Below are 55,589 nucleotides of genomic sequence, written 5' to 3' on the forward strand. Positions count from 1 at the left end.
AGTGGGCGGAATGATTCCCAGGGGATAGAATCAGCCAGACGCTTGAGAACTGGCTTTTTGTCCTGGAGCTTTGTGACTCTTTGCTGCTCGTCCCAAAAGCCTCTCTGACCCACGGTTGTCGTGAAGATTGCTCAACCGATCATAATTGGCATCATGTCGCAATCAAGTGTCTTGTTGATTTTTCGAGGTGCCCAGAAGTTGTTTCCCAACTTATTGATATCCTATCTGCTTGCCTAAAAGATGACACCTTCTAACATCCAGATACGGAAGGCGGGAGCGATGGCTGTCTTCTATGCCGAGATTCATGCCCGCTTCTGATCTGGAGCGTTAGAAGGGTGAGTAGAGCTCCGAAACCAATTGCAACCGCAACCACCTCAATCTGCTACTCCCCGGAGCCGAGAAAACATAGTCGACCAAGCGACAAACATTTCATAAATATAGAAACTGATGCAAAAAATTCACGAATTATCTTCATGATCAGTGTCTCAAAATCAGTTTTCCGGAACCCCCTGCAACTCCCTGTAAATCCCCACAGATCGCTGCAGAAGACTACAAACCCGGGGGTATTCCCCCTGTTTCCGGCGGCGGCACAGGGTGCCTCGGAAGTTTTTCAGGTTCTGGGAAATCCCCCTTCTCATTCCCTGCTGTCCTGATCGGCCACCAGCAACAGACCGCCCATGATCGCCAGGTTCTTGAACGGCTGAATCCGCTCCATCTTGTCGACCACATCGCTGTGGAACAGCAGGGTGGTGGGTACCAGGAACAGCAACAGCAGCACCGCTCCGAGTCGGGCTTTCCAGCCGCTGATCACCAGGGCTGCACCCACCGCCATCAGGGCCATGGCTGCCACCAGCAGCACGGGCGCCAGCGGCAGCCCCTTGGCGGCAATGGCGCCGGTCACCCCGGCAAAGCCCGTCAGCTTGCCTATCACGGCATGGATGAACACCAGGCAAAGCAACACCCGGGCGACGCGGTTCAACAAGGAGGGCTGGTGGGTCTGCTGGCTCATGGGGCGGCTTGCAGGACGACAGGACGGCGCGCGTTCGTGACGATGCAGACGCAGAGGGCTTATCGCTCCTCTGCTGCATGGTTTGCCAAGAAAGTGTTGATCATGGACTCCATGCCTTTTTGGGTGCGGCCATGGGGCCGCAGGCCCTGCTCGGCCCAGACGCGATCGAGCTCCTGGCGAAGCCCCTCGGGAATCCAGCAGGACAGCACGACCTTGCCTTCCCGGCTGGAGGTGCAGTGGCGCTCAGGCGTGGACATGGATGCGAGATGTACACAGTTTGCCGGAGAAGGAGGCGCTGCCGCGGCGGCACGGTCAGCGTCGATCGGGCAGAATGAGAACCGTTCTCGCCGATGGTGGTCCATGGGTCAGCAGGCCATCCAGGTCCCCGTCACCCTGCTCACCGGCTTCCTTGGCGCCGGCAAGACCACCCTGCTCAACCACATCCTCAGCAACCAGCAGGGGCTGCGCAGCGCTGTGCTGGTCAATGAGTTCGGGGAAGTCGGCATCGACCACGAGCTGGTGGTCGCCACCAGCGAGTCGATGGTGGAGCTGAGCAACGGCTGCATCTGCTGCTCGATCAACGGCGAGCTGCAGGAGGCCGTGCACCGCGTGCTGGAGCGGCCCGAGCCGATCGATCTGATCGTGGTGGAAACCACCGGCCTGGCTGACCCGCTGCCGGTGGCGCTCACCTTCATGGCCGGCGACCTGCGCGATCGGCTGCGGCTCGACTCGATCATCACCGTGATCGATGCCGAACACTTCACCGCCACGGCCCTCGAGAGCCCGATTGCCCGTGCCCAGGTGGTGTACGGCGACATCCTGCTGCTCAACAAGGCCGACCTTGTCGATGAGCAACGGCTCAACGCGGTGGAGGCCGAGCTGCGAGCGATCAAGACCGACGCTCGCATCCTGCGGGCCAGCCGCGGTGAGGTTCCCCTGGGGCTGCTGCTGAGCGTGGGGCTATTTGAGAGCGATCGTCTGGCCTCGCTCAAGGCCCGGGAGGAGTCCCGTGAACTGTTGAACAACGACCGGCATCACGACCATGGGCACCCCCACGGCGAGCACGATCACCACGACGGGCACGAGCACCAACATCACGAGCATCACCACTCCCCCCACACCCCGGAACTGGAGGGCTTCAGTTCCGTGAGCCTGGCGGTAGATGCGCCCTTTGACCTGCGGCGCTTTCAGCAGTTTCTCGACACCCAGCTGCCTGAATCGGTGTTCCGCGCCAAAGGGGTGCTCTGGTTCCGCGAGAGCAACCGCCGCCACCTGTTTCACCTCTGCGGCAAGCGCTTCACGATCGATGATTCCGACTGGCCCGAGGGTTCAGAGCGCCACACCAGGGTGGTGGCGATCGGCAAAGACCTCGACCAGGCGGCCCTCAGGGCCCAGCTGGAGGCCTGCGTGGCGCCGGCATGAGCCAGACCCTGCTGATCTCCGGGCCTCCCGGCTGCGGCAAGACCACCTGGATCCTGAACCAGATCCAGAGCCATCTGGGCCCCTGTGGCTTTCTGCGTCTCGCGGGCTACCCCGACGAAGGCCTGCTCCAGGCTCGTGACGGCGGCATCGATCTGGCCTGGTTGCAGGATCAATGCCCAGGGCTGCTCGATCTGGCCGACCCCGACCAGGCTCTGGCACCCCGAGCTGACAACCTGCTGGCCCTGATTGAACTGCCCCAGTTCCAGCCGCCAACGGACTCAGGCCTGGCTGGGGTGGATCGCCGCGCGATTCCCCAGCTGGAGGCCCTGCATCTCAGCCCGGATGAGCACATCCACTTCGGGCGTGACGCCGTGCTGCCCCGTCAGGACACCCTGGATTTCAGCAGCCTGCAGGCCTGGGAGAGGAACCTGGCGGGAGCTGTGTGGGATCCGGCCAGCCTCAGCAGCTTCTGGTTTGAACTGGTGAACGGTGCCTATGGCGATGTGTATCGCGCCAAGGCCCTGATGAGCCTGCCTGACGGCCGGGCCTTCTTCTGCAATTGGATGGTGAGCCGGGAAGGCTTCCAGTTCCTTCCCCTGCAGACACTCGCATCGCCCGACGGTCGCCCGCCACGCCTGTCGCGTCTTGTGGTGCAGGGCAAGGATCTCGATCCCGCCGCCATCGAGGTCACCCTCGCCGACTGCCTGCTCAACGACGCCGTCCTGGAGATCCAGCAGGCTCGCCTGCGCCAACAGGAGGCCCCATCTCATCCATCCCCTGCTGCCTGAACGCCATGGCCCATGCCGTGATCTCCTGCCTGCACGCCAACCTCGCCGCCCTGGAGGCCGTGCTCGCCGATATCGACCAGCAGGGCATCGCCACCATCACCTGCCTGGGGGATCTGGTGGGCTACGGCCTCCAGCCCAATGAGGTGGTGGACCTGGTGCGACAGCGGGCGATTCCCACCTGCCAGGGCTGCTGGGATGAGGACATCATCGAGGGCCTCAACGCCTGCGACTGCAGCTATCCCTCCCAGCTGGCGGAGCGGCGCGGCCACCTGGCCCATCAATGGACGGCCGAGCAGCTGAGCGAGGAGAACAAGGCCTTTCTGGCCAGCCTGCCGCTATCGCTGCGGCGCGATCGGCTGCTGTTCGTGCATGGCAGTCCGAACAGTCAGCACGAATACCTGCTGCCCGATATGGATGCCTTTGCGGCCCTGGAGCGGGTGGAGAGCGCCGGCGCCGAGACGTTGTTCTGCGGCCACACCCACCGGCCCTATGTGCGGGAGCTGCGGGATGGATCGATCCGGGTGCGGGTGCGGCAGATGCCCGGTGAGCCAGGCGGTGTGGCCGAGGCGGAAGACACGGAGCTGCGGCTGCCGCTGCGCCGCATCATCAATGCCGGCTCGGTGGGGGAGCCGCGCCATGGCAACACCCAAGCCACCTATGTGATCCACGATGAGGACACCGGCGCCGTCGCGATCCGGGAGGTGCCCTACGAGGTGGAGCGCACCTGCAGCGCCATCGTCGATGCCGGTCTGCCGACGATCTTTGCCTGGCGGCTGCGCCATGGCTTCGAGTACGCCGAGCGGGCCGACGACGCCAGCCACGTGTGTGAGCGCTGATGGCACGCTGGGCCCTGATCAGTGGACTGCGCGGTGATCTGGAGGCCTATGAGGCCATCCAGGCCGATCTGCGCCACACCCGGCGGGTGGACACCCTGTTTGTGCTGGGTGATGTGATCGGCCCGGAGCGGGAGTGCAATGCCCTTCTGGAGCGGCTGCAGAAGCCGCGCCGCGGCGAGCTCGAGCCGCAGTGCCTTTACGGCTGGTGGGAGGACCAGCTCCTGGCCGAGCGGGGCCACCGCGGCGGCCGGCGAGCCGATGCCCTGCGCCTCAGCCAGGGGGAGGCGGCCGTGGATGCCCTGCTCCAGGCGGTGGATCCCGGCCACATGGGCTGGCTGGCGGCGCTGCAGTTCGGCTTCATCGAGCTCGACTGCGCCCTGCTGCATGGCAGCTCGGCCGCTGTGGACGACAGCCTGGGTCCAGACAGCTCGCCGCTGCTGCTGCTGGATCGTCTCACCCGCATGGACGTGAACCGTCTGTTCACCGCCCGCAGCGGTCAGCAGTTCCGGGTTGAGCTCAGCGGCGGTGGCGTCGAATCGCAGGTGCGGGATCTGGAGGGCCAACGGCACCACCAGCAGAGCGTTCCCCAGCGCCAGGTGATCGGCATCGGGGCCGGCGTTCACTACACCCTCTACGACCCCGGCAGCGATCGCCTCGACTTTCTCAGCGCCGGCTGCAAACCCAAGCTGCGGGCGCGGGGGTTTGCATGAAACCACAGCTGGGGGGAGGGCTCGAGACCCTGCAAGTGGACCTGGCCGGGAGACAGCTGCGCCTGGTGCTGGAGCGCCGGGGGCCGGCGGAGGCCCCCCTTTGGTTGCTGCTGCCAGCGCTGAGCACCGTGTCGAGCCGGGGGGAATGGAAACCGTTGGCCGAGGCAGTGGACGATCAGCGCCAGCTGGTGAGCATCGACTGGCCCGGTTTCGGCGACAGCGACCGCCCCGCGATGCCCTATGGCGCCGCCCTGCTGCGCTCGGCGCTGCGGGCCGTGCTCTCCTATCTGCGCACCACCAACCGCCAGCGCCCCACCGTGATCGCCGCCGGCCACAGCGCCTCGGTGGCCTTGGGGCTGGCGGCCGAATGGTCTGGCCTGTGGCAGGAGCTGGTGCTGGTGGCCCCCACCTGGCGCGGCCCCCTGCCGACCATGACCGGCTGGCCCTCGCAGCGGTTCGGCTGGCTGCGGCATCTGGTGGCAGCCCCATGGATCGGCCCGGCGCTCTACCGGCTCAACACCAGCCGGATGGTGCTGCGCCTGATGCTGCGGCGTCATGTCTGGGTCGACCCCGCCCTGCTCACGCCGGCGCGGATCCGCGAACAGCAGCTGCTGGCCAGGCGCCCCGGGGCACGCTTCGCCAGTGTGGCGTTCGTGAGTGGTGGCCTTGATCCAGCAGACGAGCGCGCCTGGTGGCTGCAACAGGCGCGCCTGCTCCAATGCCCTCTGCAGGTGGTGCTGGCTTCCGAGGCCCCACCACGCTCCAAGACAGAGATGGAGGCTCTGGGCTGGGAGGCGGCCGATCAGCTCAGCGTGATTCCAGGGCGTCTCGGTCTCCACCAGGAATGTGGCGCCCTGCTGGCACGGCAGTTGCTGGAGAGCGACGCGTCGTCTGGCTGACCAGCAGCGCCATCAGGAAGCCCGCAAATTGCACGATCACCACGCAGGGCCCGGAGGGCAGGTTGGTGAGGCCTGAACCCAGCAGCCCCAGCAGGGCGCAGCCCCCGCCGAGGCAGGCGGAGATCAGGGCATAGAGCGGGAAGTGGCGACTCACCAACCGCCCCCCGCAGGCCGGGATCACCACGAAGGCGCTGATCAGCAGTACCCCCACCGCCTTGATCGACACCGCCACCACCACCGCCAGCAGCACGATGAAGGCCAGGCGATGACGGCTGGCTCCCACACCGAAGGCTCCGGCCAGGTCGCTGTTGAGCGTCAGCAGCACCTGGGCGCGCAGGCTGAGGGCCAGATAGATCAAGGCGACGAGCAACAGCACAGCGATCACGCTCAGATCGCTCCAGCTGATGCCGAGGATGTCGCCGAACAGCAGCTGCTGGATGCCGCCGCGGTAGGTCTCCACGAGGCTCAGGGCCACCACCGCGAAAGCGAGAGAGGTGGAATAAACGATGTTGAGCAGGGCATCGGCCGGCAGACCGCTGCGGGCCACCAGTTGATTCACCAGCAGGGCGAACAGCACCGCGAACGGGATCAGTACCAGGGTGGGATTGATCCCCAGCAGGATGCCCAGGCTGATGCCCAGCAGGGCGGAATGGCCCAGGGCATCACTGAAGAACGAGAGCTGGCGCAACACCGCGAAACTGCCCAGCAGCCCGCCCAGGGCGCCGGTGAGCAGGCCACCGAGCAGGGCCCGCTGCATGAACGGCTGGCCCAGCACCACCAGCAGCGATGACGGATCAGCCATGGGCAGGAACCACGGCATGGTCATGGCGGTAGGGCACCACATTGGGCCCATAGAGCTCGGCCAGCCGCGCCGCACTGAGGGCATGGTCGGGGGCACCGCTGCAGCGCAGTCGTTGGTTCAGGCACAGCACCTGATCGCAGCTGCGGCGCACCATCTCCAGATCGTGCGACACCTGCAGCACGGTCCAGCCCTCCTGGCGGCGCAGCTCAAGCAGCAGCTCCTGGAACCGCTCGCTGCTGGGGGCATCCAGTCCCGCCTGCGCCTCATCGAGCACCAGCAACTGGCGGGGCCGCACCACACAGAAGGCCAGCAGCACCCGCTTGAGCTGACCGCCGGAGAGCGCGCTGAGGCGGCGTTCCGCCAGGTCCTGGCAACCGGTGCGCTCCAGGGCACGAAGCACGGCCTCAGTTCGGCGCCTGTTGCCCAGCCAGGCCAGGCTGAGGCCCGGAGGATCAACGCCAAAGCCCACGAATTCCCCCACCGTGAGCGGAAAGCGGCCCTGCAACGCCAGGCTCTGGGGCAGATAGGCAATTTGAGAGCGCACCGATCGGGGCAACTCGCCTGCCGGGCCGAGGGCGTGGCCCAGGATCCTCACGCTGCCGGAGCTACGGGGCAGCAGGCCGAGCACGGCGCCCACCAGGCTGCTCTTGCCGGCACCGTTGGGACCCACCAGCGCCGTATCGGTTTCGCGGGCGAGCTGAAAGCTCACCTGCTCCACGGCCAGCCGCTCACCACGGCGAACGCTCAGACCCCCCACCAGCAGCACCGGGCTGTGCTCTGTCATTCCCCGAAGGCCTGCCGCAGATCGGCCGCGTTGCGGCGCATCACCGACAGATAGGTGGCCGGATCACGGGAGGCCTGCTCGCTCGCCGTTTCCAGCGGATCGAACACCACCACCTTCACCCCCAGATCCTTTGCCAGGGCGTTGAAGGAGCGGTTGCCCTCCTGCGGCTCGCTCAGCAGAGCCTTGAGCTGGCTGCTCTTCACCGCCGCCGCCACTCGCTGCAGATCAGCCGGCGAGGGATTGAGCTCGGGCACATCCACCAGGAACTCAGCCTTGAGGCCATAGCGCTGGGCGAAGTAGGGGGCGAAGTCGTGGAAGGCCACGAACGTTTTGCCCCGATAGGGCTGGAGCTGAGCGGCGATCTCACTGTTGAGCTGCTTCAGCTCGGCGGTGTAGGCGGCTGCGTTGCGCCGGTATCCCTCCGCGCAGCTGGGATCGGCCTTCACGAGGCCATCGCGGATGGTCTCCACCTGCTGCACCGCCCGCAGTGGATCCAGCCAGATGTGGGGATTCACAGCGTCGTGATCATGGCGATGACCGTGGCTCTGCTCCTCGCCATGGCCGTCGCCATGGCCGTCGTCATGGGCGTCGTCATGGTGCTCCGTGCCCAGGGTGGCGACACCGCGGCTGGAATCAATCACCTTCAGCTGGGGATTGTCAGCGGAGGTCACGAGCTTGTCGAGGAAGCTCTCCATCTCCAGGCCGTTCTTCACCAGCACCCGGGCCTGGCGCAGGGCGGTCAGGTCCCCCGGCCTGGCCTGGAAATCGTGGGGGCCCGTGCTGGGAGGAATCAGTGCGGTAACGGTGGCGCAGTCGCCGGCCACGGCTCTGGTGAACAGGGTGATCGGCAGGAAGGTGGTGACCACCATGAACGCCCCGTCTGCTCCGGCATCAGGGGGCTCCTGGCGGGGCGCGCCGCAGGCGGCCAACAGCAGGGCCCCGCACACCACCCCGGTCCGCCTCAACAGGTCCTGGAGCCCGGCAGGAGCACGCATCCGCAGCCACATTGTGAGAACGGTTCTCATTCTAAGGCTTGGACCGGAAGCCAGCCCCGGCGCGCTGGCTCTGCCGTTCGCGCGGCGGCACCGCTACCGGCCACAGCCACCAGCGACCGTTGGCATCACCGGCCGCCAGGTGCCGGCCATCCGGTCGCCAGGCCAGAGCGTTGAAGCCGCTGCCCTGGCCCTTGAGCGGCTGCAACATCCGACCTCGGCCATCCCAGAGCACCACGCTGCCGTCGCTGGAGGCACTGGCCAGCAGGGTGCTGCCGGGCGCAAAGGCCAGTGCATTGATGCGTTTTTCATGCCACAGCAACGGTTCGGGTTGCCAGGCCTTGGACCCCTGCTTCACCTGCGTCCACAGGATCACGGCCTCTGCGGCAGCACTGGCCAGCAGCGGGGCCAGGCGGCCGGGCTGCTCGCTCCAGGCCAGCTGGCGCACCTTGGCGGGGAAACCGCTGAATTGCCAGGGCTGGCCGTGACAGCCCTGCGGCCACACCAGCAGGGAGCGATCCAGCATCCCGCAGGCCAGATGGTGCCCCGGGCCGGAGAAGGCCAGGGCCAGGCCGGCCGAGGCGATCGGGTTGCGCAGCGGCGGATCGGCCGGCGCGCCCAGGCAAAGCTGCCACAACACCAGCTCACCGTGGCAGCTGGCAGCCAGCTGCACCCCGTCGGCGCTCCAGGCGAGGGCCTGAATGGTGCCGGGCAACTGCAGCGGTGGCTCACGCCACTGGCGGCTGGCCCCATCCCAGAGCCGCAGCTCACGCCCGGCCGCCACCGCCAGCAGCAGGCCACCCGGCTGCCAGGCCGCCGCATCAATCCAGCCGCCCCCTAACGGGATCGAATCCATGGCCAACGGCCGCACCCCGGTGCCGCCCAGTTCCCAGAGCAGCAGCTCGCCGCTCTGGCCGGCGGCCATCAGGAACTGGCCATCGCTGCTGAAGCCCACCACATCGAGGCTGCTGTCGCGGTCGCCGCGCAGCAGTTCCTCACAGCCGGCGAGGAAGTCGAGCAGAAGCAATTCACCACCGGCGCTCGCGATCGCCAGAAACTCTCCGTCGGCCGACCAGGCCAGGGCCGAGATCGGCTGCTGCAGATCACCGCAGAGCCGTTCGCTCACCAGCGGAGCCGAGGTTGCCATCGAGAGCTCAGGCGACACAGGCCAGGAAGCCGGCTCGCAGGGCCTCGGCATCGAGATCACGGCCGATGATCACCAACTCGGTGCGGCGCAGCTCCGCGGGCTTCCAGGGGCGATCGAAATCGCCATCGAGCAGCATGTGCACTGACTGGAACACGTAGCGACGGGCCTCTCCCTGCAGCTGGATGATGCCCTTCATCCGGAACAGATCAGGGCCGCGCTCGGCCACCAGATCCGACAGCCAGCGCCCCAGCTTCTCGAGGTCCATCGGCCGTTCCTCCACCAGGGCCACCGAGCCCACGGCATCGTCGTGCTCATGGGTGTGCTCGTCCACCAAAAAGCCCGGATCGAGACTCAGGGCCCGCTCCAGCTCAAAGGCTTCCACCCCCAGCAGCTCCGGCATCGGCACATCGGCGTTCTCGCTCGTGATCAGGCGGGCCACGGGGTTGATGGCGCGCACCCGCCGCTCGATCGCCGCCCGATCGGCATCGCTCACCAGATCGGCCTTGTTGAGCACCAGCACATCGGCAAAGGCCAGCTGCTCCTGCACTTCCTCGGCCTCCCAGTGCTGCTCCACATGCTTGAGGTCCACGAGCGTCACCACGGCATCCAGCCGCAGCTCATCGCGCAGGTCTTCATCCACAAAGAACGTCTGGATCACCGGCGCCGGATCGGCCAGGCCGGTGGTTTCAATCACCAGGTGATCGAAGCGGTCGCGACGCTTCATCAGGTTGCCGATGATCCGGATGAGATCGCCGCGCACGGTGCAGCAGATGCAGCCGTTGTTCATCTCGAAGATCTCCTCATCGGCATCCACCACCAGCTGGTTATCGATGCCCACCTCCCCGAATTCATTCACGATGACCGCCACCTTGAGGCCGTGCTCATGGGTGAGGATCCGGTTGAGCAATGTGGTCTTGCCGGCACCGAGGTAACCGGTGAGCACGGTCACCGGCAGGCGCTCGGTGGCGGGAACAGGGCTGGAGAAGGCCATGGCCGGAGGGGAGCCGAAGCCCCGTATGCTGAGAATGGTTCTCGTTTTAGCAGGTTGCGCACCTGGCGGTCCGCCCATGGCTCCACACGCCCATCCCACCGATCCCAGCGACATGCCCCTGGGGCCCCGGCAGCGGGCCCTGCTGGCCGTGCTCCAGGCGGCGGATGCCGAGCTCAGCGGCCAGGAGCTGCATGAACGGCTCAAGCAGGCGTCGCAGCGGCATGGCCTGGCCACCGTGTACCGGAACCTGCGACTCCTCCAACGCTCTGGTCTGGTGCGCTGCCGCAAGTTGACCAATGGGGAGAGCGTCTATGCCCCGCTGGAGCGCGATGACCATCACCTGACCTGCGTGAGCTGCGGCCACAGCGAACCGTTGCCAATCTGCCCGGTGGCAACGGGTGGTCTCGGCCTGACGAAGGTCTTGCTGCAGGGATTCAAGCCGCTGTTTCACACCTTCGAGATCCACGGCCTCTGCCGTTCCTGCCAGCAGAGCGAACCCTTGGCCCATGGCTGATCTTGTGATGGTCGGGGCCGGACCCCAGGCCCTCACCCTCAGTTGTCTATTGCTGCAGAAACGCCCGCGGCTGCATCGCCGCCTCAGGATCGTGGATCCCAGCGGCCGCTGGCTGAGCCGCTGGCAGCGCCAGATGGAGCGCTACGAAATTCCCTGGCTGCGGTCGCCCTCGCCCCATCACCCCCATCCAAATGCCCATGCCCTGCGGCGCTTTGCCCACCGCCAGCAGCGCCATCGACAGCTGGAAGGTGCGTATGGACTGCCGCACACCGATCTCTTCGCTGCCTTCTGCCGCGAGGTGATCAGCGAGTTTGCGCTGGAGGGGCGTGTGCAGGCAGCGAGCGTCGAGCACATCAGCCTTCCAGCGAACGGCAAGGGCCCGCTCGAGCTATCGCTCAGTGATGGGACATCAGTGCAGGCCGGGAGGGTGGTGATCGCGACGGGCAGCGGGAGCCCGCAGTTGCCTGCCTGGATCAAGGGCATCGGAGGCGAGGCCCCGGCAGACGCCGTGCAGCACAGCGATGCGATTTATCTGCCGGCGCTACGTCTGCGCCCTGGTGAACGGATCCTGATTGTCGGCGGCGGGCTCACCAGTGCCCATCTCAGCCTCGGGGCACTGCGGCGCGGCGCCAAGGTGCAGTTGCTGTGCCGCAGTGGCCTGAAACAGAGGCCTTTCGATGCCGATCCCGGCTGGCTGGGCCCCAAGTACCTCAAGGGCTTTCATGCGGAACCCTGCATGCACCACCGCCGCCACCTCGTCCTGGAGGCACGGGATGGCGGTTCGATCACGCCGGAGGCTGCAGCAGAGCTCAGGCAGGCCCAACGACGCGGCGAACTCCAGCTTCATGAACTCTGCGAGGTGCAGGCTGCACGCTGGAGTTCCGATCAGTGGGAGATTGTCTGCACCGGAGGCCAGCGGCTTTCCTCTGATCGGATCTGGCTCGCCACGGGGCATCGTCAGGGCGTCAGCCAGCACCCGCTGTTGCAGCAGCTGCATCAGCAACAGCCGATTGAACTGGTGGATGACTGGCCGGTTCTCGGGTCTGATCTGCGCTGGCCAGGAATCCCTGTGCACCTGATGGGCGGCCTCACTGCCCTACAGATAGGCCCGGCGGCCCGCAATCTCTTCGGAGGACGGGAGGCCGCCCAACGCATCTGCCGGGCTGTGGTCAAGCAGTGATGGACGGCCACCACCCGCCATGCAATAGCCCCGGGGGGCCGCAGGCCCGCCGGGGCAAGGGGCCGCAGCCCCTGGCGGCTCACAGCACCGCCACGGTGCCGAGCCTGTAGGTTGCGCTCCAGCCGATGTATGAGCTGGGGAAGAATGGACCGAGGCTTCTTGTAGGTGCGGCTACAGCAACATGTGAAGACTGTGATGCGCTTGTCATATCACCTTCTAACAACCAGATACAGAAGACGGGAGCGGAGGTGGTTCGACGAGGCAACATAACCTTGCCCGCTTCTGATCTGGAGTGTTAGGCGCGAAGTCTTGGGGCCAGACCGTCTCTTGTCTGCGATCTCAAGATGGTTGCCTCATTGAACGCTGCGCCCCAGTCGGCGAGTGAAGTTAGTGCCTCGTACCAAGATCCAGCGGCCATGCACCCCAACCGCTGACCTGAGGAGGATGGGCAATTGCGACCACTGTGATTCAGGATCCATGCCATGGTCATTGCTGGCTGGCGATCGCGGCCGACGACTTGCTGGAGAGCCCGGGTTGCGCTTCATGTTCATATCGGAATGGAGCGCTCCGCCGCGGCTGCGCATGTCAGAATGTTGATCAGCGATCTTGCTGGAATGATTACTCCTGAAACGATTGAGATTGTTAAATCAACAGCTCCTGTTGTTCGGGAGCACGGAGAAAAGATAACTGCGAGAATGTATGAGATCGCTTTTCAGGAGCGCCCCGATTACAGGCTTGGATTTGGCAATACTTTCATGCAGCATTTTGACGGAGGCGGGCAAGCCAAAAAGCTGGCCAGCTCCATCTACGCCTATGCAACGCACATTGATAAGTTGGATGAGCTGGCGGCAGCCGTTGATCACATTGCTCATCGGCACGTGAATGCCAGGATTCTTCCTGAGCAATACCCCCTGATTGGCGAAAAACTCCTGCAAGCCATGAAAGAGGTTTTGGGTGCAGCTGCCACTGACGAAATCATTGACGCTTGGCGAGAAGCCTATAGCGCACTGGCCAGCGTCTTTATCGAGGCAGAGGCAAAGCTTTACAGGGAGAACGACCAAAAACACCTTGATCGGCTGGCCTCGGGCGATGGCTGAGGCGTGGCTGATTGAACCGCAGGAGCAGCCTCAGTACATCGACCGACTGCCCGACTGTCTCACCGCTTACGCCGAGCCCAGCGTGAGCTTTGAGGTCCACGGGGTCTCTCCCCCGGATCGCTATCTCAGCGCGCTGAGCGAATTCCGCTGCGCGGACCAGGCCATCCGCCATGCGATCCAGGCCGAGCAACAGGGATACGACGCCTTTTTGATCGCTCACTTTCAGGAGCTGGGGCTGGTGGAGTGTCGTTCCGCCGTGGAGATCCCCGTCGTCGGTCTCGTCACCATCAACCCCGCCTTGATCCCCAGGCATCGCGACCAGATCGCTCACCTCGGCCTCGGGCAACGGGCGGTTGGCGTTCGGGCGATCGACACGCAGGTTGCGAGCTGCACACAGGCGTTTGAGGATGATCACGGTGACCTGCAGGTCAACGACGAGTTCTGCCGGCAGGGCTCCCCCTGGTTGAAGCGGGGGCTGAAGTCATCATCCCGTCAGGTGGTCTGCCGATGTTGTTGCTCGCGCGCGAGCCCAACGTCACGGTTGGCGGAGTCACTGTGCTCAACGGCATCGCCGTGGTCACGGCCATGACGGAAGTGGCGTTGAAGCTCAGGCGCCTCACCGGTGTCGCCGCCAGCCGTCAGGGCACCTCTGCCAAGGCTCCGACCGAAGCCATCCAGAAATTCCTCGCGACCCGCTGACCCCCTCCCCATGCACCGGCAACCGATCGTGATCCTCGGGGGCTTCCTGATCAGCCCGGCGGCCTACGCCCCGATGACCGCCCGGCTCGAGCAGTTGAGTGGTCAGCCGGTGCAACTGGTGCCCGTGGGCAAGGCCGAATGGTTGCTCACGGTGTTCGCCTTTGCCTGGGCGGGGATCCTCGATCGGGTCGCGACCGCCGCTGCCGAGCTGGCCTTGCAGTCGCCCACCGGCAAGGTGACGCTGATCGGACACAGCTCCGGCGGGATCATGCTGCGGCTCTTCCTGGATGACGCCCCTTTCCAGGGTCGGCGTTACGACGGCAAGGCCCTTGCCGACACCCTGGTGATGCTCGGCAGCCCCCATACGGCCTTGAAGGCCACGGTGCTGCGCAAGATGGTGCAGCGGCGTCTGCCGGGTGCGACTTTCGCCGATCGGGTCAGGTATGTCTCGGTGGCGGGAGACCTGGATCTGGACACGGCCACCCCCATGGCCCAGCGCCTGGCGCCCACGGCCTACCGCAACAGCACCGGCGATGCCGCCGATCGGGGCGATGGCCTGGTGCCGGTGTCGTCGGCCCTGCTGGAGGGCTCCACCCCGCTGGTCCTGCCAGGTGTTGCCCACGGCGGTGCCTTCGGGCCCAGCTGGTACGGCAGCCCGGAGGTGGTGGAGCGCTGGTGGGCCATGGCTCAGGACGCCGGCTCCAGCAGCTCCGTCAGCGTCACGAACCGGTAGCCGCGCCGGCGCAGCTCGGGCACGATCCGGCGCAAGCTCTCCAGGCTGCGGCTGCTCAGGGCCGGTGTGTCATGCAGCACCAGGATGCCGCCAGGGTGGGCGTTGATACGCACAAACCAGCGCACGAAGCCAAGGGGTGGCCGGAAGGTGTCCCAGGGAAAGATCGAGCCCAGCACCAGCTGGTAGCGGCGTGAGGCGAGCCTTTGGAGCATGGCCTGGTGGAACCAGCCCTGCCCGGGACGGCACCAGCGCCAGGCCACCGGCTCGGGAGAGGCAGCCCGCTCGATCGCCTGTTCCGTGTCGTTGAGCTCACGCAGGAAGGTGGGCCCATCGAGGGCGCCCGAACGCTCGTCGCGCCAGAGGTGGTTGCCGATGTGGTGCCCCTGCTGCAGGGCCCGGCGTGGGAAGTGCGGGTCGTTCTTCAGGTGGGAGCCGATCAGAAAGAAGGTGGCTGGCACCTGTAGCTCCCGCAGCAGCTCCAGGAGGGCCTGGGAGCCGGGGCCACTGGGGCCGTCGTCGATGGTGAGCGCCAGTCGCTTCTGCGTGCCCGATCCGCAGAACACCACCCTCGGGTGGATCGGCGCGAGCACGCCGCGGATCACCCACGAGGGCAGAAGCACGACAAGGGCCAGAACGGCCAGCAGCAGAGAGATGACGATCGGGTGGAACGCCACGGGATCACCCAGGAACGATGACACCAGCCGCAGGTCGTGGGCTGCAACGGGCTGGTCTGGCTATGGCTGTACAGGCGGCAGCAGGAGGGGAGAAACAGCCCTCACCCCATGGTGCCGAAACCGTCCGCTTCTGCTCAGTGACGCCATGGCCACCTCGAAGAAGCCATCCCCCCGCAGCCACAGCCCCCACTCCACCGCCGCCAGCTCCGCCGCAGCCCCCGCAGTTGCACTCGCCGCTGCCCGCACCGTGATCTACTGCCACGGCATCTCCAACATGCCCCCTGAGCGGGAGCTTCGCTCCCAGTGGGACCAGGCGCTGTTTGGCGCCGACCAGGGGGAGCGGACCCGGATGGCCTACTGGGTCGACCGCGAGCGCTATCCCCAGGCGGCGAGCGTGTCGATCCGCTCGATCGGGGAGGAGAACGCTCTGCTGCAGCCCCAGGCCGAGGAGCTTCTGGAGGACTCGATCCGCCACAGCGACTCGCCGGAAGACTCCCAGGCGTTCGTGGACGCCATGACCGAGCAGCTGCAGCAGGCCGCCTTCACGGCAGCCCAGGAGGGAGCACCCTTGGGAGGGCCCTCGGCCTTGTCGATGGAGGCCAAGGGGCTGTGGAGCCCGGTGACGGCCCTGTTCACCAAGGTGTTCATGGCCGATGTGAACGACTTCCTGTTCAACAAGGCCAAGCGCGCCCGGATGGTGCAGACGGTGAAAGATCGCCTGGTCACCGGCGGGGGCCCCTTCGTGGTGATCGGCCACAGCCAGGGGAGCATGGTCACCTATCAGGCCCTGATCGAGCTGGCCCAGGACCTCCCCGAGCTGGAGGTGGACCTCTTCCTCACCATCGGCTCTCCCCTGGGGTTGCCCCAGGTGACGGATGTGATGCACAAGTGGCACGGCAGGACGCTGCCGATCCCCGCTTCGGTGAAGCGCTGGGTGAACATCGCCCAGGACGGCGACATCGTCTGCCTGGATCAATCCCTGGCCGATGAATACAGCAGCAGCGGCAAGCCAGCCGTGGTGGATGAACGGGTGGAAGGGCTGGTGTGGCCGCCCAGCAAGGCCCACGCCGCCGACCGCTACCTGAGCCGCCGCGACACCCAGATCACGGTGATGGGCGCGGTGGATCGCTCCCGCTTCCAGCCTGTGAGCCCCGTGACCGTGGCCCGCAACCTGGCCGACTCCCTCGATGACGACGCCAGGAAGCGGCGGCCCGTGCTGATCGAACTGATCGACCGCGCCCCGGTCGGCGCCCTGCAGGCCGCTGGGGCAGAGGGGCGCGAGGCCTCCCTCCAGGCCACCAAAGCCAGGGTGCTGGCCTGGATCGACAGCCACGTGCTGGGCGGTCCGATCACCGCCGACAGGGTGTTTCTGGAAGACCAGCTGGAGCACTACGTGGCGGTGAACCTCAACCGCGCCGAGGTGGAACGCCTGGCCTCCGACCTCAGCCAGCACTACGGCGCCCCCTCCCCGGCCGTGTATCGGATGTTCAGCAACAGCAGGAAGCGGGCCCTGATCCGCCACTCCATCCACACGGTGCAGGCCCGCACCGCCCAGCTTGGCTACAACGCCATGGGGCAGGGCATCACCTGGGCTGTGCTCGACACGGGCATCGACCGTCACCACCCCCATTTCCACAACCCGGCCTTCGCCGCAGGCGGCCCCATCGCCGCCGACTGGGACTGCACCAGCCGCGGAGCCGTACAGCCCGCCAGTGGCAACGACCCCAACGGCCACGGCACCCACGTGGCGGGGGTGATCGCCGGGGGGCTGAAGCTGGCTGGCGGCGCTGAGGGGGCCGGGGAGATCGAGATGCTGGGCATGGCCCCGAAGGCTCGCCTGGTGACCTACAAGGTGCTGGCCGACAACGGCAGCGGCTACGACGCCTGGATCCTCAAGGCCATCGACCACATCTGGCACCAGAACCAGAGCGGCCGCCGCCTGGCGATCCAGGGGGTGAACCTCAGCCTGGGGGGCGCCTTCGATCCAGCCAGCTTCGGCTGCGGCGATTCGCCCCTGTGCGCCTCGCTGCGGCGGCTGGTGCGCCAGGGCGTGCTGGTGGTGCTGGCGGCTGGCAACGAGGGCAGCGGCGACATCGTGGTGAATGGCTCCAGCTCCACCCGCTCCTTCGATCTCTCGATCGGCGATCCCGCCAACCTGGAGGAGGCGATCGCCGTGGGCTCGGTGCACCCCACCCTGCCCCACCGCTACGGCACCTCCTACTTCTCCTCCCGGGGCCCCACGGCCGACGGACGTCTGAAGCCCGACGTGGTGGGCCCGGGGGAGCGGATCCTCTCGTGCCGCAGCAACAGCGACCCCAGCCGCGGCTCCGAGCCCGACCAGGGCAAGAGCCTTGATGAGCTCTACATCGCCCTGTCGGGCACCAGCATGGCGGCGCCCCATATCTCTGGCCTTCTGGCCGCCTTCCTGTCGGTACGCACCGAGTTCATCGGCTATCCCGAACGGGTGAAGCAGGTCCTGCTGGAGCACTGCACCGACCTCAAGCGCGATCGCTATCACCAGGGGGCGGGACTGCCCAACCTCTCGAAGATGTTGCTGGAGACGTGAGTCAGGGACTCGGCGGTATCATGAATCGAAGGCTGATCTTTCGAGAGCTTTTGTGAAGATTCTCCTTGTCGGCGCGACAGGCACAATTGGATCTGCTGTGGCCAAGGCACTCGCAGGCCGTCATCAGGTCGTATGCGCCAGCCATGCCCGTGCGCCCCTCACGGTTGATCTTGCCAATCCTGAATCAGTCCATGGATTGTATGCCGAGGTCGGCCGTGTTGACGCTGTAGTCAGCACGGCCGGTCAGTATGCATTTCGCCCCTTGCTCGAATTGACCGACGACGACTTTGCCCTCGGGCTGACCAACAAGCTGATGGGGCAGGTGAACCTCGTCAGGTTCGGTGTCGATGTTGTGGCTGATGGGGGCTCCTTCACCCTGACCAGCGGGATGGCCAGCCGCCGGCCGATGATCGGCAGTGCAGTGATCAGCATGGTGAATGCTGGGATCGAGGGATTCATCCGTTCGGCAGCCCTGGAAGTTCCCCGCGGAATCCGAGTCAATGCCGTTGCACCGGGCTGGGTGCGTGAGACGCTCCTGGCCATGATGATGGACCCGAGTCCGGGATTGCCTGCGGCGGAGGTGGCCCAGGCCTATGTGGCCTTGGTCGAAGGCCAGCTGAGTGGTCAGGTGATGGATCTTTATGCTGAGCCATGACAGTGGAGGTGGTGAAGCCCATGAAGTCGAGGGGTGTTCTGCCCACCTCTCGCCAGCTTTGGCTGGTGCTCTATGAAGCACTGTGAGCGCAATTGACTTCAATCGTTCTCAGCATCTATTGCCGCTGGGTTGGTGCTTAGAACGTCGGAGTTTGGGCCTTGGCCGCATTGAGTGCCACTGGATGGCGCGATCTCTCCTCCATGGCTAGCTGTCAGAAGTCAGCTCACGATGCTGCTTGAAAACGATGGCACCAACACAAGATTTCATTCTTCTCAGGGATCGCAGTCAGGGCCCGCGTTACACAGGATTGTCCACGCCCTCTCTCCCTTACCCAGGCCTGGAAAGCTTCGGACTCGCCCCTGCCGCTGAGCTGCCGCCTGAGCCCACGATCACGCTGGAGCGCCTTGATGCTGCGGATCTGCGCGAAGCAGCCCGGGATCCCGATGTGCTCGGGGTTGCCCGCTCGATGCCCACGCGTCTGATCGAACCGATGGGCGCAGCTGCGGCCACCACCAGTGCCGGTGAATGCCGCCGCCGTGCAGGCACGCCTCCGGGCCATGGCCACCCTGGTCGGCCTGGCGCCGAATCAGGACGTGCTCGACCGGGGCGACGGACTGGTGCAGGCTCCTTGATGGATCCTTTCATGGAGCCCCCGGACCCGCCGGGATCGCTTCAGGCGAGCAGCGAGCGGCGTGATGCTGGGTAGGTTGCGCTGGTCAGCGGCCCCGCTGCTGGCGGCCGTGGGCGGGCTGGCTTCGGCTTGCAGCGTGGTGCCCTCCCCTCGGCCTCTGCTGGTGGCGGCCGCTGTGAGCCTGGAGGATCCCCTGCGGGAGATCTCGGCGGCTGCCCCCAGTCAGTCCGGCAGTCCCGTGCAGTTTCACCTCGCCTCCTCCGGCGCCCTGCAGCAGCAGATCCTGCAGGGGGCGCCGGTGGATGTGTTCATCTCGGCCGGCAAGCGTCAGATGGACGCCCTGCAGAGCGCCGGCCTGCTGCTGCCTGGCAGCCGCCGGGAGCTGTTCAGCAATGAGCTGGTGCTCGCGGTTCCGCTCCGTTCAACACGACGAACCCTCGCCTTCCAGGATCTGGCCCGGCCTGATCTGCGCTCGATCGCCATCGGTGATCCTTCGGTGCCTGCCGGTGATTACGCCCGCCAGGTGCTGACGACCCTTGGGCTCACGGCTGCGGTCTCCCCCAGGCTGGTCCCCCTCGGCTCGGCTCGTGCCGTGGCCCGGGCGGTGGCCGACGGCCGGGTGGAGGCCGGTCTGATGTACCGCACCGATGCCCGGGCGGAAGAGGGCCTGCTGATCACCGCTGTGGCACCCGCCGGCAGCCATGCGCCGATCCGCTATGCGGGTGCCGTCCTCAAGATCAGCCCTGCCTCCGCCGCGGCCCGGGCCTACCTGCGCACCCTGGCTGAGCCCGCCGCCATGAACAGCTTTCGCCGCCATGGTTTTGGAGTTCCTGAGCCATCCCCCCAGCCGTGAGCGCGGGCATCCCTGACCTTTCCCCCCTCTGGCTTTCCCTGCGCAGTGCTGCTCTGGCGGTGCTGGTGGTGGCGCCCCTGGGGTTTCTCGCGGCCCGGCAGGTGAGCCGCTGGCAGGGCTCCCTCCGTGCCGGCGCTGATCTCCTGTTGCTCTCGCCCCTGGTGCTGCCGCCCACGGTGCTGGGCTTCCTGCTGCTGCAGCTGCTGGGGCCCTATGGGCCTGGGGGTGCTCTGCTGGCTCGTCTGGGGGTGGAGCTGGTCTTCACCTGGCCGGCCACGGTGGTCAGCTCGGCGGTGGTGGCCTTCCCGCTGCTCTACCGCACGGTGCTCGCGGCCCTCGATCAGATGGATCCATCGCTGGAGGCGGTGGCCCTCAGCCTCGGAGCTTCCCCCTGGCGGGTGCTGCGGGCGATCACCCTGCCGCTGGTGATGCCGGGCCTGCTGGCCGGGATCAGCCTCGCCTACGCCAGGGCCCTGGGCGAATTCGGCACCACGCTGATGCTCGCGGGCAACATCCCCGGCCGCACCCAGACATTGCCCCTGGCGATCTACGCCGCGGTCGATGGCGGCGATCGGGCGCTGGCCTGGTTCTGGACCGTCCTGGTGCTGATCCTCAACGGCCTCTGCCTGCTGCTGGTGCAGGGTTTCCAGAACCGGCGCTTGTGGCGCTTGCCTCAGCCGCCCCGGCTCCGGGCGGCAGAGGAGCTCCCGGGTCCGGGGGCTGCTGGAGCGGCGGCCATCTCCGGGCCCGTGCCTGCCGGCGGGGAAAGCGGAGCGGCGCCCTTTGGCCTCGAGGTGCAGCTGGAGTGCCGACGGCCCGGGTTCCAGCTGAAGCTGGGGTTCAGCACCGGCTGCCCTCGCCTGGCGATTCTCGGCGCCTCAGGGGCCGGCAAGAGCCTGCTGTTGCGCTGCCTGGCCGGGCTGGATCGTCCGGATCGGGGCCGCATTCGCCTCAACGGCCGGCTGCTGTTCGAAAGCGAGACGCTCGTTGATGGCCCCCTGCAACGGCGGCGTATCGCCATGGTGGTGCAGCACCATGCGCTCTTCCCCCACCTGAGCGTGGAGCAGAACGTGGCCTTCGCTCTGGCCGGGCTGGAACGTCGCCAGCGCCAGCGGCGGCTGCGCACCCAGCTGGCGTCGATGGGCCTCACGGCCCTCGCTGACCGTTTCCCCCACCAGCTCTCGGGCGGCCAGCGGCAACGGGTGGCCCTGGCCCGCGCCCTGGTGATCGAGCCGGAGCTGCTGCTGCTCGATGAACCTCTCTCCTCCCAGGACGCCTACCGCCGCCGCCAGTTGCAGCAGCAGATGATCGAGCAGCTCCAGCACACGGGGGTGCCCTTTCTGCTGGTCACCCATGACATCGATGAGGCCTACCGCATGGCCGATGAGTTGCTGGTGATCGACGACGGCCGGCTGGTGGCCCATGGACCCCGGCAGCAGGTGTTCCAGCAGCCCCAATCGCTGGCGGTGGCCAGGCTCACCGGCTGCAAGAACATCACCCGCATCGAGCAGTGTTCCCCCCACGGCCTCTGGGCTCCGGCCTGGGGCGTGGAGCTGCGGCGCCGGCGGCCCTGGGACAGCGGCACCACCCATGTGGGTCTGCGTGCCAATCACCTGGAGCTCCGCGCCGCTGGCGACCCTGCCGAGGCCGGGATGGCCAATGCCTGGCCTTGTCGCGTGGTGGCCGTGAACGAGAGCGCCCTGAGTGTGTCGGTGTACGTGATGGCGCTGGCCGCCCGCCCCCCCCTCTCCAGCCCCCTGCAGGTGGAGGTCAGCGCCCGCGCCTGGCGGCGGCTGGCTGAGGCCGCTGCGCCGCTGATCCTCTCGATCCCCGAGTCCTGCCTGATGCCGCTGCGCTGAGCGGATGGTGCCGATGGGTGCGCGTCAGGGTTGATGGGGATCGCGCACGCCTGGCAGCCGGCCGCGGGCCAGCTGCTGTTTCGGATCGAACTGGGCCTTCACCGCCTCGATCAGCGGCCTCGAGGGGGCGTCCTCCCAGGCCGGCAGCAGGCTGGCGCTCTGCGGCTGCTGCAGCACGGTGAGCACCCCGCCGCGAGCCACGCAGCAGCGCCGCAGTTCCTCCACCCGGTACGCGGGCAGATCGGCTCCGGCCCAGCTATCCCCCAGGCCGCTGCCGGCCCCCAGCACCACAGGCAGGTCCCGCAGCACCCGCTCCGCCAGCAGCGCACTCGTCTGGGCGGGAAGCACCCCCAGGCGCAGCAACCACCCGCCGGGTTCCGGGCGGCCGAGGGCCACGGCCCGCAGGGCCTCCAGCCGTTCCGGATCCAGGGGCTGCCCGCGCAGACCCAGCTGGTCGCCCCGGGTGCGGATCTCCAGGCACTGGGCGCGCAGGGCAGCATCACTGACGCTGGCCAGCCCCAGCAGCAGGGAGTGCTGGGGGTCGGCCCCGGCCTGTTTGGCCAGGGAGGGGCTCCACCAGTCGATCAGTTCGGGGGTGAGGCTGGAGCGAAGCAGCCAGCGGCGCAGCTCATCGAGGGGCGCGAGCCCCCCCTGCAGCAGCAGGCCCCGGCGCTCCGGTGGCTGGGGGCTTGTGCGCAGGGTCACCTCCGTGATCAGGCCGAGGGAACCCCAGCTGCCCGTGAACAGCCGCATCAGGTCGTAACCGGCCACATTCTTGACCACCTTCCCGCCGGCGTGGGCGGCCACACCATCGGCCCGCAGCAGGCCGATGCCGATCAGCTGGTCGCGCACGCCCAGGTAGCGCTGGCGCAGGCCCCCGGCCAGGCCACGGGCCACCAGGCCGCCCACGCTGCCGGCGCCGTTGCCGTCGGCATCGCTGCCCCAGGGCCAGTCGATGGTGAGCCATTGGTTCTCGCGCCGCAGAACCTCCTGCAGCTCCCGCAACGGGGTGCCGGCCTCCACCGTCACCGTGAAATCCCCGACGGCGTGGTCAACGATGCGGTTCAGCCGCTGGGTGCTCACCACCGTGGCGGTGTCACGCACCGGCGGTCCCCAGTGCAGACGGCTGCCGCTGCCGGCGGGCAGCCAGGGGGTGCCCTCCGCGTGCAACTCACGCAGGAGATCAGCCAGATGGTGGGGCTCAGGGGTGATCACGGCACGATGGTGCCATGGCCTCCTGGCCCTCCCCCGCAGCCGCTGGATTGAAGATCATCGTTCTGGATGACGACCCCACCGGATCTCAGTCGGTGCATGGCTGTCCCCTGCTGCTGCGCTGGGATCCCCCCACCCTCCGGCGGGCCCTGCGTGACCCCTCTCCCCTGCTGTTCCTGCTCAGCGACACCCGGGCGCTCGAGCCTCAGCAGGCGGCGGAGCGGGTGACGTCCATCTGCCGGGCTCTGCGGGGGGCCGTCGGCGAGATACCAGGCGAATCAGGCCCCGGCTCCTGGCTGCTGGTGAGCCGGGGCGATTCCACCCTGCGCGGCCATTTCCCCCTGGAGATCGATCGGATCGACGCGGAGCTCGGCCCCTTCGATGCCACCTTGCTCGTGCCCGCCTTCCTGGAGGGGGGGCGTACCACGGTGGACGGGGTGCACCTTCTCCACGGCGAGCCGGTGCACCGCTCGGCCTTCGCCGCCGATGCCCGCTTCGGGTACCCCACCAGTCATCTGCCCGCCTGGGTGGAGCACAAGAGTGGTGGCCAACGCCGAGCCGAGGCGGTGCAGCAGATCACCCTGGCTGAACTCGAGCCTGAGAGCCACAAGGCCCTGGTGGAGCGCCTGCTCGCCCTGCGCGGCAACCCCCTGGTGGTGGTGAATGCGCAACGCACCGAGCATCTGGATGCCATGGCGCGGGCGATGCGGGAGGTGCTGCCGTTCAGGCGGTTGCTGGTCCAGTCGGCGGCGAGCCTGTTGCAGTCCCTGGCGGCGCTGCCACCCCAGCCGTTGACGCCTGCAGAACTGGCCCGGTTGCGCCGGGGCACGGCCCCCGGCGCCGTGCTGGTGGGATCCCATGTGCCCCTGAGCGATCAGCAGCTTCACCATCTGCTCGCCGAGCCCGCTTGCGTCGGGGTGGAGCTTCCTGTGGATCGGGTGCTGGTGACGGTCCGGCGGGAGGAAGCGGATCGGGCGCTCGAGCCGCTGCGCCAGGAGTTGCAGGAGCCGCTGGAGCGTGCCTGGCTGTCGGGGCGCACGCCGGTGCTGTTCACCAGCCGCGGCGAGAGGCCCTGCCACGACCACGGCGAGCGCCAGCGGTTGTCGCACACCCTGGCGGGCCTGATGGGCCGCCTCGCCGCGGGGCTGCCGCGGGAGTTGAGCTTTCTGATCAGCAAGGGCGGCACCACCAGCCAGACCCTGCTGCGCGATGGCCTGGCCCTGCCCTCACTGCGGCTGGAGGGGCAACTGCTGCCAGGCCTCTCACTGCTGCGCCTGCCCGCCGAGCATGCCCGCTTCCCCCGGATGCCTCTGCTCACCGTTCCTGGCAACCTCGGCCATGGGGACACCCTCCGCCATGCCTGGCAACTGATGGACACCGCCGGCCGCGACGCCTGAGCTGGGGCGTCAGGCCCCGCTGGCACTGCGCAGCAGCAGCTCCACCGGATGGGCCACGGGGATCGGGCGGGTCGTGCCGTCCATGTGCTGGCGGATCTGCAAGGTGCAGCCGATGTTGGCGCTCACGGCCAGATCGGCGCCGCTGCCGCTGAGATCAGCGGCCTTGATCCGGCCCAGTTCGGCCGCTTCATCGGGCTGGACCAGGTTGTAGATGCCGGCGCTGCCGCAGCACACCCCCGCTTCCACCGCCTCCACGATCCGCACGTGGGGGATCTGGCGCAGCAGCTGGCGGGGCTGCTGGCCCAATCCCTGGCCATGGAGCATGTGGCAGGCATCGTGATAAACCAGGCGCAGGGGGCGATCGGCGCTGGCGGGGCTGCCGTCGTTGTGGCGCAGGGGCTGGAGCCGATCCATGAAGCCGGGGCTGAGTCCGACCCGGTGCAGGAACTCCTGAATGTCGGCCACCTGGCCGGCGAAGGCACTGCCCCGTACCGCCCATTCCGGCTCCTCCGCCAGGATCGCGTCGAGCTGCTTGAGGGTGTGGCCACAGCCGGAGGCCGCCACCAGCACCGCATCGAGGGGCTCGGGGCCCGCCGCCCGGCCCGGGCCGATCACCGCCTCGAAGCTGCTGAGCAGGTCCTTGGCCAGGGCCCGGGTCTGCTCCAGTTCCCCCTGGTGGTGGGTCATGGCGCCGCAGCAGTTCTGCTCGGGGGCGATCACCACCTCGATGCCATTGGCGCTGAGCAGCTCGATCGCCGCGCGGTTCACCGCCGGATCGAACAGCCGCTGCACGCAGCCCGTGACCAGGCCCACCCGATGGCGGCGCTGACCCTGGGCGGGGATCAGCACGGGCGCCGACGGCTGAAACGCTTCGGGTTGCAGGGCCGGCAGCAGCCGCTCCATCGCCTCAAGCTGGGGGCCGAGCAGGCGGGTGAGACCGCTGCGGCGGGCCCAGGCCTGCAGGGGTGTGCCCGCATAGAGCCGCAAAGGTTGCAGGAGTGCCCGCAGGCGCGCGGGGTAGGGGAGGAGCTGGAACAGCAGAGCCCGGAAGCTTCGCTGCCAGGGGGTTCGCAGCTCGGGCGCATTCAGCCTGGGCCGCGTGGCGGCGATCAGCTCGTCGTAGCGGACACCGGAGGGGCAGGCCGAGACACAGGCCAGGCACCCCAGGCAACTGTCGAAATGGCTCGCCACGGTGGCGTCGAGGCTCAGCTCGCCGCGATCAATCGCCTTGAGCATGTGGATCCGCCCGCGGGGCGAATCCATCTCGCTGCCCAGCACCCGGTAGCTGGCGCAGCTCGGCAGGCAGAAGCCGCAGTGGATGCAGGGGTCGGTGGCGACAGCGCCGGCCGTGAGGAAGGGATGGTCGGGCTGGGTGACGGTCATCGCTGGGGGCCGGGGCACTGGAGCCGGAGCTCAGGGATCGAAGTGGCCGATCACCGCTTCGGCGAAGCCGGAGCAACTGACCGGCTCCACACGGGGTTCCATCAGTCTGGCGAGGTCGTAGGTGACCTGGCCGTTCACGATCGCGGTGCCGATGCCCCGGGTGATCAGATCGGCGGCTTCCTGCCAGCCCAGATACTCCAGCATCATCACGCCGGAGAGGATCACCGAGCCGGGGTTGATGCGGTCAAGGCCGGCGTGCTTGGGGGCGGTGCCATGGGTGGCCTCGAAGATCGCCGCGCGATCGCCGATGTTGGCCCCGGGCGCCATTCCCAGGCCTCCCACCACCGCTGCGGCGGCATCGGAGATGTAGTCGCCGTTGAGGTTGAGGGTGCAGAGCACCGAGTACTCCTGGGGCCGGGTCTGGATCTGCTGGAAGATGCTGTCGGCGATGCGGTCGTCGACCAGCACCATCGATTTCCACTTGCCGTAGCCATGGCTTTCGCCGATGGCGGCCAGCACCTCCTTGACCTCGGTGTCCACGGCGGCCTTCTTCTCGGGGGTGAGGCTGTCGTAGCCGGGCTCGATCAGCCGGGCGTTGTCCTCGATGGAGAGGGAGTGGTTGCGGGCGAGGTTGTCGAGGATCCAGCTCTCCCGCTCGGTCACACAGACGTCACGGAATTCGCTGGTGGCCAGCTCATAGCCCCAGTCACGGAAAGCCCCTTCCGTGAATTTCATGATGTTGCCCTTGTGCACCAGGGTCACGTGCCGCTTGGCGCCTTCGAGCTTCATCGCGTGCTGGATCGCCTTGCGCACGTGGCGCTGGGTGCCGGCTTTGCTCACCGGCTTGATGCCGATGCCGGAGCCGTCGGGGATGCGGCGCTTGCCGAGTTTTCCGTTGGCCGGGATCACCACGTCGTTGAGGTGGGCGATCAGCTCCACGCACACCGGGTCGGTGGCCTCCCACTCGATCCCCATGTAGATGTCTTCGGTGTTCTCCCGGTAGACGATCACGTCGAGGTCTTCGGGCCGCTTGTGGGGGCTGGGCGTGCCGGTGTAGTAGCGGCAGGGGCGCACGCAGCAGTAGAGGTCGAAGATCTGGCGCAGGGCCACGTTGAGCGAACGGATGCCTCCGCCGATCGGCGTGGTCAGTGGTCCCTTGATCGCCACTCCGTACTGCTCGATGGCGGTGAGGGTGTCCTGGGGCAGGTACTGGTAGGTGCCGTAGAGCTCGCAGGCCTCATCGCCGGCGAACACCTTGAACCACTCGATCCGGCGTTCACCGCCATAGGCCTTGGCCACCGCCGCATCCAGCACCCGCTGGGTGGCGGGCCAGATGTCCACGCCCGTGCCATCGCCGCGAATGAAGGGAATGATCGGATCGGGCGGCACCACCGGCAACCCCTTCTCGAAGCGGATGGCGGTGCCACTGCTGGGGGGGGTCAGCTGGTCGTAAGCGGGAGCTGGTGTGGACGCCATCGGCGGCAGGTAACGCGATGTGATTCCGGATGAGCGGGGTCTCCCCGTGGTCATCCGCCGACCATTTCCCGCAGCGGCCTGCGGCACGCTGCAGCATGGAATCGTTGGGTGAGCCTAGGTTCAGCCCGATCCGCACTTCTGCTCAGGGGAAACGCCATGAATGCGGCAGACCTGGCCCGCAGTCCGGAGATGGCCCGGGCCATCGCCTCCGCGGCCGGTCTGTTCAGGCGTCATTTCCCCGATGCAAAGGCCAATCTCACCCCCTGGCGTGACGACCCGGTGACCCGTCACTTCGAGGAGGAGGAGTCGGTGGACCTGGCTTTCCATTTCCCGGGCTGGAGCCCGCGGTTGCAATGCCGCAGCCTGCTGATGCAGCTGCGCCTCGCGGCGGCCCCCGCACCCGAGCAGGGACCACCGCGGCTGCTGGGGGTGGTGCTCAGCGGCATGACCTTCCAGGGGGAGCAGTGGCGGCTGGCCACGGTGGGCGACTGGTGCCCCAGTGGAGCGAATCTTCCCCAGTCCGACGTGGTGGAGAAGCTGCAGCAGGTCTGCCGGGAGCTGTTCACCCTGCTGGCGCGTGACCCTGATCAGCAGGAGCAGGCCGCTTAAACCTTCGCAACCAATGCGGGACTTCCGTCCACAATCAGCCCTACTTTGACTGTTCCGTACAAACAGCACCCCGGCTGAGATGGCTGTCGATCTGGCGTCCCAATTGCGCGAAGGAACCAAGAAAGCGCACACGATGGCCGAGAACACCGGCTTCGTGACCTGCTTCCTCAAGGGAGTGGTCGACAAGATCAGCTACCGCAAGCTGGTGGCCGACCTCTATTTCGTGTACAGCGCGATGGAAGAGGAGATCGGCAAGCTCAAGGGCCACCCCGTCGTGGGCCCGATCGCCAGTGATGCCCTCAACCGCCGCGGAGCCCTGGAGGCCGACCTGGCCTTCTACTTCGGCTCCGACTGGCGTCAGCAGGTGACCCCCACCCCAGGCGCGGAGGCCTATGTGGCCCGTCTGCATCAGGTGGCGGCCGAATCCCCCGAGCTGCTGGTGGGTCACCACTACACCCGTTACATCGGAGATCTCTCCGGCGGTCAGATCCTCAAGAACATCGCTCAGAAGGCGATGAATCTGGGCGATCACGATGGCCTGCGTTTCTATGAATTCGACGCCATCCCCGATGAGAAGGGATTCAAGGCCAACTACCGCACCAGCCTTGATCAGCTGCCGATCGATCAGGCCATGGCCGATCGCATCGTGGCGGAGGCCAACCATGCCTTCCACCTCAACATGGTGATGTTCCAGGAGCTGGAGGGCAACCTGGTGGCGGCCATCGGCAAGGTGCTCTTCGGCTTCCTCACCCGTCGTCAGCGCACCGGGAGCACCGAAGCGGTCGCGGCCTGAGCCAGGGCCAGGCTGCGTCAGAGTCAGCCACAGCCCGCCCATTTCCCGTGCGACCGCTCCGATTTCTGCTGCCCGGAACCACCGGCAAGTTCCGCTGCGGAGGCCTGCAGGTCGAACTCCAGTCGATCCGGCTCACAGCCGGACTGAGGCCCACCGAGCTGGTGACTTACCGCCAACGGGAAGCAGGCCGTCCGTTCCTGGACGATCTGCTGCGGGATGAATCGGCTCCGGGAGCCGCCCTGTGGATCGTCAGCTGGGGCTTCGACGTGCCTCGCCTCCTGCGCCGGTTGCGCGGTCGGCCCGTCGCGTATCACGCCCACAGCAGCGGTTATGGCTTTGACCTTCCCCACGGGGTGCCGGTGCTGGCCGTGAGCCGCAACACCCTGGGCTACTGGGGAGATCGGGCCTCCCGCAACCCGCTGTTCCTGGTGCCCAATGCCCTGGAGCCCCAGTGGCGTGATCAGGGCCTGGAGCGCGACATCGATGTCCTGGTGCAGGCCCGGAAAACCAGTGCCTATGTGTTGCACCAGCTCGTGCCCGCCCTGCGGAGCCGGGGCCTTCGCGTCGAGGTGCAGCAGGGCTGGGTCGATGATCTGGTGGGCCTGTTCAACCGAGCCCGCGTCTACCTCTACGACTCCGCTGATTACTGGCGGGGCCGCGGGGTGACGGAGGGCTTCGGCCTGCCGCCCCTGGAGGCCATGGCCTGCGGATGCGTTGTGTTCAGCAGCCTCAATCACGCCTTGGCCGATCTGATCGACCCCGGGTCGGTGGGCCACCAGATCGGCAGCGGCACCCTGCCGGCTGATCTGGAGAGGATTGAAGCGGCGGCGGCCGATCCCGCCTCCTGGCGCGCTGACCCCGCCCAGCTGGCTCTCCGCCTGACTGAGAGCTGCGAAACCCGCCTGCAGGAGCGCTGGCAGGGGGCTCTCGAGGAGATCGACGGTCACTGGGATCGGCTTCAGAGGAACGACGCCCCAGCCGGAGCTTCTCCTGCTCTGGAGGCTCTGCGGTCCCCCCGGCTCTGGCAGTTGCGCTGGCGGCAATGGCTGGCGCGCCTGCGTCGTCTCCTGCTGTCGTGATCGATTTCTCGCTGCTGGGGCCTGCGTATCGTTCGGACGCATGGGAGTTTCGCCCTGCCTGCACACCGCTCAGTCCCCGCCATGCGCTTCACCCTGATCGCCGGTCCCTGCGTGATCGAGAGCCCTGAGCTGGTGTTCGAGGTGGCGGAGACTGTCAAAGCCATCACCGAGCGACTCGGGATCACCTACGTGTTCAAGGCCAGCTTCGACAAGGCCAACCGCAGCTCCGGCGGCTCGTTCCGCGGCCCCGGGATGGCGGAGGGCCTTGCGGTGCTGGCGGAGGTGAAGCGTCGATTCGACCTGCCGGTGCTCACCGACATCCATGAAAGTCAGCAGGCGGAGCCGGTGGCGGCCGTGGCGGATGTGCTGCAGATCCCTGCCTTCCTCTGTCGGCAGACCGATCTGCTGCTCGCTGCCGTCGAGGCCGTGCGGGGCACCGACAAGACGATCAACATCAAGAAAGGCCAGTTCCTGGCGCCCTGGGACATGGCCGCGGTGGTGAACAAGATGCGGGACGCTGGGGCCGACAACCTCTGGTTGACGGAACGGGGCTCCAGCTTCGGCTACAACACCCTCGTGGTGGACTACCGCAGCCTCCCCCAGTTGCGCGCCCTGGGATGTCCCGTGATCTTCGACGCCACCCACTCGGTCCAGCAGCCCGGCGGGCGTGGCAGCAGCAGCGGAGGCCAGCGGGAATTCGTGGCGCCCCTGGCCAGGGCGGCTGTGGCAGTCGGCGTGGACGGCCTGTTCATGGAAGTGCATCCCGATCCCGAGAAGGCCCTCAGTGATGGGCCGAACATGGTGCCGCTGTCGCGCCTCGAGGCACTCCTGGAGCAACTGATGGCCATCCGGGAGCCATTGCTGGCCCAGGAGGAGGCCCCCAGCACGCTGTGACCGGCCGGCAGCGGGGCATCGGGCGGTGGATCGGCCTCCTGATCGGCTCTTGGTGGTGCCGCTCCAGGTTCACCGATCTTGAATTGCTGGTGCTCGATGTCGATGGGGTCCTCACCGATGGGGGGCTCTGGACCAGCGAGAGCGGCGAGGTGATCAAGCGCTTCGATGTGCGTGACGGGCTCGGGATCCGTCTGCTCCAGCAGGCTGGCGTGGAGGTCGCCCTGCTCAGTGGTGGCAAGGGCGGCGCCACCGAACAGCGGGCCCGTTCCCTGCAGATCCGCCACTGCCTCACCGCGGTGAAAGACAAGCCAGCGGCGCTGATCGAGCTGCAGCGGTCTCTCCGGGTCACCCCGGCCCACACGGCTTATGTCGGCGACGATCTCAACGACCTGGCCGTCCGGCCCGTGGTGGGGTTGCTGCTCTGCCCTGCCGATGCGGTAGCGCCCCTGAAGCGCCAGGCCGACTGGGTGCTGCCCCGGGCAGGCGGCGATGGGGCCGTGCGTCTGCTGGCGGAAGTGATTCTTCGTGCCCGCGGCCTGTGGCAGCCACTGGCGCAGCGGGGATGGCGCGATGGCAATGGCTGACTGGGGGGGCGGGCCGGTTCGGCGCCGGTCGCTTCACCAGCGTTGCTGGTCCAGCCGCTCGGCCCGCAGCTGCCGGAGGCGCACGCCGAGTTCGGGACCGGGCCGTTCCCCTGCGGCGATCAGATCGTCGGCGCTCGGTTCGGCCCGGAGCGTCCGCCAGCGCAGCAGCCAGCGCAGCAGTCCGCGCCTCAGGCGCGGTGGGAACTCCGACCCCGAGTAGGCCGCCAGCAGAAGAGTGACCGCCTCCGGGCTGGAACGCTTGTGCTCCAGGGACTGGCTCAGGGTCGCTGGGCGCCACTCCAGCTCGGTTGAGGCCTGGTTCACCCAGGCACGCAACTGCAGCAGGTCCGCGAGCAGGCGTTGACAGCGTCCAGCCAGCTGCAACCTCCTGGCGAGCGACAGGGGGTCGTCGAGGCGGGCCAGCAGGGCGAGCAGCAGCCACTCGTCCTGGGGCCAAGGCGGACGTTCGAGCCGGGCGGCCAGGCACCGTGCCCGGTGCAGCCGGCGCCGCCAGTGCCGGTCGTGCTGCAGCCCGGGATCGAGAAGCCCCAGGGCGTTCCATTGCTGCAGGAGCATCAGCGCCCTCTCCCACGACTCGCGGCCCAGCAGGAGCTCCAGTTCACTGCGCAGCCGCGTTCCGAGCCCTGGCAGGGACCCACTTCGCCAGGGCCACTCCGCCAGGGCGGTGTGCACCTGGTTCAGGCTGTCTTCGCCCAGATCCAGTCCCAGCCTGGCGCCGTAGCGGGCGGCCCGCAGGATCCTGGTGGGATCGTCCCGCAGGCTGCCGGAATGGAGGAAGCGCAGCTGCCGCCGGGCAAGGTCGCCGCGGCCATCGAAGGGATCGAGAAGGCGGGCTGAGGAGGTGTCCTCGGGATCCAGCACCATGGCCATGGCATTGACCGAGAGATCCCTTCGGGACAGATCGGCCTCAAGCGATCCGAAGTGCACCTCCGGATGGCTGCCCGGCTCCGGGTAATGCTCCCGGCGGGCGGTGGCGAGATCCAGCAGGATCCCATTGACTTCGAGCTCGGCGGTGCCGAAGGCGTCGTGCAGATGAAACAGGCTCACCGCCTCCCCCAGCTGCCGCTTCAGCGCAATGGCGATGCGGTGGGCCGCCGGTGGTCGCTCTCCCGGGATGCTCTCCTCCACGACCAGATCCAGATCTGGCAGGCCGAGCCTGGGATCGCTGTGGGGACGGTGCAGGAGCAGATCCCGCACCGCCCCCCCCACCAGGGCCACCCTCAGGGGGGCCGCCAGGACCACCACCTGGCGGAGCAGGTGCTGGATCGGTTCGTCGTAGGCGATCGTGCGGCTCTGAAGGGTCAGGAAGTCGGCGGTGGCATCGTCCAACGCAGAGTCGCCCATGCACAAACCTGCTCCCCAGTATCGGCCTGGGCGGCCTGGGCCCAGCTGGCCGTTGTGCCCGGGGTCAAAGACACAGCCCACACCGGCACGATCGATCCCTGTGGCGACGGTGGCCGCTTCAGCCCTACAGCGGCTCGATCGGGGCCAGGCGCGGATCAAGGATCTTCGGGCCCATCCCCTCGAACTTCACTGCGATCGAGATCTTCTCGCCGCTGCCGAAGAGATGGGTGATCGTCCCGTCGCCGAAGTTGGCATGGCGCAACTGGTCGCCCACCGCCCAGGGCCTGGAGGGAGCCCGGCGCCGCACCGCATTGGCCGGCGCCGCGGCGCTGCCTCCGGCGGCCACCCGCTGGCTTTCCTCCCGATCGACGCGGGTGAGGCGATCCAGCCGCTGCTCGCGGCGCAGGGCCGCGCCGCCACTGCGGGGAATGTCGCCCCGCACCAGCTCCGGCGGCAGCTCCGAGAGGAACACCGACGGCACCGCCGGCTCGCGCATGCCGCCCCAAAGCCGCCGCTCACTGGCGTGGGAGAGGAACAGCCGCTCCTTGGCCCTGGTGATGCCCACGTAGCAGAGGCGCCGCTCCTCCTCCAGGGCAGCGGGATCCTCCAGGGAGCGATAGCTGGGGAACAGGCCCTGCTCCAGCCCCACCAGGCACACCACCGGAAATTCCAGGCCCTTGCTGGCATGAAGGGTCATCAGCGTCACCCGGTCGGCTTCGGTGTCCTTGCTGTCGGCGTCGCTGGCCAGGGCGGCGGAGGCAAGGAAGCCCTCCAGCGACCCCTCCTCGTTCTCCTCCTGATACTGCAGGGCGGCGTTCACCAGCTCCTGCAGGTTGCGACGACGTTCTTCGGCCTCATCGGTGCCCTCGGCGATCAGTTCGGCCACATAACCGCTCTGCTCCATCACCCGCTGCACCAGCTCCGAGGGGGGGGAATCCTGGAGGCGGCGGTTCAGATCCGTGATCAGTTCGCTGAACTGCAGCAGCCCCCTGGCCGAGCGCCCCGCCAGGGAGCGCACGGCCTCCGGATCGCTCACCACTTCCCAGAGGGGAAGCCCAAGCTGGGCTGCGGCGTCGGTAAGGCGCTGCACGGTGGTCTTGCCGATGCCGCGCCTGGGCACATTCAGCACCCGCAGCAGACTGACGCTGTCGGCGGGATTCACCAGCAGGCGCAGGTAGGCGAGCATGTCCTTGATCTCGCGCCGGTCGTAGAAGCGCAGGCCACCAACCACGATGTAAGGAATCCCCCAGCGCACCAGGGATTCCTCCATCGCCCGGCTCTGGGCATTGGTGCGATACAGGATTGCCATGTCCCCCCAGCGCAGCTCGGGGTGGGCGGCCTCGAGCATCCGCAGCCGGTGCACCACCGCTTCGGCTTCGGCGATCTCGTCGTCGCAGCGGGTGAGGGTGATCGGCTCGCCTTCGCCTCGGGTGGGGCGCAGCACCTTGTCGATGCGTTCGCTGTTGTGGGCGATCAGGGCGTTGGCCGCCTCCAGGATCGTGGCTGTGGAGCGGTAGTTCTCCTCCAGCTTCACCATCGTGCGGGTGGCCTCGTCGCTTGCCCGGTCGCCGAAGTCGTCCTGGAAGCCCATCAGGATGGTGAAGTCGGCCGCCCGGAAGCTGTAGATGCTCTGGTCCGCGTCTCCGACCACGAACACCGAGCGCCCCTGCCAGTCGTCGTAGGCGGCGGGGTCCCGGCCATTGGTCACCAGCAGCTTGATCAGGTCGTACTGGGTGCGGTTGGTGTCCTGGTACTCATCCACCAGGACGTGGCGGAAGCGTCCGTGCCAGTAGTGGCGCACCTGCTCGTTGGCCTGCAGCAGCTGCACCGGCAGCAGCAGCAGGTCGTCGAAGTCGAGGGCGTTGTTGGCGGCCAGGGCGCGACGGTAGCGGCGGTAGACGTCGGCCACCATCCGGCCCCGCTGGCCCTGCTGGTCAGCCTCCAGCTGATCCGGCAGCCAGCCCTGGTTCTTGGCGTTGCTGATGGCCCAGCGCACCTTCTTGGGCTCGAAGCGTTTGGGATCCAGGCCCAGCTCCTGGGTGACGATCTCCTTGACCAGGGTCTGGGCGTCCGATTCGTCATAGATCGAGAACTGACGCGTCCAGGTGTGCCCTTCGGGGTCCTTGTACTTGTCGATGTCGAAGCGCAGCAGCCGCGCGAACAGGGCGTGGAAGGTGCCGATCCAGAGCTCCTTGGTGACCTCCCGGTAGATGCGGTTGCGCAGCTGGCGCTGCTGCTGGGGCGGCAGGGTACTGAAGGGCTGTCCGAACTGGCTGCCAGCCAGCCGCTGGGCCAGCAGCAGCTCCAGTCGCTCCTTCATCTCCCGCGCGGCCTTGTTGGTGAAGGTGACGGCCAGAAGCTGGTGGGGGTCGACGCCGTGGTGGCCGATCAGGTGGGCGATGCGGTGGGTGAGGGCCCGGGTCTTGCCGCTGCCGGCCCCGGCCACCACCAGCAGGGGACCGGCGTGGTGATCCACCGCCCGGCGCTGGGCATCGTTGAGACCGGCCAGGAAGCCGCCTGATCCGGCAGGGGTAGGGGAAGATCCGACCATGGTTGGAGCCTAGGGACCGTCCTCCCCCGCGCCGCTACATTCTCCCGAAACAAGGGTGTCCATGACCCACGCCGGTGTGCCGATCCCCGTTTTCATCGGCTACGACGCGCGTGAGCGTGCCGCTACCAATGTGCTGATCGACAGCCTCTACCAACACAGCTCCATCCCGCTCGCGATCACCCCGATCGTTACATCCCAACTGAGCGGAGTGTTCAGCCGTGAGCGCCATCCCAAACAGAGCACCGATTTTTCGTTCACCCGTTTTCTGGTGCCTTGGCTGATGGGCTTTCAGGGCTGGGCGATCTTCATGGACTGCGACATGCTCTGCTACGACGACATAGCGAAACTCTGGGCTCTTCGAGATGACCGCTACGCTGTGATGTGCGTCAAGCACGAGCATGTCCCTCACGAAACGGTCAAGTTCCTTGGGGAGGTGCAGAGCGCCTATCCCATGAAGAACTGGAGCTCGATGATGATGCTCAACACAAACCGCTGCTCTTCTCTGATTCCTGACTACGTCAATACCGCCACGGGCCTTGATCTCCACCGCTTCCACTGGCTCGAGGGCGACCATGAAATCGGCGCTCTGCCGGATCGCTGGAACCATCTGGTCGATGTCCAGCCCCCACCGCAGGCAGACTTCGGCCACGGCGGCCCTGCCCTGCTCCACTGGACCCTGGGAGGGCCTTGGTTCAGGGATCATCGCCGCATGGGAGGGCCGCTGGCGGCTGAGTGGTTCGGGGCGCGGGATGAGGCCATGCGGCTTTGGGGATGAAGGTTCTGATCCTTCTTGATCCCGAGGGAGTCCGTTGGTGGAGTCAGGAGGATCGGCCTGTCAGCCACAACTGCTGTGTGTACTGCGGCTCCCTGAAGGCCTGGGCCGAGCTCGAGCGTCGCCAGCTCGAAGCGGGTGTGCGTTGGCTCGGGCCTAGCGGTGCGGGTCCCTGGGGGGAGCTGCAGGAACGTCTCCAGGCCTGGGCCCTGGCCCTGGCCAAGGTCGGCTCGCCAGGGCCAGGGTCGCCTGCTGGATCAACGATCGAGGAACTCCTGTGTGGAGACCTGGCAGCTCCTGCCCTGCTCACCCTGGCCTTGCTTCCGTCCTGGCTTGAGCAACTGGCCCCTGCCGAAACCGTTTCCATACCCGTCGGCAGGACGTTCCGTCCCCCTCGATTCGGTCAGCTTGGAGATCTTCCCCTGCTGGCCCTGGCCGCGGGCCTGGAGGGACGCTGTTCGCGCCTCGAGCGTCTACCGGTTCTCGATCCGATCGGATCGGGCGGTGCAGACCACAAGCCGCCAGGATCTTCCAGCTGGACTGGCCACCTCAACTCCCCGACGGCCTGGCTGGCGATCGGCAAACTGCGCCATCCTGAACTCACACTGCTGGCCCTTGAGGCCGCCGGATTGTCGGTCCGGTTGTTCGAGTCGGAGCGGGCTGCACCCTTGCCCGCTCTCTTTGCGGGCACACCCGCCTACCGATGGAACGATGACCTGGATGGTTTCTCCGATCACCAGGCGTCGCCGCCGTCCCTCCGCCTTCCAACCTCCGGAGCGGAGGCTGGCCCTGAGGCCTGGTTGGCGGCCCTGGCCGCCTGGCCGCCGCTGGTTCAGGAGGCGCGGCACCTGGCTGAACGACGTCTTCGGCTTGATCGATCCCTGGCCGAGCACTGGGCTCAGGAGCCTCCCCAGCTGATCCTGGTGCCCGAGGAAAACAGTCGGGCGGTGGAGCGACTTGTCGCCCTGGGGCGCCAGAAAGCCGTGCCCCATGCCGTCCTGCATCACACCGCCGAGGTGTTGCCCCTTCACTCACCCGGGAGATTTCAACGCCATCTCAGGCCGGGCGATACCCGTTTGGTGCCGCTCAGGGGCCAAAGGCTCTCCAGCCGCGACCGTTCCCACAGCCCGGCCGCCTCGGTCGTGATGCTTGATCCGGTTCGCGCCCATCTGCTCGATGCCGTTGAGTTGGAGGGATCGATCCCGATGGAGAAGGATGGTGCGGTGGGCTGGCTCCATTACCCCCTGCACCAGCAGTCGCTGGTGCCATTCGCTGATCCAGGGGCCTACTGGAACGCCTTCGATCTGCTGAGGTCGGCGCTGGCTGCCCACGGGATTCCGCTTCAGCTGGCCCGCAAGCCGCCTCTGGAGCCTGGCGGCTCTGGGGATGCGCTAGCCCAGGGATTGCAGAGCCGCCCGGAGATCCGATCGCTGCCTGCCCTGCTGGCGAACTGCCGTCTGGTGATCGCCCCCGGCCATTTCGGCACGGGCCATCTCGAGGCGATGGCCCGTGGCCGTCCGGTGGTGCTGGTCACCCCGGAGCGCATGAGCCGCCCCTCGCTGCTGCTGGAGGACGAAAGCCTCCCCATCCCCCGATTGACCGTCACCGATTTCACAAGCTGGGTGATGCAACAGGGACCAGACGCCCTGGTTCAGCTCGCATCTGAACAAGCCGAATGGCTGCGCCAGCAGCTGGTCAGCACCCAGTCGCTGCATGGTTGGCTGGCCACAACCGGGGTGGAGATCGATACCCGCCCTCAGTCCTTCCTCGGCAGCGGCCTGATGGCCCACCGGCCTTTACTGGATCGGGTCGAAGCCATGGACCGGCTGAGTGGGCGCCTCCAGGCTCTGCGCCGCAGCCTGCCCGGCAGGCTTCTGGGTCGGCTGAAGCGAGGTTGGAGCCGATGAGACCCAAGCCCAGCAAGGGCTGGCGCAAGCTGGGTCGGAAGGGGACCAAAGCAATGGCGCTTCTGGCGGAGCTGTTGCACGGAGATCCCGATGGCCTGTTGAGGGTGTTGGCTGAGCGGCTTGTCCCCCGCCTTGAGCGCCATCGCAATACCGCATGGGCCGATCGCCTCAGGATCGTTTTGCTTGCCTGCCAACCCGGTTGCCGGGCTTCTCAGCAGGAGGTGAACGCTGCTCTGGCCTCCTCGCGCTTGCTGGTCCCACCCCGATGGCGGCTGTCGCCAGCCCAGCAGGGGCGCCTGCTACGCAGGATGGCCGCTCGTATGGTTCGCACCGGCGCGGCGGCCGTCACCTGTGATGACTGGATCAGGACGGCCGGATCCTGGTGCTGGCGCCAGAAGCCTCTCTGGGATCCCCTCTTTGATTCCGAAACGGGCATTGGCGAAGGGCCGGTGTTGGTGCATGCCCGGCTTCAGGCGCACCTGGGCAGCCTTCCGCAGCCACAGCACAGTCCTGCCTGGAGGGAAGCTCTCCGGCACCTGGCCCTTGTCCATGGCGGTCAGGCCCATGTCCCCCTGCCTTTGCTGAGGGCGCCGTCGGCTGGCCTGCCCGAGGCTCTACCTTCCCAGGAGCTTGATTTACCGTCATCTCGAGGTTGGCAGCCGCTGGTCAGTGTGCTGATTCCAACGGCAGGCTTCAGCAAGGTGATCGGCCCGGGGGGGGCTGAGATTCTTGTGCGGCATTGCCTGCAGAAGCTGCTGGAGCGGAGCCGTTATCGCAGGCTTGAGATCGTGGTCATTGATGGGGGCGAATTGACGGACCCCTTGCTTGAGGACCTCAGGCTTCTTGTGGAGAGCCAACTGGGCGCAAAGAGCTGGCAGCATCTACGCGATGACAGCCCCTACGACTACACGACACGCATCAACAAGGCCGCCGCGGCCGCCCATGGCGAACTCTTGCTCCAGTTGAATGACGATACCGAATTACTCGCAGTCGAAGGAATTGAGCTGTTGATTCAGGCCCTGGCAAGGCCCGACACCGGCATTGCCGGAGCCTTGCTTCTTTATCCTGATGGGAGCGTGCAGCATGCTGGAACTGCGATCGACAATCTTGCTCCCCGCCATGCCTGGGCTGGATCACGCCCCGAGGCGCTCCCCTGGGGGACCTTGCGGGGGCAACGCACTTTCCATGCCGTCACCGCCGCCGTCAGCCTTTGCCGCCGTTCCCTGTGGGAACGGCTGGATGGGTTTGCTGAGCGCTTTCCGATCAACTATGGCGATGTCGATTTCTGCCTGAGGGCTGCTGGCCTGGGCCAGCGCACCGTTCTTGTGCCGGGAAGTCAATGGCTGCATTTTGAGTCAGCCAGCCGCACGCTGGAGGAGATACCCCCCGAGCTCAGCGTCTTTGAGCAGATCTGGGGGGGGCGGATGGGCGGCCCCTATGGCGTTGATCATTATTGTTCAGCCTGGAGAATGCTGTTGCGCAAGCAATCAGTCGATCTGGGACGAGTGAGGCAGATTCGCTTACGGTGGTAAATTGAAGGCATCCTGCAAAGGTCAATTGCCGAATCCATCACTTCGTTTTCTTTCCACCGAAGGCGTTGGGTTGATGCTGATTGTATTCGCAGGAATGGCTACAGCACTTGACTCTTTTGCGACCAACCAGCTGGAGATGCTGCCTCTGGTGTTGGGGCTGATCCTGCTGCTGATCAAACGCAGCAGGAAGGACCCGCTGAGCATTGGATTCCTTTTCTTGCTGTTCATGAGTCTTAGGATTTATCTTCATACAGATGCACGTTATTTCCCCTGGGAAATTACGCTTAATGATTATATTCTCGTTCTGATTTCATTCGTGGCAGCATTCCGGGTCAAGGCTTCGGAATGGAAGTTGTTTTTCACTTTGTTTTCGATTTTTGTTCCGCTTGCAAGTGTTGTGTCTCTTCAGATCCATGGTATGGAAAATCCTGAAGAGACCTTCACTGTTGGCGCTCTTTCGATTCAGCAGACGTCTTTCCTGATCGGCACCTGTTTTACGATCAGCATGAGCTTTCTTTGGAATGGGATAAGTCAGAAGCGAGTGGTAAAACAAAAATTTCTGATTATTGCCGCTTGGCTATTGGTCAGTCTTCTGAATGGCTTTCTGGTGGTTCAGACCAAGTCGCGGGCTGGTCTTGGCCTTCCGCTGATCTCGGTGGGCGCCGTGGTGCTTGCTGTTTCACTCCCCAGGCTCAACAGGTCTGTTGATGCGCTGATTCTACGCTTTTCTTCTGTCCGTCAGGTTGCACGCATCAAGATTGGATTTGCCCTGGCCGTGCTGAGTGCTTTGGGAGTGGCCGTGTGGGCTTTTCTGGCACAGACCTATGCAAGCCCGGAAAATCTCAGCAATGACCTACATAGACTGTACTTGCTGAGATGTTACCTCGGCGCAGTATTTACAAGCACTTATCGATTTATCTATGGGCTGGGATTCACCAATACCAGCACCTGGTTGTGCGATGAAGGCCTTCATCATGGCTTGACCCATGCCCACAATGTTTTCGCTCAGGTTGCTGCCGATAATGGTTTCTTTGCCATGATTGGTTTGATTCTGATTGCTGTACTGCTGGCGCGTTTTGCCTGGAATCTTGTTGCCAGACTCCCCAGTCCAACTGTTTTGGCCTCTCTGGCAACCGCGCTGTACTACTTCCTGTTTTTACAGGTGGAGGGGGGATGGGGGAAGATCACCTTCCTTCAGGCTCTGATCGGTTTGGTGACGGCTTCCCTGACGATGACGTTTGATCCATCTAAGTCTGGAACCACAGCGACGACTCAAAGAGTTCCATCTCTTTTGGAAGGTGAGCCTTCCGTTGCCTCATCCCCTCCACAGTGAAAATCACTCTCCCTCAGAACAGCTTGTCTCCCGTCAGGAGATGCAGTAAGGCTTCCATGACTGACTTGACATCATGACCTCTCAATTCGATTTGTTGAAAATACCCAGGCGGCTCTCCGCCGTCGATGCCTTAGGCATCTCAATGATTATTTTATCTGGAACTGTTATCTTATTTCCCTCTTTTCTAGAGTTTCATCATGAGCTGATTCCCCTTGTTCTCGGGATCTCCTTCCTGCTCGTCGGGCACAGCCGAGAGGAGCCCATCCGAATCGCATATCTCTGGCTCTTCTTGTTAACAATGAGGATCTACCTCCACAGTGATGAACGATACTTGAGTTGGGAGATAGTGCTTTCAGACTATATTATGATTGTGGTTTCCTTTGCGGCCTCCTATCGAATGGCCATTCGCTTTTGGAACTGGTTTTTTACTCTCTATGCTTTCGCAATGCCTTGTGCTGGAATAATCTCTCTTCTTTACTTTCTACTCAGTCAGCCCGATGGACCCTTTGACGCCGGAGATCTTTCCATTAATCAAACTGCTTTTCTCTTTGGCAGTTGTCTCACCATTGCAAGCTGTTTTCTTTGGCGTCAAGTATTTCCTTCCAGCCCACAAGAAAGAAAAGCTTCGATCATCATTCCTTGGGCTTTCGCTGCTTTCATCAGTGCTTTTCTCGTTCTCGCTACCCAATCGAGGGCTGCCTTCGGATTGCCATGGATAGCAATTCTCGTGATACTGGTTACGTGTGAACGCGTTCGCCTTTTGACTTGGATTAGTCAAGTGAACAGCTCTCTGTTTAAGAGTAGAAGTGCCTACACGAAAACTGCAATGTACATCGCTGCTTTTACGGGGATGGCTCTCTCGTTGGTTGCTGTGATTCTGCTGGTCTATTCGAACATGGATAACATGGTCAGCGATGTGCATCGCCTGCATCTGCTGAGGTGTTATTTTGGAGGAATGTTTGCCGGCAATAATAGCTTTTTGTACGGGCTTGGCTTCACTCGGGCCAGTCAGGGTATTTGTATGGATGTAGGCATCATAAAAGGTACAACGCATGCTCATAACCTGTTTGCCCAGGTTGCTGCTGACAATGGATTTCCTGCATTGCTCTTCCTTTGTATCCTTGTTTTTCTCTTCTTCCGAGTGGCAGGCAAGCGTATTCCATTCAGTGAGAATCCAGTGATCTTTGCGTCATTGGCATTGTCTCTGTATTGTTTCTTGTTTTTACTTGTCGAGGGTGGCTGGGGCAAAGTTCCTTTCATTCAAGCCTTACTTGGCTTGACTCTCGCCTCACTGACCATGAGGACACAAGCCCACCAAGAACCAAAAGTCATTTATTCTGAGAGATGCGAATTGGATTATCCAACTTCAAGAGCAGACAAATCTCGAAATGAATCAGAGTGATCTCTCAGTTCATCAAAAGTTCCCGATGCCTTAATCGTACCGTTATCAAACTCGTAAATTCTGTCACAGCGTACAATGGTACTCAATCGATGGGCGATGACCACTGTGGTACAGCGCCTGCCAATCATTTCAAAGGCGTCAATCACGTCAGATTCAGTTCGGTTGTCCAGGGAGCTGGTGGCCTCATCAAGAAGAAGAAACTTAGAGTCACGATAAAATGAACGCGCCAATGCCAGCCTTTGGCGCTGGCCACCTGAAAGTTTCATTCCATTCTCGCCGATAGGCGTTAACAGACCATAGGGAAGATCTGCAACAACATCAGCCAACTGAGCTGCTTGCAAGGCTTCCCATAGACGTGAAAAGTCTATTTTCTCAGCTTCGATTCCAAAAGCCACATTCGATTGAATACTGGCATCCAAAAGCTGAATATGTTGTGGAACTTGAGCGCAGCTTGCTTGCCAGGCAGGCTTTGTTGTTTCATCCAGCTTGGCACCATCGAGCTCAAAAGAGCCCTTGTCGGGATCCAGCAATCCAAGCAACAGGTGAGCTACGGTGGACTTTCCGCTTCCGGTGGCACCGACAAGAGCCACTCTGGATCCAACAGGAATGGAAAGATTGATTCCACGAATCACCCAGTTTTCGGTTCTTGGATAGCGGTACCAGGCATTCTTAAGTCTGATCGAGTGCCTGGGGAATACGGATGCGGGAGACGGCACACTCATGTCTGCCATTGTCAATCTGGGTTCGGATAGTTCAAGCAATTCGACTGTTTTGGCAATCTTAGGGAGGCTGCCTCTCAACAAGGTGATTGAAGAAAATAAATCTTGCAGTGGAGGTGTGAGTTTCTGTGCCGCGATTGCCAAGCCTGCCAGAAGTGGAATTATCTTGCGGATGTCTTCGATATTTCCATTGAGAAGGTATGGAACAGCTCCAAAAAGAAATATCATCGTGATTCCCAGCGGCTCAATCAGCTGTCTGGGAATAATGGGGATTAATGATGAGATCCAAGCATAGCGCTGGGCTCTCTCTCCAGAGTTCACAAAGTAGGTTTGGAAGAATGGCTCAGCATTTGAAAGTTGAATATCGCGAATCGAAGCCAGCGACTCCATCAAGGCATGGGTTGATCGCTCATCTTCCCGAACCATTTGTTTGGAGGCGTGGCGAAGATAGGGTGTCAGAAAAAGGGAAAGGCCAAGGTAGGCAATCACAAGCAGTGTGATCAACACCACCGACAGCCAGCGACCCACAAAGACAATTCCGAGCGATAGCAAGATAACGGAAACAGAACTGCTGGCGATTCGTAAAATTGGATTGATGACACCATTGGAGACAGCCTTGACATTCCCTATGATCAAGGACGTCAATCCAGAGGTGCTTCGTAAAAGGTGATAGGAATAGGGCTGATAGAGAATATTGTGATGGATCTGATCAGAAAAGTCTCGCCAGATCAGGGCAGTCAAGCGTTGTTGTGTGTATTGAAGGATGAGCCGTAGCGCCGAGGCCGCCCATGCCAGTGCAATGAAGATGCTGATCAGCCAGAGGCTCTGCTCTGCCATGCCGCCGCCAAAGACCTTGACACCGGGTAAGAAATCCAATAATTGCACCCCGATCAAAGCACCAGCAAGCCGGGAAACCACCGCGATGGTGAGAAGATCGAAAATTCCTGGCAGGATGGACAATGGGGCAAGGATCAGCAAAGCCCTGTAGCGCCTTTTGGGCAAAAAACGAAGCAGCCTGCCCAGATATTCGATGGTCTGGCTTCTTGGTTTCTGGTTCGTTGGCATCAAAGGGTCCTTTTTCTGTTCCGGATGATGGTTCTTACCTTGACTGGAGGCTATGGATCATGCCAATTTATTGGGTCATCCGCCACTGTGTGGCCCGGCTTAGTCCAGACCGCTGATCGCCACCCAGTACCAACCAGGGCAGACGATTGGTGCGATCACACGCGACTCAGTAATCGCTTGATCCCCAGAGCCACCCTGATTCCGATCAGAAGAGTTGAGATTCGTAACCCTGCCAATGCCTTGAGCAGGGGCGCCCAACTTCTGATTTCTTCTAATGATGTGGCTGGAACCATCATGTCTAGCAATCGTTCGTGCACACCAGCAAGAATTGACAAATAAATGCGGTTGCCCAGAACTCTGGTTTCATGTTGTATGCCTGAGCTGGGGGCCGGAATTGACTCTTTCTTCGCAATCCACCTATTGACGCTCAATCGTTGATAGGTTGTTGACGGTGAGTCAGCCGACCATGGTAATCGACTGGCAAGGTCTCGATTGATTGCCTTGGTCTCCTCCATTCGTGCAATTGCTTCGAGCCGCACCCCAACACCAGCGTGAAGTTTGGGGTAACGTTGCCCGGCAACTTCGATCGTATTTGCTGCAACTCTCTCAAGATCACCATGATCAAGGGTAGAGAAGATAGCCTGTGGAAAGCCTGTGCCGACCATCCTCTGATCCAGTCGTAAAAATAAGTCTTTATCGTCATAGCCATAGCCTTTGAGGTATTCGTTGAATCCTCCTATGGCAAGAAAGTCAGATCTGTTGATCATGAAGACTCCATTGAGTCCGCCGCCACCTGTTGTGCGGATATATCGTCCATGTTGTAGTTGAGTAGGCCGGTAGGTCAGGTCGTTAATCCAGCAATCGGCATCGAGTTTTAGAATCGTTTCGAAGGTACATTGACCAGCTGCAAAGTTGTAGGCCCTTGTCAGTTGCCATTCTGATTCCCCTTCGACGCGCAACAATCGGATCCTTGTATCGGCGGGGAGACTGTTCTGATCGATGGGATTCTGGCTTCCCCAGTCCACAATCAGGTGCTCCCGATGCCCATGCCAGCGGCTGATGCGAGCGGCGGTGGCAAGGAGATGGCTCGTCCTGTTCATCGCTACAGTGACGATGCTGATTCCAGTTAACCGAGCAGGCTCTGTAGACATTCAGGCGCGACCACGCAGTGCGTTGGCTAGATCCTCTGCATCCTTCTTCTGATCAAAGCCAAAGTATGGATTCAGGCAGTCCATCGCCCTTGTTCTATCAAGAGAGTGGAGTTGATGAGTGTGCGCACTCACGCCTAGCTCGGTCATGAGTTGTTCTCGTCTCTTCCATTCATGGGAATAACGATGCTGCCAGATCGTGCTGGCGGCGCTGAGGTCCTGCTCAACCTCCACCCTGGCCATCAAGACGTTCTTGCCAAGGGCCAAGGCGTAGCCCAGATGGCTGCCGAGGGTGAAGGTCAGCATCTGATCAGAGAGCTCCAGCAGTGTTTTCTGGCAATCCAGAAACCATGGATTGGACACGTGACCGTTGCATGCAAGGATCCACTCTCTGGGAAGACCTTGCGGCGGTGGATCCTTCCAATAGCTTTGCCAGATCACAGTGTCAATGTTGGCAGAACGACAGTGATCAATGATGAGCCTGATCATTTCAGAGGCTGACCAGTTTCGCTTCACATGGGCAACGGTATGAACAGGAATCACCAGCAGCACCTTGCCAAGCCTTCTTTTCAGCGCAGCGAGCTGACTGGACTCAATCACCGGTTTCGCATAATTAATGTAAGGTCCCACAGCAATTCCATTGGCACCGTACCGGTCGCGAAGCCTCTCGGCGCGGTTTGGCCCCATGCACAGGTACGACTTGACCCAGGGTTGGGGATCCTCGAAGCACGACTCTTCGCTGTAGTTGACTCCATGCTCCAGCATGAAAGGGAGAGGCTTTCCAACCAGCGGCAGATTGGCGGCCCGTTTCAGGAGGATGTCGTGGCCGTAATGATGAACGGCGTTGTCATATTCGCGTCGCGAGGGAGATTCGGTGGGCCGGAGAACTGAGGCCTCTTCCCATTTTGACTCGACCATGACGGCTGGATAGACCGATGGTCTGAACGGCATCGCATGGAAGGCTTGATGGACCAACCCTGAATAGGCGGCAAGGGCATTGAGTTCCCGACGCTCCTCCCTTGACAGCCAGCGTCCTACGGGGGTGAGAGCCCGGCGGATCCGGTTGCCGGATCCTGCTTTCAAGGAATGAAGGAGGCGCCTCGGCGATTGCTCAGAACCCACGATCACCTCGTTTTGAGCCAGCATTCAATCCAGCGGACTGTATCTCTCTGTTCGCTGGAGAAGCAAACCCGCTACGACCTGGTCTCGTGCCTCTCCTTGAGATTCCTGTCTTCACAGCACCGAATGCAGCACCGCCTCGACCTGGGTTGCAGCTTCCTGCCAGCTGAAACGTTGCGCTCTCGCCGGTCCCCGCTCAGACAGGTCCTTCCCGAGCCAGGGGGAGTGAACCAGCTCGTCCATGGCCGAGCGGATCGCAGTGACGGAGCGAGGATCCACCTGCAGGGCGGCGTCACCCACCACCTCCGGCAGAGCGCCGGCCGTGGAGGTGATCACAGGGGCACCGCAGGCCATTCCCTCCAGGGCCGGCAGGCCGAAACCCTCCCAGAGGCTGGCCATCACCAGTCCTCGGCAGCGGTTGAGCAAGTCCAGCCGCTCCTGGTCGCTCACCCAGTGGTGCCAGTCGCAGCGGCCGGCGATGCCCAGCTCGCTGGCCAGGCGCCGCAGGCGGGAGGTGTAGCGGGGATCCTGGGGGCCCACCAGGGCCAGGCGGTGTTCGCGGTCACGCAGTCCAGCGAAGGCCCGCAGCACCCGCTCCAGGTTCTTGTGGGGGTCGTGGCGGCCGAGCACCAGAAAAAACGGCTGCCGCTCCAGCCCCAGGGGCCGCAGCAGCCCCGGGCTGAAGCCCAGCCGGATCGGCACCAGCCGTTTCGCGGGAACCCCCAGGCGCTGGTGCACCTCCCGGGCTGTGGCTTCGGAATTGCAGAGCACCCGCACCGCCCTGTGCAGCACCAGGGGCACATACGCCAGGTGGTACGCCAGCAGCGGGGTGAGCTGCGGATAGCGCAGGGGCAGCAGGTCGTGGGCGAGCACCACAGAGCGAACCCCCCGCCCCAGGGGGGCTTCCGGCAGCGGGGAGAGCAGCAGGGGCGCTCCGCTGCGGCGGAGCAGTTTCGGCAGCTCCCGCTGGGTCCAGAGCAGCCGCCGCAGGTGGCCGGCTCGGCCGTGCTCAGGCGAGAGGTCGGGGGGGATGGCCAGGCTGCCGGGCCGGTCGCCGCCGCAGGGATCCAGCAACGGCACCAGATCAGGATCCAGCGCCGCCGCCAGCTCCCGGGCGACAACGCCGATGCCGGTGGGCCGGACACCGAGATAACTGCCGTTGAACAGGGCCAGGGGCATAGCCGAACTCATTGCCTTGGGGGAACCGCCGGCGAAGCGGTCGGGAAGGGACCCATGGCCTCCACCATCGCCACCAGAGTCGCCCAGCTGCGTTTCGGCCGCACCGGTAGCCGCAGCAGCGTCATGAGCAGCAGCCTCAGGTTGCGCAGGGCCAGCACCCAGCCGGGTCGGTGGCGGCGCAGGAAGCGCAGATAACTCAGGGTCGAGAGCCGCTGGCGCCGCTCGCTGGGGGTGTGGCTGCCCGCACCCCTCTGGTGGATCACCGCCAGCGCCGGCCACCACAGCACCGGGGCGCCCGCCGCCCCCAGCCGCAGGCAGAGGTCCATGTCTTCGTAATAAAGGGGGAAGGCGGGATCGAAGCGGGCGGGCGGGATGTGGGCGCTGGGGCGGATCAGCAGGCTGCAGCCGCTCAGCCAGTCGAGCTCCACCGTGCCGCCGCGGTGGCCGGCGACGACGGCCTCACCCACCCGGCGGCGGCGGAAATCGAGGCCTGGATCGATCCAGCCGCCACTGGGCTCGAGTTCTCCGCTCCCGGAACGCACGGCGGTGCCCAGCAGCGCCCGGGGCGGCAGTTGTGCCAGGACCTCGCTCAGCCGCTCCAGTTCATGGCCGGCCGGCAGGGCGGTGTCGGGATTGAGCAGCCAGATCCAGCCTTCCCAGCCCCGGCGGGCCAGGTGCTCGAAGCCCTGGTTGCAACCTGCCCCGAAGCCATCCCCTTCCCGGCCCGCCACCAGCTCCAGCTGCAGCCCACCGCCGGCGTTGAGGTCGCAGGCCCGCAGCGCCGCGGACTGCGGGCTGTTGTCCACCACCAACCAGCTGATCGGAGGCAGGCTCTGGCGGGCCAGATCACTCCCCAGCTGCTGCAGGGCGTCGAGGCTGTGGTAAGCCACGCTGAGCACCACGGGCACGGAACCGGGAGGAACGGCAATGATGAAAGATCCGCAGCTGAGCGCAGCTTCGCAGGAAGGCTCCGGTCCGCCAAGCGGGCAGGCCCCCTGCGGGATCTGTCGCCTCCATGGCGATGAGGAGGCGCTGGTCCCCGACGAAATCCTTCGCCAGGACCTCTGGCTGCTGCGCCACCACCCCCGGCCGGCCCCCCTGGCGGGCTGGCTGCTGCTGGATGCCCGCCGCCATCTCGGTGGACCGATCGACTTCCTGCCGGAGGAGGCGGTGGCCTTCGGCCCGATGCTGCAGCGCTGCAGCGCCTTAGTGCGAACACTCACCGGCTGCGGGCGGGTCTACACGATCGCCTTCGGTGAAGGTGCCCGGCATCTGCATGTACATCTCATTCCCCGCCAGGGGGACGACCCTGGCAGTGAGGCCTGGAGAGTGGCGGACCTCTACCGGGCGGTGTCTGCTGGCGAGCGGGCCGCGGCGCCGGAGCGGCAGGTGGAGCAGCTGGTGCGCCAAGCCAGGGAGCTCACTGCTGCCTGGCGATAGGCTCCGCAGCAGCGACCGGGGCCCTGCGGTGAACGAGGCAGACCTGCAGCAGGAGGCAGCGGACCCATGGCGTTGCCTGGTGGCGGTACCCGCCCGGCTCGAGTCTTCCCGGCTGCCGAACAAGGTGATGGCCGAAATCGGCGGGCAGCCGATGCTGCGGCGGGTGCTGGAGTGCTGCCGGCAGTCCCGGCGGGCCGCAGCGGTGGTGCTCTGCACCGACAGCGACCTGCTGCGGCAGGAGGCCGAGGGCTGGGGTTTCCCCGTCCTGATGACAGCTGCCTCCTGCAGCTCCGGCAGCGACCGCCTCGCTTCGGTAGTGGACGAGCTCACGGCACTGGCAGCGGCCGCAGTCGCCGGCGCGGAGGCTGCCCCGCCTGACCCTGCCCGCACGGTGATCATCAACGTCCAGGGGGATCAACCTTTCATTGATCCGGCGGTGATCGATGCGATGGCCGAGGCCTTTGCCGGCACCACGCCAGCCCCCGCCGTGCTCACCCCGGTGTACCGGATGGGTGCGGAGAAGGTGCACAACCCGAATGTGGTCAAAACGCTGCTGGCGGCGGACGGTCGCGCCCTCTACTTCTCCCGCTCCGCGATCCCGCATGTCCGTGGCGTCGAGTCCGCAGACTGGTCCCGGCACGCTCCCTACTGGGGGCACGTGGGCATCTACGGCTACCGGGCCGACGTGCTCGCCCGCTGGGCGCATCTGCCCCACTCACCCCTGGAGCACACCGAGAAACTTGAGCAGCTGCGGCTGATCGAGGCCGGCATTCCGGTGGGCACGTTCCCCGTGGACGGTGATTTCCTCTCGGTGGACACCGCCGAGCAGCTGGAGCAGGCCCGGGCGATTGCCTTGGCCCAGGGAGGTTGATGGCATGGCTCGGAGCTGAGGGTCGAAACCACACACGGATCAGCCACTTTCGTCACATCGTTTTGGTGACCAGAGCGACGTCCACTCTGCCGTCATGGTCCAATTGCGGGTAGCACTTGTTACCTGCAATTGTTCAGCTATGGATCAATGAGAGGGGCTCGTTCAAGATCTCTGTGGAGCAGTGGTTCTCTCAGGGATCTGGCCATTTCCCGGTCGCACTCTGAGGGACCCCACGACAGCTTCAGACCGCTGAGTTGTGGCCAGTGAGCACACACAATGCAACCAGAGCACCGGGGATAACGGGACATCTGGAACCAGATCAGCATTTGCGGCTCTCGGTGGGAAAGACCTGCCTGCTGGCCTCAGCATCGGATCATCGCCGCTACGTGCGTCTTGTCTTCCAGTGGGGTGTGGCCCGACTGTCTGTGTCTTTTGGGGACAGCTTTCCTGACATCACCCTCGCTTTCTGCGGAACTCCCGGGGCCAGCTGGTTGCGGTTGCCCGAGGGCATCAGTTGTCTGCTGGAGGCTCTGACTGACAGCGTCCTGGAGCTTCATTACGCCGATCATTGTCCGTTGGCACAGGATTTGGTGGAGCAGTGGCTGCTCGACCTGCATCTGGTGCCGCATCCGGTGGGAGCGGAGGCCCGGCTGGCCTCGCTGGTGAACATCTCAGTACCGACCAGAGCGGCATCGGACAGCTTGCCTGCGTGAGCGCAGCCTCTGTTTGCACCCTGTCTTCAGGGCCGGTCTGTTGGGCCGTGGGGGTACTGGGCCGGCGCGGCCGCATTGGCCCAGCGCCCACTCAGGTCGAAATCGCACATGGAGGAAGGATCCTCAGCGATTACAAATGCCTGTAAATTTGGTTACCCGGGTCTGATGCGGATGCGCCTGACCTGGCTCTCTCGTCAACCCCTGCTCAACCTGGTTTGATGTCAGCGTCCTCCAGTACTGATTCCCTCACTGTTGCCACAGGCCCAGCGGGACGCGCCATGGCGCAACCCATGGAGGCTGGCCTCATCGAGGTGCTGCAGCAACACCTCGCCATGGAGCGCAACGCCAGCGCTGCCTATTTCGCCATGGCGATCTGGTTCGCTGAGCGGGAGCTGCGTGGATTCTCCCAATTCTTCAAGGACGAGGGACGCAATGAGCAGGAACATGCTGCCAAGTTTGCTGGCTACCTGATTGCCCGCGGCCAGACCGTGGTACTGGATGAGGTATCGGCTCCACGCCAGTCCTGGTCTTCAGCCGAAGAGATTCTGGCAGCTTCCTTCCTGATGGAGGCCGACGTGACCAGTTCACTGCAGCAGATCTATCTGATGGCAGAGCGTGCCTCAGATCTTCGCACCACTGTTTTCCTTGATCCGATCATCGACAGTCAGGTTGAATCCGAAAACGAGTTTGCCCATCTGTTGGGCCGGGTGCGTTTTGCCCAGAACCAGCCGGCTGCCATGCTGATCATCGACGGTGAACTGAGCGAAGGAAAACATGATCCCGCAAAGCTGACTTGATTTAGGTCAGGATGGCAGGGGACGGCTGCTGATCTCAATCAGAAAAGCGATCGACAGTGGATCCTGGACACCGCGCCGCTTCCATGTTCTTGCTGTTTCCAGCAGTTCGAGCCGCCGCCCATGAAGCCGCCGCAGTTCCTTGCTGAGCCTGCAGTAGAGGGAGCTGTTCTGACATCGGCTCATCGCATCGAGAATGTGGCTGCAGCGATGACGGATCACATCCACCTCGCGGCAAAGGCTGCCGATCACGGTGTTGGAGCTCGTGATCGTGGTGGCCATCGGTTTGATGGTCCTGGCGGTCAGGGGTGCGGCAGCGCCCGGATCGGGGGATGGGGATGGAATCGGCTGATTGCTCTGCAAGCTCGCTGCGGCAGTTGGATTCTCGGGGAGGGATCGGTGGTTCATCGGGAGCGCGAGGCTCTTGTTGAGAACGACTTGCAACGTAGACGACAGTGCCTCCCTTTTGCAAGTGATTCTCAACAGCAGAACTGTTATTGAGACGGCTCCGGCCTTCGGCAAGCTCGCGGTGGTGTTTCGCTCGCGCGGAACGGGTTCATGATTGTTTCGGCAGCAGTGGAGGCTGAAGATTGTCGGGAAGGAGCATCTGAGTCAGTCGCTCCTTGAGGTTTCTGCATCATTGATGTAAACGAGTGTTCATTTCTGCCATCTTTGCGATACGCTGAATCAAGTCAAGGAGCATCAGGACGTGCCACTCAATGCAGCCAGGGAAGGTGCGAGGGTCAGGGTCGAATCCCTCACGTCCAACTCTGTCTTGGAGAGCCGACTTCTGTCGATGGGTATCAGGCCTGGAGTGCAGATTGAGGTGCTCAGGCGTGGCAAGCCAGGCGGAATCCTCCATGTGGCCTGCGGCATTCTGGAGTTTATGATCCGTCATGAAGATGCCGCTCATGTGCAGGTCAGCGTTGATCAATGACTCACAGGACAAGCCTTTGGTTCATTTCAGATCAGCGATCAAGCTCCGATCAACAACTTGCCTCCTTGATACACCACCAGGGCCATCAACCATGCCAGGCCAAGCGACCAGGCCAATGAGAGCAAGGTGAACCTGCGGGACTTGGATTCCTGCAGTTGGGCCGCGACGGTCCCCAGGCAGGGGGTGTAGAGAAGAACAAACGTCATGAAGCTGAGGGCCTGCAATGGGGAGATCGCGCTTTGGATCACGCCGCCGAGATCCGTTTCGCTGGACTTGTAGATCACGGCCATGGCTCCCAGCAGGATCTCCTTGGCAATGAATCCGAAAAATAACGACACCGTGAGCGCTGGGCTCATGCCGATCGGTCCCAGAATCGGCTGAAACAGGTTGCCGATGGCGTCGGCGATGGTCTGTCCGGATCCCTGCACCGCACCTGGCGGCAGATTGGTGAGCAACCAGATCACGGCAGCCCCGACCACAATGAAGACCCTTGTGGTCACAAGAAAGTTCAGCATGGCCGACCAGGCGCGCCGAAAGATCGTGGTCACGCTTGGTGCGCGATAGGGCGGAAGTTCCAGAATGAAGGCTTCGCGGCTCGGAAAAACTCGCTTGAAGACCAAGCCAGTGATGATCACCGCGACAAAACTCAGCACGTAAAAACCGAAGATCACGAGCCCTGGAGCCCACCAGGGCTTCGGGAAGAACACGGCAGCCATGAACAGATATACCGTGAGGCGAGCCTGACAGAGCGCAAATGGAATGCAGAGCATCGCCAACAGCCGCATGCCACGATCCCTGATGACGCGGGTGCCCATGATGGAAGGCACGTTGCAGCCGAAGCCCATCACCTGCAGTACAAAGCCGCGCCCATCGAGGCCAAGCCAGCGCATCAGGCCATCCATCAAGAAGGCTGCTCGAGGCAAGTACCCGGAGTCCTCGACGACGGCCATCAGAAGATAGAAAATAAAGATGATCGGCAGGAATGTGGCCACCGTGCTCACCCCCAGCCATACCCCATCGACAAGAAAGCCGCGAAAAAACTCAGGGGCACCGATCGCTGCCAGTCCGGGCTGCAGCAGCGTGGTCTGGATCCAGTCGAACAGACTTCCGAGCGTGTCCTGGAGTGGAGCCCCGAGGACATAAAGCAGCTGGAACATGGCCAGCACGATCCCGAGAAACAGGACGACCCCCACCAGGGGGTTCAACAGAAGGCGATCGGCAAGACGGGTGCGGCGATTGCCGAAGCGCTCCGGCAGCTGCACACTCGCCGCCACCAGACGCTCAAGCTCGGCATCAAGGTCGATGTCGGCTGCCTCCGCCTCAGGATTGCTCTGTTGCTGACCAACCTGGTGGATCGTCTCAATCAGGTCGTGGATGCCCTCATTGCGCTTGGCGCTGATCGCCCGCACCGGCAAACCGAGATCGGTGGCCAGTCTCAGGTGATCCACCTTGATCCCGAAGCGGTGTGCCTCGTCGCTCATGTTCAGAACCACCACCATCGGGATCCGCAGCTGTCTGATCTGGAGGGCCAGGCGCAGCTGGCTGGTGAGCTGGCTGGCATTGAGCACAAGCAGGATCAGATCGGGCGGTGTGTGGCGCATGAAGCGCTGAACGATCGCCTCGTCCTCGCTGCTCCCGGAAAGGTCGTGAATACCGGGCAGGTCCACCAGCGTGTAGCGCTGGCCATGGCGGCCCTGAGGCATGGCGCCCCGCAACAGCTCCATCGTGAGGCCTGGCCAGTTGGCAACCTGCGCTTGACCCCCGCTCAGGCGGTTGAACAGCGTCGATTTACCGGTATTGGGCATGCCGAGCAGAGCCACCGTGACCGCTCCGTCCCCTGTTCCTGTCGACGTCGGTGCTCCATGGCAGCCCGGAGGCGTGTTCCATCGGCGGCGTCTGCGACGACCCCAGATCACCCCTGCTGCTTGTTCACCGCCGCAGTCTTGATCAACTGGTCGTGGCATCACTCCTCCTTACTGATGGCTTGAGGTGTCAGGCGCGAACTTTTCTTCCCCCATGCTGACTTCAGGCGGCGCTGTACATCTTCATGCTGGCCTTGACATGGGCCAGCGCAGACCCTTCCAGAAACTGCTGATCCAGCAGCAACAGGGCTGCTGAGTTGTCACCGGCCAGGCGCAGACGCTGAAGAACGAAGCGTGCCTCGGCCTCTTCCTGGATCTGCTCGTTCACGAACCAGTCGAGCATCGCTGAGGCACTGCGCTCCCCTGCTGTCTCCGCCAGTGTGTAGAGGCGATTGATGGAGGCTGTCACCTGCTTCTCCATCTCGAAAACATGGTCGAACAGCTGCTGAACTGTGGGCCAGGAACGTTCTGGTGCCTCGATGGTGGGAAGCTCGACCGCTTCGTCACAGTCAACAAGGTAGGCAATCATGCGGGCGGCATGGTTTCTCTCCTCGTTGCTTTTTTCGAGCATGTACTTCGAGAAGCCCGCAAGATCCTTTTCCCGAAGCCAGATGGACATGGCGAGGTAGGCGTGGCTGGCCTGGAACTCTGCGGCCAGGTGCGCGTTGATCGCCTTGGTGAGTTCCTTCATGGCCACTGAGCAGGTCGCTCAATAGTTTCTAGAAGTGTCCGCTGCTGCCTGCAAGACAGGTCATTGCACCTTCGCGTAGCCAATGATGCACGGCTGGGTTCCTTGCGAGTGGCTCCTGGCGAGAGATGGATCAACCAACGCCGTTAGGAAAATCACCAACGCCTGTTCTCATTGCACAAGGTCAACACCTGATCACGATCAGCATTGTCGAGAACCGATTCAGAGAACTCAGAGGAATGATGGAACCGCTTGAAGCAGGTGGTCTCCCCGGTGAGGTCCACAAAACCCCGTCTCAGTCTGCAGGGATCACCCGCACGCTTCAGCTCACAGAGGTGCGGGACTGGTGCATGCAGCGACTCTCACAGCTTTCGCTGGATGGGCGTTTGAGTGAGGCGCGGGTGCTGACGTCCGAACATCTGGAGATGCTGGTCACAGTCGACGCTCATCAGACGCTCTGGATGATGGTGGAGGAGGTCAGCTGAGACTCAGGCTTCCAGTTGTCTGCGCACCGCCAGGATGGAGAACAGGCCCGCTGCAGGCATGCGCGGGTGTGTTGCTTCACCCTGATCGCTGATTTCGTCCGACATGACATCTGCTCAAGCTCCAGAAGCCGCAGCGCGATTCATTGCAGGGTCATCTGAGTTGCGGCTCGAGGTTGGGGCCGCTGGGGAAATGATCCTGAACCCGCGAAACGAAGGCTCACTCATCCAGCGCTTTCCATGTCTCCGCTCAGACTGCTCCCGGCGCCAGGCCCGCCTGAACCAGATCGTGCAGACGCAGCAGTCCCAGCATCGGCCCATCGTCGGCCAGCACAGGCAGCACACCGATCGGCTTGCGCCGATTGCGCTCCATCCGCTCAAGCGCCTGCACCGCCAGCAGATCCGCCCCCACGGTGATCGGGTCGACGGTCATCAGATCAGT

The 55,589-nt window shown here is 64.4% G+C and carries 53 protein-coding genes (1 of these 53 running past the window's edge); 31 read left to right on the forward strand and 22 right to left on the reverse strand.

Annotation, left to right across the window (positions count from 1 at the left end; all coding sequences use genetic code 11):
• Positions 1-634: 634 nt before the first annotated feature.
• Positions 635-1,009: a DoxX family protein gene (locus FPZ61_RS11890; protein ID WP_185466805.1), complete on the reverse strand. Its 375-nt coding sequence runs from the start codon at positions 1,007-1,009 to the stop codon at positions 635-637.
• A 59-nt stretch (positions 1,010-1,068) separates the two neighbouring features.
• The gene (locus FPZ61_RS11895) at positions 1,069-1,266 is read right to left on the reverse strand and encodes a hypothetical protein (RefSeq protein ID WP_185466806.1); all 198 of its coding nucleotides are present in this window, start codon (positions 1,264-1,266) and stop codon (positions 1,069-1,071) included.
• Positions 1,267-1,369: 103 nt separating this feature from the next.
• Here FPZ61_RS11895 and FPZ61_RS11900 point away from each other — a divergent pair, with 103 nt between their 5' ends.
• Genes FPZ61_RS11900 through FPZ61_RS11920 form a run of 5 tightly spaced genes read left to right on the forward strand, consistent with a single transcriptional unit; the run spans position 1,370 to position 5,664 of the window.
• Entirely contained in the window at positions 1,370-2,431 is a 1,062-nt protein-coding gene (locus FPZ61_RS11900) for a GTP-binding protein (protein WP_185466807.1), read from the forward strand.
• Positions 2,428-3,219: a GTP-binding protein gene (locus tag FPZ61_RS11905; protein ID WP_185466808.1), complete on the forward strand. Its 792-nt coding sequence runs from the start codon at positions 2,428-2,430 to the stop codon at positions 3,217-3,219. The genes FPZ61_RS11900 and FPZ61_RS11905 overlap by 4 nt, the downstream gene beginning before the upstream one ends.
• A gap of 5 nt (positions 3,220-3,224) precedes the next feature.
• Positions 3,225-4,055: a metallophosphoesterase gene (locus FPZ61_RS11910; protein ID WP_185466809.1), complete on the forward strand. Its 831-nt coding sequence runs from the start codon at positions 3,225-3,227 to the stop codon at positions 4,053-4,055.
• Entirely contained in the window at positions 4,055-4,765 is a 711-nt protein-coding gene (locus FPZ61_RS11915) for a phosphoesterase (RefSeq protein ID WP_185466810.1), read from the forward strand. The genes FPZ61_RS11910 and FPZ61_RS11915 overlap by 1 nt, the downstream gene beginning before the upstream one ends.
• A complete protein-coding gene (locus tag FPZ61_RS11920) occupies positions 4,762-5,664 on the forward strand; it encodes an alpha/beta fold hydrolase (protein ID WP_185466811.1) in 903 nt (300 codons plus the stop codon). The genes FPZ61_RS11915 and FPZ61_RS11920 overlap by 4 nt, the downstream gene beginning before the upstream one ends.
• Here the strand turns inward: FPZ61_RS11920 and FPZ61_RS11925 are convergent.
• From FPZ61_RS11925 to FPZ61_RS11945, 5 genes are read right to left on the reverse strand one after another with little or no spacing between them, the layout of a single operon-like run.
• Complete coding sequence (locus FPZ61_RS11925; protein ID WP_185466812.1) at positions 5,573-6,466, reverse strand: metal ABC transporter permease; 894 nt, start codon at positions 6,464-6,466, stop codon at positions 5,573-5,575. The two genes, FPZ61_RS11920 and FPZ61_RS11925, sit on opposite strands and share 92 nt — an antisense overlap.
• The gene (locus tag FPZ61_RS11930; protein WP_185466813.1) at positions 6,459-7,250 is read right to left on the reverse strand and encodes a metal ABC transporter ATP-binding protein; all 792 of its coding nucleotides are present in this window, start codon (positions 7,248-7,250) and stop codon (positions 6,459-6,461) included. The genes FPZ61_RS11925 and FPZ61_RS11930 overlap by 8 nt, the downstream gene beginning before the upstream one ends.
• The gene (locus FPZ61_RS11935) at positions 7,247-8,245 is read right to left on the reverse strand and encodes a metal ABC transporter solute-binding protein, Zn/Mn family (RefSeq protein ID WP_185466814.1); all 999 of its coding nucleotides are present in this window, start codon (positions 8,243-8,245) and stop codon (positions 7,247-7,249) included. Before FPZ61_RS11935 ends, FPZ61_RS11930 begins: the two co-directional genes overlap by 4 nt.
• A gap of 31 nt (positions 8,246-8,276) precedes the next feature.
• Positions 8,277-9,389 (reverse strand): WD40 repeat domain-containing protein, encoded by a 1,113-nt coding sequence (locus FPZ61_RS11940; RefSeq protein ID WP_185466815.1) that lies wholly within the window; start codon positions 9,387-9,389, stop codon positions 8,277-8,279.
• Between the two features lie 7 nt (positions 9,390-9,396).
• The gene (locus FPZ61_RS11945; protein ID WP_185466816.1) at positions 9,397-10,380 is read right to left on the reverse strand and encodes a GTP-binding protein; all 984 of its coding nucleotides are present in this window, start codon (positions 10,378-10,380) and stop codon (positions 9,397-9,399) included.
• A gap of 76 nt (positions 10,381-10,456) precedes the next feature.
• Between FPZ61_RS11945 and FPZ61_RS11950 the strand changes: the two genes are divergently transcribed.
• The 5 genes from FPZ61_RS11950 (at position 10,457) to FPZ61_RS11970 (ending at position 14,603) form a co-directional block, all read left to right on the forward strand.
• Positions 10,457-10,894: a Fur family transcriptional regulator gene (locus FPZ61_RS11950; RefSeq protein WP_255441574.1), complete on the forward strand. Its 438-nt coding sequence runs from the start codon at positions 10,457-10,459 to the stop codon at positions 10,892-10,894.
• The gene (locus FPZ61_RS11955; protein WP_185466817.1) at positions 10,887-12,074 is read left to right on the forward strand and encodes an FAD/NAD(P)-binding protein; all 1,188 of its coding nucleotides are present in this window, start codon (positions 10,887-10,889) and stop codon (positions 12,072-12,074) included. The genes FPZ61_RS11950 and FPZ61_RS11955 overlap by 8 nt, the downstream gene beginning before the upstream one ends.
• Before the next feature lie 557 nt (positions 12,075-12,631).
• Complete coding sequence (locus FPZ61_RS11960) at positions 12,632-13,171, forward strand: globin domain-containing protein (RefSeq protein WP_255441575.1); 540 nt, start codon at positions 12,632-12,634, stop codon at positions 13,169-13,171.
• Entirely contained in the window at positions 13,164-13,760 is a 597-nt protein-coding gene (locus FPZ61_RS11965; protein ID WP_185466818.1) for an aspartate/glutamate racemase family protein, read from the forward strand. Before FPZ61_RS11960 ends, FPZ61_RS11965 begins: the two co-directional genes overlap by 8 nt.
• A 120-nt stretch (positions 13,761-13,880) precedes the next feature.
• Positions 13,881-14,603: a triacylglycerol lipase gene (locus FPZ61_RS11970; protein ID WP_185466819.1), complete on the forward strand. Its 723-nt coding sequence runs from the start codon at positions 13,881-13,883 to the stop codon at positions 14,601-14,603.
• Here FPZ61_RS11970 and FPZ61_RS11975 read toward each other — a convergent pair.
• The gene (locus tag FPZ61_RS11975) at positions 14,558-15,301 is read right to left on the reverse strand and encodes a chitin deacetylase family protein (RefSeq protein WP_370593441.1); all 744 of its coding nucleotides are present in this window, start codon (positions 15,299-15,301) and stop codon (positions 14,558-14,560) included. The two genes, FPZ61_RS11970 and FPZ61_RS11975, sit on opposite strands and share 46 nt — an antisense overlap.
• Before the next feature lie 121 nt (positions 15,302-15,422).
• Between FPZ61_RS11975 and FPZ61_RS11980 the strand changes: the two genes are divergently transcribed.
• The 4 genes from FPZ61_RS11980 to modB all read left to right on the forward strand — a co-directional run bounded on the left by FPZ61_RS11980 (position 15,423) and on the right by modB (position 21,841).
• Positions 15,423-17,843 (forward strand): S8 family peptidase, encoded by a 2,421-nt coding sequence (locus FPZ61_RS11980; protein WP_185474841.1) that lies wholly within the window; start codon positions 15,423-15,425, stop codon positions 17,841-17,843.
• A 52-nt stretch (positions 17,844-17,895) separates the two neighbouring features.
• Complete coding sequence (locus tag FPZ61_RS11985) at positions 17,896-18,498, forward strand: short chain dehydrogenase (RefSeq protein ID WP_185466821.1); 603 nt, start codon at positions 17,896-17,898, stop codon at positions 18,496-18,498.
• 695 nt (positions 18,499-19,193) lie between these two features.
• Positions 19,194-19,982, forward strand: coding sequence for a molybdate ABC transporter substrate-binding protein (modA, locus tag FPZ61_RS11990; RefSeq protein WP_185466822.1), 789 nt, complete (start codon positions 19,194-19,196; stop codon positions 19,980-19,982).
• Positions 19,979-21,841, forward strand: coding sequence for a molybdate ABC transporter permease subunit (gene modB / locus FPZ61_RS11995; RefSeq protein ID WP_185466823.1), 1,863 nt, complete (start codon positions 19,979-19,981; stop codon positions 21,839-21,841). The genes modA and modB overlap by 4 nt, the downstream gene beginning before the upstream one ends.
• A gap of 24 nt (positions 21,842-21,865) precedes the next feature.
• Here the strand turns inward: modB and FPZ61_RS12000 are convergent, their stop codons facing one another.
• A complete protein-coding gene (locus FPZ61_RS12000; RefSeq protein ID WP_185466824.1) occupies positions 21,866-23,056 on the reverse strand; it encodes an FAD-binding oxidoreductase in 1,191 nt (396 codons plus the stop codon).
• A gap of 14 nt (positions 23,057-23,070) precedes the next feature.
• Between FPZ61_RS12000 and FPZ61_RS12005 the strand changes: the two genes are divergently transcribed.
• Positions 23,071-24,450, forward strand: coding sequence for a four-carbon acid sugar kinase family protein (locus FPZ61_RS12005; RefSeq protein WP_185466825.1), 1,380 nt, complete (start codon positions 23,071-23,073; stop codon positions 24,448-24,450).
• A gap of 9 nt (positions 24,451-24,459) precedes the next feature.
• On the opposite strand, the gene FPZ61_RS12010 is transcribed toward FPZ61_RS12005, so the two are convergent.
• Both FPZ61_RS12010 and FPZ61_RS12015 read right to left on the reverse strand, forming a co-directional pair.
• Positions 24,460-25,833 carry a (Fe-S)-binding protein gene (locus FPZ61_RS12010; RefSeq protein ID WP_185466826.1) on the reverse strand — a complete coding sequence of 458 codons (1,374 nt, stop codon included), beginning with the start codon at positions 25,831-25,833 and terminating at the stop codon, positions 24,460-24,462.
• 30 nt (positions 25,834-25,863) lie between these two features.
• On the reverse strand, positions 25,864-27,309 hold the full coding sequence (locus FPZ61_RS12015; RefSeq protein ID WP_185466827.1) for an NADP-dependent isocitrate dehydrogenase: 1,446 nt from the start codon (positions 27,307-27,309) through the stop codon (positions 25,864-25,866).
• Positions 27,310-27,465: 156 nt separating this feature from the next.
• On the opposite strand from FPZ61_RS12015, the gene FPZ61_RS12020 reads away from it, so the two are divergent.
• From FPZ61_RS12020 to FPZ61_RS12040, 5 genes are all read left to right on the forward strand, one after another.
• Complete coding sequence (locus tag FPZ61_RS12020; protein ID WP_185466828.1) at positions 27,466-27,918, forward strand: hypothetical protein; 453 nt, start codon at positions 27,466-27,468, stop codon at positions 27,916-27,918.
• 79 nt (positions 27,919-27,997) lie between these two features.
• Positions 27,998-28,711 (forward strand): heme oxygenase (biliverdin-producing), encoded by a 714-nt coding sequence (locus tag FPZ61_RS12025; RefSeq protein ID WP_185466829.1) that lies wholly within the window; start codon positions 27,998-28,000, stop codon positions 28,709-28,711.
• Positions 28,712-28,758: 47 nt separating this feature from the next.
• Positions 28,759-29,790, forward strand: a complete 1,032-nt coding sequence (locus tag FPZ61_RS12030; protein ID WP_185466830.1) for a glycosyltransferase — start codon at positions 28,759-28,761, stop codon at positions 29,788-29,790.
• An 81-nt stretch (positions 29,791-29,871) separates the two neighbouring features.
• Positions 29,872-30,684: a 3-deoxy-8-phosphooctulonate synthase gene (gene kdsA / locus FPZ61_RS12035; protein WP_185466831.1), complete on the forward strand. Its 813-nt coding sequence runs from the start codon at positions 29,872-29,874 to the stop codon at positions 30,682-30,684.
• Positions 30,685-30,713: 29 nt separating this feature from the next.
• Positions 30,714-31,268, forward strand: a complete 555-nt coding sequence (locus tag FPZ61_RS12040; protein ID WP_370593445.1) for a KdsC family phosphatase — start codon at positions 30,714-30,716, stop codon at positions 31,266-31,268.
• 33 nt (positions 31,269-31,301) lie between these two features.
• On the opposite strand, the gene FPZ61_RS12045 is transcribed toward FPZ61_RS12040, so the two are convergent.
• Together FPZ61_RS12045 and FPZ61_RS12050 are read right to left on the reverse strand one after the other, a co-directional pair.
• The gene (locus tag FPZ61_RS12045; RefSeq protein WP_185466832.1) at positions 31,302-32,633 is read right to left on the reverse strand and encodes a CCA tRNA nucleotidyltransferase; all 1,332 of its coding nucleotides are present in this window, start codon (positions 32,631-32,633) and stop codon (positions 31,302-31,304) included.
• Between the two features lie 124 nt (positions 32,634-32,757).
• A complete protein-coding gene (locus FPZ61_RS12050) occupies positions 32,758-35,184 on the reverse strand; it encodes a UvrD-helicase domain-containing protein (protein ID WP_185466833.1) in 2,427 nt (808 codons plus the stop codon).
• Positions 35,185-35,245: 61 nt separating this feature from the next.
• Between FPZ61_RS12050 and FPZ61_RS12055 the strand changes: the two genes are divergently transcribed.
• From FPZ61_RS12055 to FPZ61_RS12075, 5 genes are all read left to right on the forward strand, one after another.
• Positions 35,246-35,959: a glycosyltransferase gene (locus tag FPZ61_RS12055; RefSeq protein WP_185466834.1), complete on the forward strand. Its 714-nt coding sequence runs from the start codon at positions 35,246-35,248 to the stop codon at positions 35,957-35,959.
• Positions 35,956-37,863, forward strand: coding sequence for a hypothetical protein (locus FPZ61_RS12060; RefSeq protein WP_185466835.1), 1,908 nt, complete (start codon positions 35,956-35,958; stop codon positions 37,861-37,863). The genes FPZ61_RS12055 and FPZ61_RS12060 overlap by 4 nt, the downstream gene beginning before the upstream one ends.
• 731 nt (positions 37,864-38,594) lie before the next feature.
• Complete coding sequence (locus tag FPZ61_RS12065; protein WP_185466836.1) at positions 38,595-39,395, forward strand: glycosyltransferase; 801 nt, start codon at positions 38,595-38,597, stop codon at positions 39,393-39,395.
• Position 39,396: 1 nt separating this feature from the next.
• A complete protein-coding gene (locus tag FPZ61_RS12070) occupies positions 39,397-40,728 on the forward strand; it encodes a hypothetical protein (protein WP_185466837.1) in 1,332 nt (443 codons plus the stop codon).
• A gap of 73 nt (positions 40,729-40,801) precedes the next feature.
• Positions 40,802-42,130, forward strand: a complete 1,329-nt coding sequence (locus FPZ61_RS12075) for an O-antigen ligase (RefSeq protein WP_185466838.1) — start codon at positions 40,802-40,804, stop codon at positions 42,128-42,130.
• Here the strand turns inward: FPZ61_RS12075 and FPZ61_RS12080 are convergent.
• From FPZ61_RS12080 to FPZ61_RS12100, 5 genes are all read right to left on the reverse strand, one after another.
• Positions 42,085-43,914: an ABC transporter ATP-binding protein gene (locus FPZ61_RS12080; RefSeq protein WP_185466839.1), complete on the reverse strand. Its 1,830-nt coding sequence runs from the start codon at positions 43,912-43,914 to the stop codon at positions 42,085-42,087. The two genes, FPZ61_RS12075 and FPZ61_RS12080, sit on opposite strands and share 46 nt — an antisense overlap.
• 155 nt (positions 43,915-44,069) lie before the next feature.
• Positions 44,070-45,065 (reverse strand): glycosyltransferase family 2 protein, encoded by a 996-nt coding sequence (locus FPZ61_RS12085; protein WP_185474842.1) that lies wholly within the window; start codon positions 45,063-45,065, stop codon positions 44,070-44,072.
• Positions 45,066-46,208, reverse strand: coding sequence for a hypothetical protein (locus FPZ61_RS12090; protein ID WP_185474843.1), 1,143 nt, complete (start codon positions 46,206-46,208; stop codon positions 45,066-45,068). It abuts the gene before it with no gap.
• Positions 46,209-46,295: 87 nt separating this feature from the next.
• Positions 46,296-47,360, reverse strand: coding sequence for a glycosyltransferase family 1 protein (locus tag FPZ61_RS12095; protein ID WP_255441578.1), 1,065 nt, complete (start codon positions 47,358-47,360; stop codon positions 46,296-46,298).
• 8 nt (positions 47,361-47,368) lie between these two features.
• The gene (locus tag FPZ61_RS12100; protein ID WP_185466843.1) at positions 47,369-48,268 is read right to left on the reverse strand and encodes a glycosyltransferase family 2 protein; all 900 of its coding nucleotides are present in this window, start codon (positions 48,266-48,268) and stop codon (positions 47,369-47,371) included.
• Between the two features lie 22 nt (positions 48,269-48,290).
• On the opposite strand from FPZ61_RS12100, the gene FPZ61_RS12105 reads away from it, so the two are divergent.
• The 4 genes from FPZ61_RS12105 (at position 48,291) to FPZ61_RS12120 (ending at position 51,181) form a co-directional block, all read left to right on the forward strand.
• Positions 48,291-48,800 (forward strand): HIT family protein, encoded by a 510-nt coding sequence (locus tag FPZ61_RS12105; protein ID WP_185466844.1) that lies wholly within the window; start codon positions 48,291-48,293, stop codon positions 48,798-48,800.
• 28 nt (positions 48,801-48,828) lie between these two features.
• Positions 48,829-49,671 (forward strand): 3-deoxy-manno-octulosonate cytidylyltransferase, encoded by an 843-nt coding sequence (gene kdsB, locus FPZ61_RS12110; protein WP_185466845.1) that lies wholly within the window; start codon positions 48,829-48,831, stop codon positions 49,669-49,671.
• A gap of 338 nt (positions 49,672-50,009) precedes the next feature.
• Positions 50,010-50,384: a hypothetical protein gene (locus FPZ61_RS12115; protein ID WP_185466846.1), complete on the forward strand. Its 375-nt coding sequence runs from the start codon at positions 50,010-50,012 to the stop codon at positions 50,382-50,384.
• A 218-nt stretch (positions 50,385-50,602) separates the two neighbouring features.
• On the forward strand, positions 50,603-51,181 hold the full coding sequence (locus tag FPZ61_RS12120; RefSeq protein WP_185466847.1) for a ferritin: 579 nt from the start codon (positions 50,603-50,605) through the stop codon (positions 51,179-51,181).
• 6 nt (positions 51,182-51,187) lie between these two features.
• Here the strand turns inward: FPZ61_RS12120 and FPZ61_RS12125 are convergent, their stop codons facing one another.
• On the reverse strand, positions 51,188-51,460 hold the full coding sequence (locus FPZ61_RS12125; protein WP_185474844.1) for a hypothetical protein: 273 nt from the start codon (positions 51,458-51,460) through the stop codon (positions 51,188-51,190).
• Between the two features lie 427 nt (positions 51,461-51,887).
• Between FPZ61_RS12125 and FPZ61_RS12130 the strand changes: the two genes are divergently transcribed.
• Entirely contained in the window at positions 51,888-52,115 is a 228-nt protein-coding gene (locus FPZ61_RS12130; RefSeq protein WP_185466849.1) for a FeoA domain-containing protein, read from the forward strand.
• Between the two features lie 38 nt (positions 52,116-52,153).
• Here FPZ61_RS12130 and feoB read toward each other — a convergent pair whose 3' ends face one another.
• Together feoB and FPZ61_RS12140 are read right to left on the reverse strand one after the other, a co-directional pair.
• Positions 52,154-53,920: a ferrous iron transport protein B gene (gene feoB / locus FPZ61_RS12135; protein WP_370593443.1), complete on the reverse strand. Its 1,767-nt coding sequence runs from the start codon at positions 53,918-53,920 to the stop codon at positions 52,154-52,156.
• A gap of 220 nt (positions 53,921-54,140) precedes the next feature.
• Positions 54,141-54,668, reverse strand: a complete 528-nt coding sequence (locus FPZ61_RS12140; protein ID WP_185466851.1) for a ferritin — start codon at positions 54,666-54,668, stop codon at positions 54,141-54,143.
• Positions 54,669-54,793: 125 nt separating this feature from the next.
• Here FPZ61_RS12140 and FPZ61_RS12145 point away from each other — a divergent pair, with 125 nt between their 5' ends.
• Entirely contained in the window at positions 54,794-55,150 is a 357-nt protein-coding gene (locus FPZ61_RS12145) for a hypothetical protein (protein WP_185466852.1), read from the forward strand.
• A gap of 247 nt (positions 55,151-55,397) precedes the next feature.
• Here the strand turns inward: FPZ61_RS12145 and FPZ61_RS12150 are convergent, their stop codons facing one another.
• Positions 55,398-55,589, reverse strand: the 3' end of a protein-coding gene (locus tag FPZ61_RS12150) for an SIS domain-containing protein (RefSeq protein ID WP_185466853.1). Its footprint extends 807 nt past the window's final position; 192 of the gene's 999 nt are visible here — the last part of the coding sequence; its start codon lies beyond the right edge, outside the window; its stop codon occupies positions 55,398-55,400.

Origin of the sequence: Synechococcus sp. BSA11S, assembly GCF_014224355.1 — a bacterium.
Taxonomy (GTDB): domain Bacteria; phylum Cyanobacteriota; class Cyanobacteriia; order PCC-6307; family Cyanobiaceae; genus Regnicoccus_A.

What these genes read in the sequence shown, in the direction of transcription:
- FPZ61_RS12145 (WP_185466852.1), top strand. Translation starts at nt 54,794, where the DNA reads ATGGATCAACCAACGCCGTTAGGAAAATCACCAACGCCTGTTCTCATT.
- FPZ61_RS11895 (WP_185466806.1), bottom strand. Translation starts at nt 1,266, where the DNA reads ATGTCCACGCCTGAGCGCCACTGCACCTCCAGCCGGGAAGGCAAGGTC.
- feoB (WP_370593443.1), bottom strand. Translation starts at nt 53,920, where the DNA reads ATGCCCAATACCGGTAAATCGACGCTGTTCAACCGCCTGAGCGGGGGT.
- kdsA (WP_185466831.1), top strand. Translation starts at nt 29,872, where the DNA reads ATGCGCTTCACCCTGATCGCCGGTCCCTGCGTGATCGAGAGCCCTGAG.
- FPZ61_RS11930 (WP_185466813.1), bottom strand. Translation starts at nt 7,250, where the DNA reads ATGACAGAGCACAGCCCGGTGCTGCTGGTGGGGGGTCTGAGCGTTCGC.
- FPZ61_RS12020 (WP_185466828.1), top strand. Translation starts at nt 27,466, where the DNA reads ATGAATGCGGCAGACCTGGCCCGCAGTCCGGAGATGGCCCGGGCCATC.
- FPZ61_RS11970 (WP_185466819.1), top strand. Translation starts at nt 13,881, where the DNA reads ATGCACCGGCAACCGATCGTGATCCTCGGGGGCTTCCTGATCAGCCCG.
- FPZ61_RS12005 (WP_185466825.1), top strand. Translation starts at nt 23,071, where the DNA reads ATGGCCTCCTGGCCCTCCCCCGCAGCCGCTGGATTGAAGATCATCGTT.
- FPZ61_RS11955 (WP_185466817.1), top strand. Translation starts at nt 10,887, where the DNA reads ATGGCTGATCTTGTGATGGTCGGGGCCGGACCCCAGGCCCTCACCCTC.
- FPZ61_RS12060 (WP_185466835.1), top strand. Translation starts at nt 35,956, where the DNA reads ATGAAGGTTCTGATCCTTCTTGATCCCGAGGGAGTCCGTTGGTGGAGT.
- FPZ61_RS11980 (WP_185474841.1), top strand. Translation starts at nt 15,423, where the DNA reads ATGGCCACCTCGAAGAAGCCATCCCCCCGCAGCCACAGCCCCCACTCC.
- FPZ61_RS12015 (WP_185466827.1), bottom strand. Translation starts at nt 27,309, where the DNA reads ATGGCGTCCACACCAGCTCCCGCTTACGACCAGCTGACCCCCCCCAGC.
- FPZ61_RS11905 (WP_185466808.1), top strand. Translation starts at nt 2,428, where the DNA reads ATGAGCCAGACCCTGCTGATCTCCGGGCCTCCCGGCTGCGGCAAGACC.
- FPZ61_RS11940 (WP_185466815.1), bottom strand. Translation starts at nt 9,389, where the DNA reads ATGGCAACCTCGGCTCCGCTGGTGAGCGAACGGCTCTGCGGTGATCTG.
- FPZ61_RS12085 (WP_185474842.1), bottom strand. Translation starts at nt 45,065, where the DNA reads ATGTCTACAGAGCCTGCTCGGTTAACTGGAATCAGCATCGTCACTGTA.
- FPZ61_RS11950 (WP_255441574.1), top strand. Translation starts at nt 10,457, where the DNA reads ATGGCTCCACACGCCCATCCCACCGATCCCAGCGACATGCCCCTGGGG.
- FPZ61_RS12050 (WP_185466833.1), bottom strand. Translation starts at nt 35,184, where the DNA reads ATGGTCGGATCTTCCCCTACCCCTGCCGGATCAGGCGGCTTCCTGGCC.
- modA (WP_185466822.1), top strand. Translation starts at nt 19,194, where the DNA reads ATGCTGGGTAGGTTGCGCTGGTCAGCGGCCCCGCTGCTGGCGGCCGTG.
- FPZ61_RS11915 (WP_185466810.1), top strand. Translation starts at nt 4,055, where the DNA reads ATGGCACGCTGGGCCCTGATCAGTGGACTGCGCGGTGATCTGGAGGCC.
- FPZ61_RS11925 (WP_185466812.1), bottom strand. Translation starts at nt 6,466, where the DNA reads ATGGCTGATCCGTCATCGCTGCTGGTGGTGCTGGGCCAGCCGTTCATG.
- FPZ61_RS12010 (WP_185466826.1), bottom strand. Translation starts at nt 25,833, where the DNA reads ATGACCGTCACCCAGCCCGACCATCCCTTCCTCACGGCCGGCGCTGTC.
- FPZ61_RS12090 (WP_185474843.1), bottom strand. Translation starts at nt 46,208, where the DNA reads ATGCTGGCTCAAAACGAGGTGATCGTGGGTTCTGAGCAATCGCCGAGG.
- FPZ61_RS11935 (WP_185466814.1), bottom strand. Translation starts at nt 8,245, where the DNA reads ATGCGTGCTCCTGCCGGGCTCCAGGACCTGTTGAGGCGGACCGGGGTG.
- FPZ61_RS12045 (WP_185466832.1), bottom strand. Translation starts at nt 32,633, where the DNA reads ATGGGCGACTCTGCGTTGGACGATGCCACCGCCGACTTCCTGACCCTT.
- FPZ61_RS11890 (WP_185466805.1), bottom strand. Translation starts at nt 1,009, where the DNA reads ATGAGCCAGCAGACCCACCAGCCCTCCTTGTTGAACCGCGTCGCCCGG.
- FPZ61_RS12075 (WP_185466838.1), top strand. Translation starts at nt 40,802, where the DNA reads ATGACCTCTCAATTCGATTTGTTGAAAATACCCAGGCGGCTCTCCGCC.
- FPZ61_RS11910 (WP_185466809.1), top strand. Translation starts at nt 3,225, where the DNA reads ATGGCCCATGCCGTGATCTCCTGCCTGCACGCCAACCTCGCCGCCCTG.
- FPZ61_RS12055 (WP_185466834.1), top strand. Translation starts at nt 35,246, where the DNA reads ATGACCCACGCCGGTGTGCCGATCCCCGTTTTCATCGGCTACGACGCG.
- FPZ61_RS11900 (WP_185466807.1), top strand. Translation starts at nt 1,370, where the DNA reads ATGGGTCAGCAGGCCATCCAGGTCCCCGTCACCCTGCTCACCGGCTTC.
- FPZ61_RS12125 (WP_185474844.1), bottom strand. Translation starts at nt 51,460, where the DNA reads ATGGCCACCACGATCACGAGCTCCAACACCGTGATCGGCAGCCTTTGC.
- FPZ61_RS12140 (WP_185466851.1), bottom strand. Translation starts at nt 54,668, where the DNA reads ATGAAGGAACTCACCAAGGCGATCAACGCGCACCTGGCCGCAGAGTTC.
- FPZ61_RS12105 (WP_185466844.1), top strand. Translation starts at nt 48,291, where the DNA reads ATGAAAGATCCGCAGCTGAGCGCAGCTTCGCAGGAAGGCTCCGGTCCG.
- FPZ61_RS11920 (WP_185466811.1), top strand. Translation starts at nt 4,762, where the DNA reads ATGAAACCACAGCTGGGGGGAGGGCTCGAGACCCTGCAAGTGGACCTG.
- FPZ61_RS12080 (WP_185466839.1), bottom strand. Translation starts at nt 43,914, where the DNA reads ATGCCAACGAACCAGAAACCAAGAAGCCAGACCATCGAATATCTGGGC.
- FPZ61_RS12095 (WP_255441578.1), bottom strand. Translation starts at nt 47,360, where the DNA reads ATGCCCCTGGCCCTGTTCAACGGCAGTTATCTCGGTGTCCGGCCCACC.
- FPZ61_RS12120 (WP_185466847.1), top strand. Translation starts at nt 50,603, where the DNA reads ATGTCAGCGTCCTCCAGTACTGATTCCCTCACTGTTGCCACAGGCCCA.
- FPZ61_RS11960 (WP_255441575.1), top strand. Translation starts at nt 12,632, where the DNA reads ATGGAGCGCTCCGCCGCGGCTGCGCATGTCAGAATGTTGATCAGCGAT.
- FPZ61_RS12025 (WP_185466829.1), top strand. Translation starts at nt 27,998, where the DNA reads ATGGCTGTCGATCTGGCGTCCCAATTGCGCGAAGGAACCAAGAAAGCG.
- FPZ61_RS11965 (WP_185466818.1), top strand. Translation starts at nt 13,164, where the DNA reads ATGGCTGAGGCGTGGCTGATTGAACCGCAGGAGCAGCCTCAGTACATC.
- FPZ61_RS11945 (WP_185466816.1), bottom strand. Translation starts at nt 10,380, where the DNA reads ATGGCCTTCTCCAGCCCTGTTCCCGCCACCGAGCGCCTGCCGGTGACC.